Annotated in this window: 49 protein-coding genes, 1 tRNA gene and 2 riboswitches (2 of these 52 only partly in view); of the genes, 32 read left to right on the top strand and 18 right to left on the bottom strand. The window is 68.0% G+C overall.

What is annotated here, in order from left to right:
• The 3 genes from ACQCSZ_RS15890 to ACQCSZ_RS15880 form a co-directional block, all read left to right on the top strand.
• A protein-coding gene (locus ACQCSZ_RS15890) for an ABC transporter substrate-binding protein (RefSeq protein ID WP_427004687.1) crosses the window boundary here: on the top strand, positions 1 to 1,113 show its 3' portion. The gene continues 210 nt to the left of window position 1, outside the view; 1,113 of the gene's 1,323 nt are visible here — the last part of the coding sequence; its start codon lies off the left edge, out of view; its stop codon occupies positions 1,111 to 1,113.
• Between the two features lie 339 nt (positions 1,114 to 1,452).
• Complete coding sequence (groL, locus tag ACQCSZ_RS15885; protein WP_211879476.1) at positions 1,453 to 3,090, top strand: chaperonin GroEL; 1,638 nt, start codon at positions 1,453 to 1,455, stop codon at positions 3,088 to 3,090.
• 168 nt (positions 3,091 to 3,258) lie between these two features.
• Positions 3,259 to 4,287, top strand: a complete 1,029-nt coding sequence (locus ACQCSZ_RS15880) for an RNase H family protein (RefSeq protein ID WP_427004686.1) — start codon at positions 3,259 to 3,261, stop codon at positions 4,285 to 4,287.
• 17 nt (positions 4,288 to 4,304) lie between these two features.
• On the opposite strand, the gene ACQCSZ_RS15875 is transcribed toward ACQCSZ_RS15880, so the two are convergent.
• The 4 genes from ACQCSZ_RS15875 to ACQCSZ_RS15860 form a co-directional block, all read right to left on the bottom strand.
• Positions 4,305 to 4,592, bottom strand: a complete 288-nt coding sequence (locus ACQCSZ_RS15875; protein ID WP_211879472.1) for a WXG100 family type VII secretion target — start codon at positions 4,590 to 4,592, stop codon at positions 4,305 to 4,307.
• 192 nt (positions 4,593 to 4,784) lie between these two features.
• A complete protein-coding gene (locus tag ACQCSZ_RS15870; protein ID WP_427004685.1) occupies positions 4,785 to 6,242 on the bottom strand; it encodes an ATP-binding protein in 1,458 nt (485 codons plus the stop codon).
• A gap of 2 nt (positions 6,243 to 6,244) precedes the next feature.
• Positions 6,245 to 6,955, bottom strand: coding sequence for a response regulator transcription factor (locus tag ACQCSZ_RS15865; RefSeq protein ID WP_211879468.1), 711 nt, complete (start codon positions 6,953 to 6,955; stop codon positions 6,245 to 6,247).
• Between the two features lie 54 nt (positions 6,956 to 7,009).
• A complete protein-coding gene (locus tag ACQCSZ_RS15860; protein ID WP_427004684.1) occupies positions 7,010 to 7,462 on the bottom strand; it encodes a MarR family winged helix-turn-helix transcriptional regulator in 453 nt (150 codons plus the stop codon).
• A 65-nt stretch (positions 7,463 to 7,527) separates the two neighbouring features.
• On the opposite strand from ACQCSZ_RS15860, the gene ACQCSZ_RS15855 reads away from it, so the two are divergent.
• The gene (locus tag ACQCSZ_RS15855; RefSeq protein WP_427004683.1) at positions 7,528 to 8,724 is read left to right on the top strand and encodes a phosphotransferase; all 1,197 of its coding nucleotides are present in this window, start codon (positions 7,528 to 7,530) and stop codon (positions 8,722 to 8,724) included.
• A gap of 43 nt (positions 8,725 to 8,767) precedes the next feature.
• Here the strand turns inward: ACQCSZ_RS15855 and ACQCSZ_RS15850 are convergent, their stop codons facing one another.
• Genes ACQCSZ_RS15850 through ACQCSZ_RS15840 form a run of 3 tightly spaced genes read right to left on the bottom strand, consistent with a single transcriptional unit; the run spans position 8,768 to position 13,168 of the window.
• A complete protein-coding gene (locus ACQCSZ_RS15850; RefSeq protein ID WP_427004682.1) occupies positions 8,768 to 10,423 on the bottom strand; it encodes a DNA repair helicase XPB in 1,656 nt (551 codons plus the stop codon).
• Positions 10,420 to 12,924 carry a helicase-associated domain-containing protein gene (locus tag ACQCSZ_RS15845; protein ID WP_427004681.1) on the bottom strand — a complete coding sequence of 835 codons (2,505 nt, stop codon included), beginning with the start codon at positions 12,922 to 12,924 and terminating at the stop codon, positions 10,420 to 10,422. Before ACQCSZ_RS15845 ends, ACQCSZ_RS15850 begins: the two co-directional genes overlap by 4 nt.
• Before the next feature lie 10 nt (positions 12,925 to 12,934).
• Entirely contained in the window at positions 12,935 to 13,168 is a 234-nt protein-coding gene (locus tag ACQCSZ_RS15840; RefSeq protein WP_211879463.1) for a hypothetical protein, read from the bottom strand.
• Positions 13,169 to 13,346: 178 nt separating this feature from the next.
• On the opposite strand from ACQCSZ_RS15840, the gene ACQCSZ_RS15835 reads away from it, so the two are divergent.
• The 3 genes from ACQCSZ_RS15835 to ACQCSZ_RS15825 are packed head-to-tail and all read left to right on the top strand — an operon-like array spanning position 13,347 to position 15,814.
• A complete protein-coding gene (locus ACQCSZ_RS15835) occupies positions 13,347 to 13,730 on the top strand; it encodes a cold-shock protein (protein ID WP_211879461.1) in 384 nt (127 codons plus the stop codon).
• A 9-nt stretch (positions 13,731 to 13,739) separates the two neighbouring features.
• Positions 13,740 to 14,405 (top strand): DUF3027 domain-containing protein, encoded by a 666-nt coding sequence (locus ACQCSZ_RS15830; protein ID WP_427004680.1) that lies wholly within the window; start codon positions 13,740 to 13,742, stop codon positions 14,403 to 14,405.
• A gap of 50 nt (positions 14,406 to 14,455) precedes the next feature.
• A complete protein-coding gene (locus tag ACQCSZ_RS15825) occupies positions 14,456 to 15,814 on the top strand; it encodes an MFS transporter (protein ID WP_427004679.1) in 1,359 nt (452 codons plus the stop codon).
• 24 nt (positions 15,815 to 15,838) lie between these two features.
• On the opposite strand, the gene serC is transcribed toward ACQCSZ_RS15825, so the two are convergent.
• Positions 15,839 to 16,969: a phosphoserine transaminase gene (serC, locus tag ACQCSZ_RS15820; protein WP_427004678.1), complete on the bottom strand. Its 1,131-nt coding sequence runs from the start codon at positions 16,967 to 16,969 to the stop codon at positions 15,839 to 15,841.
• Positions 16,970 to 17,296: 327 nt separating this feature from the next.
• Between serC and ACQCSZ_RS15815 the strand changes: the two genes are divergently transcribed.
• From ACQCSZ_RS15815 to ACQCSZ_RS15775, 9 genes are all read left to right on the top strand, one after another.
• Complete coding sequence (locus ACQCSZ_RS15815) at positions 17,297 to 17,992, top strand: metal-dependent transcriptional regulator (protein ID WP_427004677.1); 696 nt, start codon at positions 17,297 to 17,299, stop codon at positions 17,990 to 17,992.
• Positions 17,993 to 18,139: 147 nt separating this feature from the next.
• A riboswitch (cyclic di-AMP (ydaO/yuaA leader) is annotated at positions 18,140 to 18,351 on the top strand.
• Between the two features lie 4 nt (positions 18,352 to 18,355).
• On the top strand, positions 18,356 to 19,162 hold the full coding sequence (locus tag ACQCSZ_RS15810) for a M23 family metallopeptidase (protein WP_427004676.1): 807 nt from the start codon (positions 18,356 to 18,358) through the stop codon (positions 19,160 to 19,162).
• Between the two features lie 149 nt (positions 19,163 to 19,311).
• A riboswitch (cyclic di-AMP (ydaO/yuaA leader) is annotated at positions 19,312 to 19,471 on the top strand.
• A gap of 308 nt (positions 19,472 to 19,779) precedes the next feature.
• Positions 19,780 to 20,526, top strand: coding sequence for an NlpC/P60 family protein (locus ACQCSZ_RS15805; RefSeq protein ID WP_427004675.1), 747 nt, complete (start codon positions 19,780 to 19,782; stop codon positions 20,524 to 20,526).
• 260 nt (positions 20,527 to 20,786) lie between these two features.
• Entirely contained in the window at positions 20,787 to 21,287 is a 501-nt protein-coding gene (locus ACQCSZ_RS15800) for an HNH endonuclease (protein WP_427004674.1), read from the top strand.
• A 92-nt stretch (positions 21,288 to 21,379) separates the two neighbouring features.
• The gene (gene mobA, locus ACQCSZ_RS15795; protein WP_427004673.1) at positions 21,380 to 22,078 is read left to right on the top strand and encodes a molybdenum cofactor guanylyltransferase; all 699 of its coding nucleotides are present in this window, start codon (positions 21,380 to 21,382) and stop codon (positions 22,076 to 22,078) included.
• On the top strand, positions 22,062 to 22,349 hold the full coding sequence (locus ACQCSZ_RS15790) for a DUF6457 domain-containing protein (protein WP_427004672.1): 288 nt from the start codon (positions 22,062 to 22,064) through the stop codon (positions 22,347 to 22,349). The genes mobA and ACQCSZ_RS15790 overlap by 17 nt, the downstream gene beginning before the upstream one ends.
• Positions 22,346 to 23,869, top strand: a complete 1,524-nt coding sequence (locus tag ACQCSZ_RS15785) for a molybdopterin-binding protein (protein ID WP_427004671.1) — start codon at positions 22,346 to 22,348, stop codon at positions 23,867 to 23,869. Before ACQCSZ_RS15790 ends, ACQCSZ_RS15785 begins: the two co-directional genes overlap by 4 nt.
• Before the next feature lie 96 nt (positions 23,870 to 23,965).
• On the top strand, positions 23,966 to 24,838 hold the full coding sequence (gene fdhD, locus ACQCSZ_RS15780) for a formate dehydrogenase accessory sulfurtransferase FdhD (protein ID WP_427004670.1): 873 nt from the start codon (positions 23,966 to 23,968) through the stop codon (positions 24,836 to 24,838).
• A gap of 110 nt (positions 24,839 to 24,948) precedes the next feature.
• On the top strand, positions 24,949 to 28,020 hold the full coding sequence (locus tag ACQCSZ_RS15775) for an alpha-mannosidase (RefSeq protein WP_427004669.1): 3,072 nt from the start codon (positions 24,949 to 24,951) through the stop codon (positions 28,018 to 28,020).
• A 31-nt stretch (positions 28,021 to 28,051) separates the two neighbouring features.
• On the opposite strand, the gene ACQCSZ_RS15770 is transcribed toward ACQCSZ_RS15775, so the two are convergent.
• From ACQCSZ_RS15770 to ACQCSZ_RS15760, 3 genes are all read right to left on the bottom strand, one after another.
• Complete coding sequence (locus tag ACQCSZ_RS15770) at positions 28,052 to 28,822, bottom strand: hypothetical protein (protein ID WP_427004668.1); 771 nt, start codon at positions 28,820 to 28,822, stop codon at positions 28,052 to 28,054.
• Between the two features lie 195 nt (positions 28,823 to 29,017).
• Positions 29,018 to 29,782, bottom strand: a complete 765-nt coding sequence (locus ACQCSZ_RS15765; RefSeq protein WP_427004667.1) for a hypothetical protein — start codon at positions 29,780 to 29,782, stop codon at positions 29,018 to 29,020.
• A complete protein-coding gene (locus ACQCSZ_RS15760; RefSeq protein WP_427004666.1) occupies positions 29,779 to 30,540 on the bottom strand; it encodes a hypothetical protein in 762 nt (253 codons plus the stop codon). Before ACQCSZ_RS15760 ends, ACQCSZ_RS15765 begins: the two co-directional genes overlap by 4 nt.
• Positions 30,541 to 30,771: 231 nt before the next feature.
• Between ACQCSZ_RS15760 and ACQCSZ_RS15755 the strand changes: the two genes are divergently transcribed.
• Both ACQCSZ_RS15755 and ACQCSZ_RS15750 read left to right on the top strand, forming a co-directional pair.
• A complete protein-coding gene (locus tag ACQCSZ_RS15755) occupies positions 30,772 to 32,439 on the top strand; it encodes an ABC-F family ATP-binding cassette domain-containing protein (RefSeq protein WP_427004665.1) in 1,668 nt (555 codons plus the stop codon).
• The gene (locus ACQCSZ_RS15750; protein ID WP_427004664.1) at positions 32,436 to 34,349 is read left to right on the top strand and encodes an ABC transporter ATP-binding protein; all 1,914 of its coding nucleotides are present in this window, start codon (positions 32,436 to 32,438) and stop codon (positions 34,347 to 34,349) included. The genes ACQCSZ_RS15755 and ACQCSZ_RS15750 overlap by 4 nt, the downstream gene beginning before the upstream one ends.
• Positions 34,350 to 34,449: 100 nt before the next feature.
• Here the strand turns inward: ACQCSZ_RS15750 and ACQCSZ_RS15745 are convergent, their stop codons facing one another.
• The 3 genes from ACQCSZ_RS15745 to ACQCSZ_RS15735 form a co-directional block, all read right to left on the bottom strand.
• The gene (locus ACQCSZ_RS15745; RefSeq protein ID WP_427004663.1) at positions 34,450 to 34,881 is read right to left on the bottom strand and encodes an NUDIX hydrolase; all 432 of its coding nucleotides are present in this window, start codon (positions 34,879 to 34,881) and stop codon (positions 34,450 to 34,452) included.
• Between the two features lie 10 nt (positions 34,882 to 34,891).
• Positions 34,892 to 35,380, bottom strand: coding sequence for a DUF6314 family protein (locus ACQCSZ_RS15740; RefSeq protein WP_427004662.1), 489 nt, complete (start codon positions 35,378 to 35,380; stop codon positions 34,892 to 34,894).
• Position 35,381: 1 nt separating this feature from the next.
• Positions 35,382 to 35,454 (bottom strand) — tRNA-Arg (locus ACQCSZ_RS15735).
• An 84-nt stretch (positions 35,455 to 35,538) separates the two neighbouring features.
• On the opposite strand from ACQCSZ_RS15735, the gene ACQCSZ_RS15730 reads away from it, so the two are divergent.
• The 3 genes from ACQCSZ_RS15730 to ACQCSZ_RS15720 all read left to right on the top strand — a co-directional run bounded on the left by ACQCSZ_RS15730 (position 35,539) and on the right by ACQCSZ_RS15720 (position 38,733).
• Positions 35,539 to 36,387 carry a DUF998 domain-containing protein gene (locus ACQCSZ_RS15730; protein WP_427004661.1) on the top strand — a complete coding sequence of 283 codons (849 nt, stop codon included), beginning with the start codon at positions 35,539 to 35,541 and terminating at the stop codon, positions 36,385 to 36,387.
• Between the two features lie 371 nt (positions 36,388 to 36,758).
• Positions 36,759 to 37,208, top strand: coding sequence for an STAS/SEC14 domain-containing protein (locus ACQCSZ_RS15725; protein ID WP_427004660.1), 450 nt, complete (start codon positions 36,759 to 36,761; stop codon positions 37,206 to 37,208).
• A complete protein-coding gene (locus tag ACQCSZ_RS15720) occupies positions 37,198 to 38,733 on the top strand; it encodes a putative bifunctional diguanylate cyclase/phosphodiesterase (protein ID WP_427004659.1) in 1,536 nt (511 codons plus the stop codon). Before ACQCSZ_RS15725 ends, ACQCSZ_RS15720 begins: the two co-directional genes overlap by 11 nt.
• A gap of 134 nt (positions 38,734 to 38,867) precedes the next feature.
• Here the strand turns inward: ACQCSZ_RS15720 and ACQCSZ_RS15715 are convergent, their stop codons facing one another.
• A complete protein-coding gene (locus ACQCSZ_RS15715; protein WP_211879426.1) occupies positions 38,868 to 39,020 on the bottom strand; it encodes a hypothetical protein in 153 nt (50 codons plus the stop codon).
• Between the two features lie 210 nt (positions 39,021 to 39,230).
• Between ACQCSZ_RS15715 and ACQCSZ_RS15710 the strand changes: the two genes are divergently transcribed.
• Entirely contained in the window at positions 39,231 to 40,256 is a 1,026-nt protein-coding gene (locus ACQCSZ_RS15710; RefSeq protein WP_427004658.1) for a hypothetical protein, read from the top strand.
• Positions 40,257 to 40,336: 80 nt separating this feature from the next.
• On the opposite strand, the gene ACQCSZ_RS15705 is transcribed toward ACQCSZ_RS15710, so the two are convergent.
• Entirely contained in the window at positions 40,337 to 40,990 is a 654-nt protein-coding gene (locus ACQCSZ_RS15705) for a hypothetical protein (protein ID WP_427004657.1), read from the bottom strand.
• Between the two features lie 187 nt (positions 40,991 to 41,177).
• On the opposite strand from ACQCSZ_RS15705, the gene ACQCSZ_RS15700 reads away from it, so the two are divergent.
• The 6 genes from ACQCSZ_RS15700 to sucD all read left to right on the top strand — a co-directional run bounded on the left by ACQCSZ_RS15700 (position 41,178) and on the right by sucD (position 51,375).
• Positions 41,178 to 41,975: an inositol monophosphatase family protein gene (locus ACQCSZ_RS15700; protein WP_427008364.1), complete on the top strand. Its 798-nt coding sequence runs from the start codon at positions 41,178 to 41,180 to the stop codon at positions 41,973 to 41,975.
• Between the two features lie 273 nt (positions 41,976 to 42,248).
• Positions 42,249 to 43,601, top strand: coding sequence for an SWIM zinc finger family protein (locus ACQCSZ_RS15695; RefSeq protein ID WP_427004656.1), 1,353 nt, complete (start codon positions 42,249 to 42,251; stop codon positions 43,599 to 43,601).
• A 1,936-nt stretch (positions 43,602 to 45,537) separates the two neighbouring features.
• Positions 45,538 to 46,266 (top strand): hypothetical protein, encoded by a 729-nt coding sequence (locus ACQCSZ_RS15690; protein WP_427004655.1) that lies wholly within the window; start codon positions 45,538 to 45,540, stop codon positions 46,264 to 46,266.
• 181 nt (positions 46,267 to 46,447) lie between these two features.
• Positions 46,448 to 49,027: a DNA helicase PcrA gene (pcrA, locus tag ACQCSZ_RS15685; protein WP_427004654.1), complete on the top strand. Its 2,580-nt coding sequence runs from the start codon at positions 46,448 to 46,450 to the stop codon at positions 49,025 to 49,027.
• A 263-nt stretch (positions 49,028 to 49,290) separates the two neighbouring features.
• Positions 49,291 to 50,460, top strand: coding sequence for an ADP-forming succinate--CoA ligase subunit beta (gene sucC / locus ACQCSZ_RS15680; RefSeq protein ID WP_427004653.1), 1,170 nt, complete (start codon positions 49,291 to 49,293; stop codon positions 50,458 to 50,460).
• Positions 50,461 to 50,472: 12 nt separating this feature from the next.
• Entirely contained in the window at positions 50,473 to 51,375 is a 903-nt protein-coding gene (gene sucD / locus ACQCSZ_RS15675; protein ID WP_427004652.1) for a succinate--CoA ligase subunit alpha, read from the top strand.
• A gap of 139 nt (positions 51,376 to 51,514) precedes the next feature.
• Here sucD and ACQCSZ_RS15670 read toward each other — a convergent pair whose 3' ends face one another.
• A complete protein-coding gene (locus tag ACQCSZ_RS15670; RefSeq protein WP_427004651.1) occupies positions 51,515 to 51,997 on the bottom strand; it encodes an SRPBCC family protein in 483 nt (160 codons plus the stop codon).
• A complete protein-coding gene (locus ACQCSZ_RS15665; protein ID WP_427004650.1) occupies positions 51,994 to 52,356 on the bottom strand; it encodes an ArsR/SmtB family transcription factor in 363 nt (120 codons plus the stop codon). The genes ACQCSZ_RS15670 and ACQCSZ_RS15665 overlap by 4 nt, the downstream gene beginning before the upstream one ends.
• 168 nt (positions 52,357 to 52,524) lie before the next feature.
• On the opposite strand from ACQCSZ_RS15665, the gene ACQCSZ_RS15660 reads away from it, so the two are divergent.
• The 4 genes from ACQCSZ_RS15660 to iolD form a co-directional block, all read left to right on the top strand.
• On the top strand, positions 52,525 to 52,929 hold the full coding sequence (locus ACQCSZ_RS15660; RefSeq protein WP_427004649.1) for a tautomerase family protein: 405 nt from the start codon (positions 52,525 to 52,527) through the stop codon (positions 52,927 to 52,929).
• A gap of 207 nt (positions 52,930 to 53,136) precedes the next feature.
• Positions 53,137 to 54,150 (top strand): 5-dehydro-2-deoxygluconokinase, encoded by a 1,014-nt coding sequence (gene iolC, locus ACQCSZ_RS15655; RefSeq protein ID WP_427004648.1) that lies wholly within the window; start codon positions 53,137 to 53,139, stop codon positions 54,148 to 54,150.
• Positions 54,147 to 55,115, top strand: a complete 969-nt coding sequence (locus tag ACQCSZ_RS15650; RefSeq protein ID WP_427004647.1) for a Cgl0159 family (beta/alpha)8-fold protein — start codon at positions 54,147 to 54,149, stop codon at positions 55,113 to 55,115. Before iolC ends, ACQCSZ_RS15650 begins: the two co-directional genes overlap by 4 nt.
• An 18-nt stretch (positions 55,116 to 55,133) precedes the next feature.
• Positions 55,134 to 56,984 carry the 5' portion of a 3D-(3,5/4)-trihydroxycyclohexane-1,2-dione acylhydrolase (decyclizing) gene (iolD, locus tag ACQCSZ_RS15645; RefSeq protein ID WP_427008363.1) on the top strand. Its footprint extends 78 nt past the window's final position, so 1,851 of the gene's 1,929 nt are visible here — the first part of the coding sequence; its start codon is at positions 55,134 to 55,136; its stop codon lies off the right edge, out of view.

Below are 56,984 nucleotides of genomic sequence, written 5' to 3'. Positions count from 1 at the left end.
ACGGGCCGCCAAAACTTCCTGAATGCGCCGCAGCTGGCCGCGGCACGGCTCGCCATCAAGGAAATCAACGCGGCGGGCGGCCACAAGGGCAAGCCCGTGGAGCTGCTCCCCGAGACGATCAGCCAGGACACGGCCGCGCAGGCCAAGGCGCTTGTGGCGGCCGGGGCCGACGTCGTGATTGGCCCGACAGACTCCAGCCGCGCCCCCGGCGCGATCGATGTGCTGTCCCATGCCAAGGTGGCGGTGATTTCCCCGGCCAACGCGGCCAGCGGGCTCAGCAAATACAAGAGCGGCGGCTACTACTTCCGCACCGCGGCCGCCGACATCGCCCAGGCGCCGGTGCTGGTCAAGCTCGCCAGGGACGGCGGCGCCAGGACCGTCGCCGTGGTCCATGAGGAGGGCAGCTACGGCAAGGACGTGTCCGCCGCCGTTGCCGCCGCGGCCAGGCAGGCCGGACTGGACCCGGTGGCCGATGCCGAGTTCAAGCCGGGACAGGCCGGGCAGGCCGCCGCAGCCGCCAAGGCCGCGGCCCCCGACGCCGTCGTCCTCATCTCCCGCGAGGGCGCGCAGGGCGCCATCGCGGAACTGAACAACGTCGGACTGGCGGGCAGGAAGCTCATCCTCAGCGACGGCGCCGTCAACCAGTACGGTTCCGGCCTCGGCTCCCTGGCCCTCGACGGCGCCCGGGGAATCCTGCCGGGCATCTTTCCGACCGTGGACTTCCAGGCGAAGCTGGTGGCCGTCGATCCCGGCCTGAAGGACATGACCTTCGCCGCCGAGACATATGACGCCGTCAACCTGGCCGCCGTCGCGGCCGCTGCGGCCCAGGACGACGCCGGCACGTCCATCGCGGCGAGGCTCGTCGCCGTCTCCGGCGGCAGGGCAGGAGGCAGTGCGCAGGCCGCCGGCGAGGCCGTCGCCTGCCACAGCTACCAGGAATGCGCCGAGGCGATCCGCGCGGGCGGGCGCCCCGACTACGACGGCGAGTCCGGCGGGATCAACTTCGACGCCAATGGCGACGTGACCGCGGCCAACTACATGGTCTACAGCTACGGGGCGGGCAACGTGGCCACGATGAGCGGCAGCGAAACGGCCAGCAGCAGCGGCGGCTGATCGCTCGTAGCGTATTGCGACGTTGCACTGTGCCGGTACAGAGCCCGTACCGCGCCGGTTCAGGGCCGAAACGGCCGCGCCCGGCCGCCCCACTGCTTGCACTCTCCCCGGGGGAGTGCTAATTATTGACTTAGCACTCCCGAGTATTGACTGCTAAAACGACGCCCGGTTCGCCCGGTCACGAAGTGGCGCAGCCGGTCTGGGAGCGAAAGAAATACCTGGCTGGGGTGAGATCCCGGGCCCAGCGGCGTACAGAGGCCGCCGGGCAAGGATCGTCCGTCGCGGGCACCGCAGCATAGGTTCATTCTTAACGACTGTCCCGAAAGGACTACTGCCGTTATGGCCAAGATCATTGCATTTGATGAAGAGGCACGCCGCGGTCTTGAGCGGGGCCTGAACATCCTCGCCGACGCCGTCAAGGTCACCCTCGGCCCGCGTGGACGCAACGTCGTCCTCGAAAAGAAGTGGGGCGCCCCCACGATCACCAACGATGGTGTTTCCATCGCCAAGGAGATCGAGCTGGACGATCCTTTCGAGAAGATCGGCGCCGAGCTGGTCAAGGAAGTTGCCAAGAAGACGGACGACGTCGCCGGCGACGGAACCACCACCGCTACCGTGCTGGCGCAGGCCCTGGTCAAGGAAGGCCTGCGCAACGTCGCGGCCGGCGCTGATCCCCTGTCCCTCAAGCGCGGCATCGAAAAGGCTGTCGAAGCTGTCACCCGCGAACTCCTGGCTTCCGCCAAGGAAATCGAAACCAAGGAAGAGATCGCCGCTACGGCGTCCATCTCTGCCGGTGACAACGAGATTGGCGCCCTGATTGCCGAAGCCCTGGACAAGGTCGGCAAGGAAGGCGTCATCACCGTCGAGGAGTCGAACACCTTCGGCCTCGAGCTGGAGCTCACCGAAGGCATGCGCTTCGACAAGGGCTACATCTCCGCTTACTTCGTCACCGACTCAGAGCGCCAGGAAACGGTCCTTGAGGATCCGTACATCCTGATCGTCAACTCCAAGATCTCCAGCGTCAAGGAACTGGTTGCTGTCCTCGAAAAGGTCATGCAGTCTTCCAAGCCGCTGCTGATCATTGCCGAAGACATCGAGGGCGAGGCCCTGGCCACCCTGATCGTCAACAAGATCCGCGGCACCTTCAAGTCCGTTGCCGTCAAGGCTCCGGGCTTCGGCGACCGCCGCAAGGCGCAGCTCGCCGACATCGCCATCCTCACCGGTGGCCAGGTCATCTCCGAGGAAGTCGGCCTCAAGCTTGAGACCGCCGGCCTCGAACTCCTGGGACGCGCCCGCAAGGTCGTTGTCACCAAGGACGAGACCACGATCGTCGAAGGTGCAGGCGACGCCGACCAGATCGCCGGCCGCGTTTCCCAGATCCGTGCCGAGATCGAAAACTCCGATTCCGACTACGACCGCGAGAAGCTGCAGGAACGCCTGGCCAAGCTGGCCGGCGGCGTTGCAGTCATCAAGGCCGGTGCCGCAACCGAAGTTGAGCTCAAGGAACGCAAGCACCGCATTGAGGACGCCGTCCGCAACGCGAAGGCTGCCGTTGAAGAGGGCATCGTCGCCGGCGGTGGCGTTGCCCTGATCCAGGCCGGTGCCAAGGCATTCGCCAACCTGCAGCTCTCCGGCGACGAGGCAACCGGTGCGAACATCGTCCGCGTTGCCATCGACGCCCCGCTGAAGCAGATCGCCTTCAACGCCGGCCTCGAGCCCGGCGTGGTCGTCGACAAGGTCCGCGGGCTGCCTGCAGGCCACGGCCTGAACGCAGCTACCGGCGAGTACGTCGACCTGCTGGCCGCCGGCATCAACGACCCGGTCAAGGTCACCCGCTCTGCCCTGCAGAACGCGGCTTCCATCGCCGGCCTGTTCCTGACCACCGAGGCCGTTGTGGCCGACAAGCCGGAGAAGAACTCCCCGGCCATGGGTGGCGGCGACGACATGGGCGGCATGGGCGGCATGGGCGGTTTCTAACCACCCGGCTTCCAAGCCACCGAACCTGTAAGTTCGACGACGGCGGTTCCACCTTCGGGTGGGGCCGCCGTCGGCGTTTCGGAGACGTTGCTCTATCACTTTGGGTCCCTAAGAAGCCCGGATAGGAACCGGAAGTGAGAGAGCATCGCAATCTGGCAGGATGGACCAGTGACAATTACAGCAGCGGCCGACGGTTCGGCTTTAGGAAATCCCGGTCCGGCCGGATGGGCCTGGTACGTGAATGACGACTGCTGGCGGGCCGGCGGGTGGCCCCATGGCACCAACAACCAAGGCGAGCTGATGGCCGTCCTGGACCTGTTCAGGTCCACCGCGCACCTTCCCGGCGAAAAGCTGCATATCCTCTGCGACAGCCAGTACGTCATCAACTCTGTGACCAAATGGATGCCAGGGTGGAAGCGCAAGGGCTGGCGCAAGTCGGACGGCAAGCCCGTGATGAACGTGGACCTCCTCAAGGACATCGACCGGGCGCTCACCGGGCGCATGTACACCTTTGAATGGGTGCGCGGCCACGCGGGGCACGACCTCAACGAGGCGGCCGACGACCGTGCCCGGGCGGCAGCCACGGCCTACCAGCAAGGTGTTGCCGTCCGGCAAGGCCCGGGCTTCGGCCCCGCCCAGGAGGGCGCGACGCTGCAGGGCACGACGCAGGAGGGCGCGGCGCCGGCCTACGCCACGCCGGCCGACGCGGCGCCTCCTGCGCAGGCAGCACCTGCGGCACGCCCCGCGGCCCCGCTGCGGGGCGGCCAGCAAGAACTGTTCAGCACCCCCGATCTCTTCAGCACCCCCGATCTCTTCAGCGAGCTGGACGAGCCGGTACCCGCCGCGGGCGGGGACATGAGCCCCGAAGCCATCGTCGAGTCCCTCGAGCGCGAACTGCTCCGCCCGGAAACCCGGGCGGACCTGGGGCGCACCGGAGTGCTGCTGCATCCCGACTTCACCGAGATCGGCAGCTCGGGCCGGATCTGGACCCGGGACGACTCGATGATGGCCCTGGAAGAGAATCCGGACCGCCCGACGGATCTCGAAGTGCTCGGTGCGGAGCGCCTGGGCGAGGGCGCCATCCTCCTTACCTACCGCAGCTACTCCCGCTCGGGCACGGCTCTGCACAGCTCCCTATGGGTCCTTGACGGCACTCAATGGCGGCTCCGCTTCCATCAGGGCACGCCCGAAGCCTGAAAGCGGTGCAGGGGCGCTCAGCCGAATCGCTGGGCGTTGTTCAGCTCGGCCTGCGCATAGCTGGCGGCCGCCGAGCGGAGGGCGAGGTTGATCGAGGCCAGCGATGCCTCGACCCTGCCCTGGGTCAGCGCCCATTCGGCCACCAGGGCCTGGAAATTGTTGGCCGCAGAGCCGCGCCAGCTCGACTGCAGCTCATCCAGGCCGCGTCTCATCGCCTGGACGTCCGCGCTGATCCGGTCCACGGTGGCTTGGACGTTGGCTGACTTGAGCTGGAGTAGCTCCGTGTCCACGGAGATGATGCTCATGAAATGTCCTCTCGACGGTGCCGGGAGGCAGCCGCATCCTTGTCGAAGGAGAGGCCGCCTGGTCCGGATCTTCCGGACAGCTCGAGCCTAGGCATCCACACAAGAGCGGGGCCACAGCCGCCCGCCCCTATGTGGATGACGCCGTGGATGGCGCCGTGGCTGCTGCCGTGGGTTCCGCGACGGATGCCGCCGCTATGTGGATATCCGTTCCAGGTCCTCCGCCGGCTCGTCCAGGTACGGAAGGCTGACCACCAGGGTGGCGCCGCCGCCGTCGGTCTTCTCCAGCCGCACGGAGCCGGAGTGCGCCCCGACGATGGCGGCCACGATCGCCAGCCCGAGTCCGCTGCCGCCGGTCTCCCTGGTCCGTGAGGTGTCGGCGCGGTAGAAACGCTCGAAGATCCGGGCGGCTTCCTCGTCCGGGACGCCCGGGCCATGGTCCCGGACCTCGACCACGGACTGCCGCGTCCCGTCCTCGGCGGTCCGGACCCCCACAGCCAGTTCAATCGGGGTGCCTTCGGGCGTGTAGCGCAGGGCATTGCCGACCAGGTTGCTGACCACCTGCCGCAGCTTGGCTTCGTCACCGAGCACCGGCGCCGGGCCCGGGGCGCCGCCGTCGAGCCCCGCCAGGGCAATGGTGCGGCTGCGGTCGCTGGCCTGGGTGTCCACCATGGCGTCGTGGGCAACGAGCATCAGGTCCGCGGGCTTGCGCTGCAGCGGACGCTGTTCATCGATGCGGGCCAGCAGCAGGAGGTCCTCCACCATGGATCCCATCCGTTTGGCTTCGCTTTCGATCCGTCCCATCGCGGTGGCCACATCCTCGGGGGAGGACAGCGCCCCGTGCCGGTACAGCTCGGAGAAACCCCGGATCGTGACCAGCGGGGTCCGCAGTTCGTGCGAGGCATCGGCCGCGAACCGCCGCATCCGCGCCTCGGACGCCATCCGGGCCGCGAAGGCCGTTTCGATGTGGGCCAGCATGGCGTTCAGCGAGCTGCCCAGCCGGCCGACTTCCGTGCCGGGGTTTTCGACTTCCACGCGGCGCGAAAGGTCTCCGGCCGCGATCGCGGCGGCGGTCTTCTCCACCCGGGCCAGCGGCCGGAAGGAACGGGAGACGGTCCAGGTGGCGATGAGGAAGGCCAGAACAAGGGTCAGGAGCCCCACACCGACCACCACGAGGGCGGCGTGTTCCACCACCGAGTCGACGGGGGCCAGCGGAAGCCCGATGATCACGACGGCGCTCCGGTTGCCATCGACGACCGTGACGGCGACGACGCGCCAGTTCTGCTGGTCCGTGCCACGGACCTGGAACGGCGTCTGGTCGCGGTCCCGGGCCTCTGCCACGGAGATGCTCGTGATCTGGGGGTGGTCCTCCTTGTCGCCGCCGAACACAAACGGGGGCAGCCCGGGGGTCAAGAGCATCAGCGAATAGTCGGTGGGGACGTTGGAGTTCTGGTCCTGGAGCTGGCTGAAGGACTGCTGCCGCTGCGCGGAGACGACGGCTGCCCTCAGTTTGTCATCCACCTGGTCCTGCAGGAAGCTGTGCAGCAGGGTCAGCGTGCCGGCGCCGGTGGCCGTGAGCGCGACCAGCATCAGAGCCATCATGATGGCGACCAGCTGCGAGCGCAGCGAGGCCGCTTTCCAGCGGTGCAGCAAGGTCAGCGTTTCTCGGCCGTCCGCAGCACGTACCCGACGCCGCGTTTAGTCTGGATCAGCGCCGGCGCGTCGGGATCGATGTCCACCTTGCGGCGCAGATAGGAGATGTAGGACTCCACGATCGAGGCATCCCCGTTGAAGTCGTACTCCCAGACGTGGTCGAGGATCTGTGCCTTGGACAGCACCCGGTTGGGGTTGAGCATGAGGTAGCGCAGGAGCTTGAATTCGGTCGGGGACAGCTCGATCACGGTACCGCCGCGGCGCACCTCGTGCGCGTCGTCGTCGAGCTCGAGGTCATCGACCCGGATGACGGCGTCGTCGTCCACTTGCGGTTGGGTGCGGCGAAGCACGGCGCGGATGCGGGCCACCACCTCGTCGAGGCTGAAGGGTTTGGTGACGTAGTCGTCGCCGCCGACCGTCAGGCCGGTGACCTTGTCCTCGGTGTCGTCCTTGGCCGTCAGGAACAGGACGGGGAAGTGCTTGCCGGCGGCGCGCAGGCGGCGGGTGACGGTGAAGCCGTCCATGTCCGGCAGCATGACATCGAGCACGGCGAGGTCGGGGGCATGAAGTTCCGCCGCGGCGAGGGCTTCGCGTCCGTTGCCGGCCGAGACGACCTCGAAGCCGGCGAAGCGCAGCGAGGTGGACAGCAGCTCGCGGATATTGGGTTCGTCGTCGACGACGAGGAGCTTTGCTTCGGCACCGTTCTTTTTCATACTTCCCATGATGCTCCCAGACTCTGGGAGTTCTCTGAATGGCAGATGTGTGTTTTATCCACGGCCGCGTTGCGCCAGCAGGCTCACCTCGTAAAGCGAGCGCCGGAGCTCCTGGTAGCGCTCGGCCCCCAGTGCCGCGGACCAGCGCCGCTCGGTGTCGGCCAGAACGCGCAGCGAGTGTTCGACGGCGGCCCTGCCGGAGGCTGTCAGCCTCACGATTCTTGCGCGGCTGTCCGAGGGGTCGGCGCTGAGCGTGACGTACTCCAGCTTCTCCAGGTACTTCATGAACTGGCCGGTGCCGGCCCTGGTGATGCCGGCCCGTTCGGCGAGTTCGGAGAGCCGGAGACCGCTTCCGGGGACCAGTGACATTACGCGATAGTGCGACGGACGCAGGCCGGGGAGCGGACGGGCGTTCATTTCGGCCCGGATGGATTCAAAGGCGCCGGCCAGCAGCGCTGCGATGTGGGACTCGGGGCCGGCGTTCCCGAAACAATTGACGCCACTCATAAAGTTACTTTACCATTTTTCCATAGCCCATTTCTGGACGATCCCTCTGGCCTAAGGGGCCCGGTATGCAGACAGCGATTCTGACCAACATGGACTGCCTCGGAGCCGCGGAAGCCAGCGGAGAGGAGCTGGCTGCCGTAGCGGCGGCAGCCTTGGGCGAGACCCAGGTTGAGCTGCTGAGCGCCAGCGCCGAAGAAATCGTCTTTCCTATGTTCAACATGACCACCGGCGGCCTGTGGCGGGTCGAAGGGGCCGCCCGCACGGGCTGCGGCGGCAGGAGCGGCAGCATTGGCGTGGCCCGCTTCAAAGCTGTGGTCAAGCTCATCCAGTCCCCGGTGTTGTGGAAGGGGATCGACCAGGTGCCCGACCACCTGCGGGAGGAGCTGCCAAAACATTATCCGTGGCGCACGGAGGCACAGGTTTACGCGTCCGGACTCCACACTGCCATGCCCGACGGCGGGCGCCTTCCTGAGCTCTACCGGACCATCGAGCTTGATGCGCAGCGGACGGCCATCTGGATGGAGGATGTCGCGGAGTTGGACGGGGCCGCCTGGACTGACGCCCGCTTCGAGGATGCAGCCAGGCTGCTTGGCAGGCTGGCCGGAAGTCCCGCCGTCCGGGAATGTGTTGCCAGTGTCCCGGACGCCAGCGAACCCCGCCGGCTCGGGTTCTATCTGGAGGGCCCGGGCGCCGGCATCTTAATCCCGGCGATCCGCGGGGAGGATTTATGGCTTCATCCGGCGGTGTCCGCGGCGGCGGATACGGGGCTGATTGCCGGGCTTCGGAGCCTGGCGGACAGGGCGTTCGCGTTGGTGGACGAAATCGTGGCCCTCCCTCAGTTGCCGATCCACGGGGATGCCAGTCCGCAGAACCTGCTGGTTGAGGCGTTGCCAGCGGCCGGCGGCCGGACTGCCTTCGCCGTGATCGATTGGGGGATGTACGGGCTGGGCTGCGCCGGCTTCGATCTGGGCCAGCTCCTGTCCGGGTGGGTGAACCAGGGCGCCATGGGCGGGGAGGAACTCTACCGCCTGGAGCCGCGGTGCCTGGGCGCCTACTGCGAGGGCCTGGCCGAGTCCGGTACCCACCTCGACGAAACGACGGTGCGCCGGGGCCACGCGGCATCAATGGCGATCCTCACTGGGCTCTCGGCCGTTCCCACCCAGCGGCTGGCGGAGCAGGACTCGGACGAACTGCGGGGATTCGTGGCCGGGCGCGTGCAGATGGCGCGCTTCGTCCTGGACCTGCTGGCGTCCACCGACTGATGGCCCGAACGCCGCCGCCGCGGCCGTGGTCAGGGCGGCGACGTCAGGGCGCCGAGGGGTTCCGTCCGACGTCTTTGGCGTCCATAATCCGGTAGGCATAGCCCTGCTCGGCCAGGAAGCGCTGCCGCTTGGCCGCGAAGTCCTGGTCCAGCGTGTCCCGGGCCACGATCGAGTAGAAGCGGGCGGCCCGGCCGTCCTTCTTGGGACGCAGCAGCCGGCCCAGCCGCTGGGCCTCCTCCTGCCGCGAGCCGAACGATCCGGAGACCTGGATCGCGACCGAGGCTTCGGGCAGGTCGATGGAGAAGTTGGCGACCTTGGACACCACCAGGGTCTGCACGTCGCCGGACCGGAAGGCGTCGAAGAGCCGCTGGCGTTCCTTGACCGGGGTGTCGCCCTTGATCACGGGCGCCTGCAGGCGCTCGCCGATCTCGTCCAGCTGGTCGATGTACTGCCCGATCACGAGGAGCTGCTCGCCGGCGTGTGCGGCGACGAGCTGCTCGACGAGGAGGGTCTTGGTCTCGGAGGTGGCGCACAGCCGGTACTTGTCCGCGTCCTCGGCCATCGCATAGGCCACCCGCTCGTCGCGCGGCAGGTCCACCCGGACCTCCACACAGTCGGCGGGGGCAATGTAGCCCTGGGCCTCGATGTCCTTCCACGGCGCGTCGTAGCGTTTCGGGCCGATCAGGCTGAAGACCTCGCCCTCCCGGCCGTCCTCGCGGACCAGCGTGGCCGTGAGCCCGAGCCGCCGCCGGGCCTGCAGGTCCGCGGTCATCCGGAAAATCGGGGCCGGCAGCAGATGGACCTCGTCGTAGATGATCAGGCCCCAGTCGTTGCCGTCCACGAGCTCCAGATGCGGGTACAGGCCGCCGCGCTTGGTGGTCAGCACCTGGTACGTGGCGATCGTGACCGGCCGGACTTCCTTGACGGAGCCCGAATATTCGCCGATCTCCTCTTCGGTCAGGGACGTCCGCCTGAGCAGTTCGTCCTTCCACTGCCGCGCGGCCACCGTGTTGGTCACCAGGATCAGCGTGGTCGTCGAGCTCGTGGCCATCGCGGCGGCGCCCACGAGCGTCTTGCCGGCACCGCAGGGCAGCACGACGACGCCGCTGCCGCCGGCCCAGAAGTTCTCCGCGGCCAGCTGCTGGTACGGCCGGAGCTTCCAGCCGGACTCGTTGAGCATGATGGGGTGCGGTGTGCCGTCCACGTAGCCGGCGAGGTCCTCGGCCGGCCAGCCGATCTTGAGCAGCAGCTGCTTGAGCTGCCCGCGCTGGGACGAGTGCACCACGACGGTCTCGCCGTCGATCCGCGGACCCAGCAGGGGCGCGATCTTCTTGGCCCGGCTGACCTCTTCCAGCACCGGATAGTCGGAGGTGCGCATCACCAGGCCGTGCTGCGGGTCCTTCTCGAGCCGGAGCCGGCCGTACCGGGACATCGTCTCCTCAATGTCGATCAGCAGCGAATGCGGCACCGGGAAGCGGGAGTACTTGAGCAGCGTGTCCAGCACCTTTTCGGCGTCCAGCCCGGCCGCCCGGGCGTTCCAGAGGCCCAGCGGCGTCAGCCGGTAGCTGTGCATGTGCTCCGGGGCCCGCTCCAGCTCGGCGAAGGCGGCGATCGCATGCCGGGCCTCGGTGGCCAGCGCATGGTCGACTTCGAGCAGGATGGTTTTGTCGCTCTGGACAATCAGGGGCCCGTCGTTCACTGGAGCAATTCCTCTGCAGCTTCCACGTCGACGATCCGGTGGATGGACAGGACGCGTTCGGTGTCCTTGTCCGGATCGAAGACCCGGACCCGGCCGCCGTTCACCGCCACGGGAACCACCGTTTCGCGGCTCGCATTCCCCATGGCGTCCACGACGTTGATGACGACGCGCTGTTTGAGCCGGATGGCTTTCTGCAAGGTCTCCAGCCCCAGCTGGGTGGCTTCCTCGCTGCCCGGTGCCGCCGGGGAGGGGCGGGTCCCGTTTTTGTGGCTGCCGCCGGCAGGCCGGCCGCTGCGGAGCAACGCCAGCGCGGCGTCGACGTCGGCCTCCGCCGGTGCGGTGCTGGGGGCGCTGTAAACCGGGCGGCCGCTGCCGGGCAGCGCTCCCGCGCGCCGCAGCCGGACGACGGCGGACTCGGGTTCCTCCACGGCGGGGGACAGCCCCAGGTTCCGGAGCGCGTGGGCCGTTTCCCGGGGCGTGGCGTGCGAGATCACGACGGTCGGCGCGATGCGGGAGAGTCCCAGGCCGGCCGCGGCGGCGGTGTCCAGCAGTTCCTGCAGGGCCGTCTCGTCCTCGCTCTGGATGAAGCTGGTGGCGGCGCCCACCCGGAGCCTGGCATGGCGCGCGGAGGTGTCTTCGATGAGGTACTTCAGCGGCTGCGGGATGGCGGTGGCCGAATGCTGGCACAGGAAGTCCAGCATGCCCGCGGCGTCCTGCCCCGCGTCCAGTGCCCGCCGGACCGAGGCGACCGAAAAGCGGTAGATGGTTGCCGGCCCCTGGCCCTCGGGATCGGCCATCGTGAGGAGCCTTTCGCTCAGTTCCGGCGCCAGGTAGCCCGGCGCCACCGCGGTCAGGTCGGCCTGCAGCAGGACATGGTTCAGCGCCGCGGGCAGGTGCTCGCCCAGGATCCCCAGGGCGTCGTCGGCCTCCCCGGCGGCGATCGCCGCGCCGAGCTGGGTGAGGGCCCCGGAACCGAGGAGACCCAGCATCTGGGCCTCGGCCAGGACACCGCGGATCAGGGAGCTGAAGCGCCGGGCCATCCGGGGCTGTGACCAGTCGGCGCGCTCCAGCACGGCAGCGGCATCCAGCACCGGCGCCTGGCCGTCGGCCGCCGAGGCCTCCTGCGTCAATTCATTGAGGATTTCAAGGATCCGCCTGCGGATGACAGGGGCGTCCGGCCGCTGAGCCTCGGCGGAGAGAGCATTGATGGTGGTGCCGGCCGTGCCGCGGTGCGGTGCCGGGCCCGGGGTGATGCCGGTGAGGGGCTGGCCCACGAGCGAGGGGGCCCGCTCGCTCGCCAGCCAGGCGTTGACGAGCCAGAGCCATTGCTCCTGCCGCGGGAGTGCCAGCCACTCAAGCTGGGGCGCCGGGGCCCAGGCGGAACTGTCCACATCCAGGCGCAGGAGCCCGGCAAGGGCGCACAGCTCCGCGAACACCCCGGCCTCGTGCAGTCCGATCCGCAATGAGTCGGCCAGGCGTTTCATCTCGCGGACGCCGACGCCGCCGCTGCGCAGCGTCACCAGCGGCTGCTCGCGGACGCCGTGCAGCAGCTCACCGACAAGCCGCAGGGTCTCGGCAATGGCGGACAAAGCGGCGTTGCGGCGCAGTGCCGCACTGGTGTGGCCGAGCGTCGGGGCAGGGGGAGTCAGGGCGAAGTCCTCAATGATGAACCCGCCGCGCAGCGACACGCCGACGCTGTGCGGAAGCTCAACGTGGGCGGCGTCCAGCGGCACCAGCAGGCCCCGCGCCAGCAGCCAGTCCACCGGTCCGACGTCGGCGCCTTCGTGGAGCACGGAGGCGCGGCGTTGCGCCTGGGGGACGGCACCCATGGCCCAGTTCCCGAATCTGGCGAGCAGCGCCGTCGTGCGTTCCGGAGCGCCGGCGAGGATCCTCTGGAGGGATTCCGGCGTCGAGGTCCAGTGCTGCAGCGACAACGCAGCCTCCATCGGTGTCGTGGCGGGGGAGATGGCCGCCCCGCTGCGGTGCAGTTCCGCCACGAGCTGTACGACCCGCTGCGCGAAGGCCGGCTGGAGCCGGACCAGTTCGGTGTAGCTGCGGCCGAGGCCGGCCGGATAGATTCCGATGACGTCCTTGAGGCTGCCGACCGGAAGGAAGTGCCGCTGCCGCGGGCCGGCAGCCGAGGTCACGCCGTGCGGGGGATCGGCCCGGTGGATGAGGGCCAGCTCCTGGAGCGAATGCAGCATCCGCTCGATCGCCGCGGCCGTGGAGCCGTTGATGAGCTTCTTCAGCGTAGCGGCGGAGGCGCTGTGTCCGGTGTCCGTGTTGGTGCACAGGTGCAGGGTTTCCAGCACCTGCATCTGGGGGCGGTTGAGCCGCTCCAGCGCCCGCTGCACGCTGGCGCGCCCGCTGGCCCGGGCGGCGAGGGCGGCGAAGTCCGGGACCCCGGGGGAAATCAGGTCCGGCCGCGCGGCGAACAGGGCACGCAGCGAGTCGTCGCTGCGTGCCTCCAGTTCCTTGCTGAGCGCGCGAATGAGGGACATCAGTGCAAGGCTACCGTTCGCCCGGCCCGCGCGCGCGGCGGCGGGCGGCGACGCTGCCGCCGACGAGCGCGAGCATGAGCAGGAAGGCCAGCGGCAGCCCGTAAAGGGCCGTTGAGGTAATCCAGGCGGGGGCGACGGCGTTGTTGAAGGCCATGGCCATGACCGTGCCCACGGCAACCAGGGAAAGCACGGCCGCGGCGGCCGCAACGATCAACAGGGGCCGCCGGAAATGCAGTGTTGTCATGGGGCCAACGCTAACAGTCCGGCTTCTCCCGCGCCTCAAACCGTGAAAGTAGGCAACGCAGGATAACCTTGGAGGTACAGACCAACATGGTCCAGGCAGCCACACCCTGAACCCGCGTATCCATGCGGATGCGGTGGCCGCCGGCCGTGTCCCCAGCAGAACGAAGAAGGTTGATTACGTGCCTACCGGCAAGGTCAAGTGGTATGACAAGGACAAGGGCTTCGGATTCCTCGCAGGCGAGGACGGCCAGGAAGTCTTCCTGCCCAAGTCCGCCCTGCCCGAGGGTATAACCGAACTCAAGGCCGGCACCCGGGTTGAATTCGGTGTGGCCGACGGCCGCAAGGGTGCCCAGGCGCTGGGGCTCCGCGTGCTGGACAAGACGCCTTCCATCGCCAAGGCCAAGCGGCCCAGCGCGAAGGACCTCGCCCCGCTGGTGCAGGACCTGGTGACCGTGCTGGACAATCTGTCCGGAACACTTTCCGCGGGCAAGTACCCGGAAGGCAACAAGGGCATGGCGATCGCCGCCGCCCTGCGCAAGGTTGCCGACGAGCTGGACGTATAGGGGCTCCTGATGACTCCGGAACCTGAGCAGAACGCGCCCAAGACTCCCGGCGCAGCCGGATCAAAAACAGCCGGATCCAATACAGCCGGATCCAAAACAGCCGGTACTGACGCAGCCGGACGCAAAGGCGTGTCCAAGCCGCGCGCCGGCGTTCCGCTCTGGCGCACCGGCAAGCCCGACGCCGTCCTGGCGGCCGCCGTCGACGTCGCCCGCACCGCGGTGGAAGGGATCGCCCCGGCCGGGCAGATCGGCAAGCACCTGGGGGCCAGGACCGAGGGCGACCGCCTGGTCACCCACCTTTTCGAATCCCAGGTGCCCGGCTACCAGGGCTGGCAGTGGTACGCCGTCCTGACCCGCAACTCACGCTCCAAGATCGTCACCGTCGATGAACTCGGCCTGCTGCCCTCGGAGGATTCCATCCTGGCCCCCGAGTGGATCCCCTGGGCCGAACGCGTCCGTCCCGAAGACGAGCAGGGGGACGACGCCGCCGGCGCGGACGCCGTTGCTGCCCCCGTGGAGCAGGCATCCTGGGAACTGGCATCCGTGGAGCAGGCACCGGGGGAGCCCGGCGCCGACGACGGATACGGCGCCGACGAGAACGACGACGATGAAGACGCCGATGACGGCGACGACGACTCCGACGAGCAGGACGCTTCCGCAGCCGAGGCTGACTAGCGGTTGGAGGCGCCCGGGGACGAGCGCGGCCGGCGCGGGGAGGGCCGGACATGACGTCGACCTTCAAGTCCCTGCACATCCTGAACTACCGCATCTGGTTCATTGGGGCGCTCATCTCCAACATCGGGACCTGGATGCAGCGCACCGCCCAGGACTGGCTGGTCTTTGCCCACCTGACTGATCACGACGCCGGGGCCATGGGCGTCACGATGGCGCTGCAGCTCGGTCCGCAGCTCTTCCTGGCGCCGGTTGCCGGACTCGTCGCCGACCGCTTCAACCGCAAGCAGCTCCTTGTCCTGACCCAGTCGGCGATGGCGTTGCTGAGCGCGCTGCTGGGCATCCTGGTGGTCTCGGGTGCGGCGCAGCTCTGGCACGTCTACGGCTTCGCCCTGCTGCTCGGAGTCGTCTCCGCCCTGGATGCGCCCGTGCGGCAGACCTTCGTGTCCGAACTGGTGCGGGACGACTACCTGCCCAATGCGGTGGCGCTCAACAGCGCGTCCTTCAACGTGGCCAGGATGATCGGACCCGCGGTGGCCGGGGTCCTCACGGTCGCCGTCGGCCCGGGCTGGGTCTTCCTGATCAACACGCTGACCTTCGTTGCCCTGCTGCTGAGCCTGTGGAGGATCCCCGCCGCGTCGCTGCGCCAGCTGCCGCGGGCGGCGGCCGGCAAGGGCCGGATCCGCGAAGGGCTGCGCTACGTCAGGTTCCGACCGGACATCGTCGTAGTGCTCGTGGCGGTCTTCATCGTGGGAACCCTCGGACTGAATTTCGTCCTGTTCATCGCTGCCATGGTCGGCACCGAATTCGGCCTGGATGCCGGCGCCTTCGGACTGATGAACTCGATCATGGCCATCGGCTCGGTGGCCGGAGCACTGCTGTCGGCCGGCCGCAAGAAGCCCCGGCTGCGGATCATCTTCGGGGCCGCCGGGGCCTTCGGGGTGGCCACCGGCATCGCCGCGCTGGCGCCCGATTACTTCTGGTTCGGCGTCGCGCTGGTGCCCGTGGGCCTCTTCGCGATCACCATGATGACCAGCGCCAACGGGTACGTCCAGACCACCACGGACCCGGTGATGCGGGGCCGGGTGATGGCCCTCTACATGGCCATCTTCATGGGCGGCACCCCCATCGGGGCGCCCCTCGTGGGCTGGGTGGCCAACATCGCCGGTGCCCGCTGGTCGATGGGTGTCGCGGCGGCCTCCGGCCTGGTCGCGGCGCTGATCGGGCTGCTGTGGATTATCCGGGCCGAGCACCTGCGGATCCGCTTTGACCGCCGGGCCGGCGGGCTGCGCTACTTCCGCCTCGAATCCGGCCGCCCCGCAGGCGCCGGCACAGGCGCCGGCACAGATACCGACAAGAACGGGAACGGCGCCGCCCGGGCAGGAAACCCGGACGACGCCGTCGAGCACTGACGCCCAGCGCCGGCTCGTGGACAGCTACCTCTTGAGCTCGGCCACCACGAAATCGATGCACTCCAGCAGCGCGGACACGTCGTCCGGTTCGATCGCCACGAAGGTGGCGATGCGCAGCTGGTTGCGGCCGAGCTTGCGGTACGGCTCGGTGTCCACGACGCCGTTGGCACGGAGCACCTTGGCGATGGCGGCTGCGTCGATCGATTCGTCGAAGTCGATCGTGGCGATGACGTTGGACCGGTCCTCGGCCCTGGCCACGAACGGCGTCGCGTACTCGGAGGCCTCGGCCCAGCGGTAGATCCGGCCGGCGGAGTCCGCGGTCCGGGCGGCGGCGAAGTCCAGTCCGCCGCTGGCGTTGAGCCACTGCACCTGGGCGTCCAGGGTGACCAGGGTGGCCAGCGCCGGGGTGTTGTAGGTCTGGTTCAGCCGCGAGTTGTCGATGGCCGTCTGGAGGTCCAGGAAATCCGGGATCCAGCGGTCGCCGGCCTTGATCCGGGCGGCACGCTCCAGCGCTGCCGGGGAGAACAGGCCGAGCCACAGGCCGCCGTCGGAAGCGAAGTTCTTCTGCGGCGCGAAGTAGTAGACGTCGGCTTCGGCCACATCCACGTCCAGGCCGCCGGCGGCGGACGTGGCGTCCACCAGCACGAGCGATCCTTCATCGGCCCCGGCCACCCGCTTCACGGGAGCGGCAACACCGGTCGACGTCTCGTTCTGGGGCCACGCGTAGACGTCGACGCCGGCCTCCGCCCGGGCGGCGGGACGCGTGCCGGGCTCGGACGTGATGATGGAGGACGCGGCCAGGAAGGGTGCCTTGTTGGTGGCTGAGGCGAACTTTGAGCCGAACTCGCCGAAGGACAGGTGCTGCGCCTTGTTCTCGACGAGGCCGAAGCTGGCGATGTCCCAGAATGCGGTGGAGCCGCCGACGCCCAGGACCACCTCGTAGCCTTCCGGGGCGCGGAAGAACCCGCTGAGCCCGTTCCGGATGGAGCCGACCAGGTTCTTGACCGGCGCCTGGCGGTGGGAGGTTCCCAGCAGCGTGGCCGACGCCGCGGAGAGGGCCTGCATCTGTTCCGGACGGACCTTGGACGGTCCGGCGCCGAACCGTCCGTCCTGGGGCAGGAGGTTTGCGGGGATCGTGATGCTGGTGTCGCTCACAGTGGCTCCAATTTTCGGCTGGTTCGTAGCGTGGTGCGGGAGGTGGCTTGGCAGGATGGCTGAAGCGAAGCCTCCCTTTCATTCTGCCTGACTGTTCCGGGCTCGCGGGAACTCACGGGAAAGGCCCCGTCATAGTCCGGTCATTGGGAGCCGCCCGGAACCCGTGCCTGCGCCTACGCCGGCCGAGCCAGCCGCCCGGAAGATTATCCAGAGTAATTCAAAATAGGCTAAGCTGTCCTGCGAACGTACGGCGGACCCCGCCAAGGCGCATCCTGCACGCGGTACGGTGGGAATGACGCACGGACGGCGCTCGAGGAGCTGAGCTGAATGACGGATCTGATTGATACCACCGAGATGTATCTTCGGACCATTCTGGAACTTGAAGAAGAGAACATCATCGCGCTCCGCGCCCGCATCGCCGAACGGCTCCGCCACTCCGGGCCCACCGTCTCCCAGACCATCGGGCGCATGGAGCGCGACGGCCTCGTCGTCGTTTCCGGCGACCGGCACCTTGAGCTGACGGAAACGGGCCGGAAACGCGCCATCGAAGTCATGCGCAAGCATCGCCTCGCCGAACGCCTGCTTGCCGACGTGATCGGCCTCGACTGGGCCTACGTCCACGAGGAAGCGTGCCGGTGGGAACATGTGATGAGTGAACGCGTCGAGCGGCGCATCTTCGACCTGCTCAACCACCCGACTGTCTCCCCGTACGGAAATCCGATCCCCGGGCTTGCCGAGCTCGGCGGCCTGCCGTCCAAGGCCCGCACCGACGGGGTGGTGAACCTGCTGGAAGCCATGGCCGGCTACGGCGCGGGCTCGCGGATCACCGTCAACCGCCTGGCCGAGCCGATCCAGGTGGAGCCTGAACTGCTGGTCCAGCTCGATGAAGGCGGAATCAGACCGGGCGCCCGGGTCTCCTTGGAACGGGTGGGAGAGTATATTTCGGTCCGCGTGCCGGACATCGAGGGTGCCCTGGAGCTGCCGCCTGAGGTGGCCGCCCATGTGTTTGTGACGGTCGGCTGACCTCCGGGGCTGCCGGACATGGGACGTCCCGTGAGTTGTGCATGTCGAAGATCACGGAGTTATTACCGGTCGGTTTAATCGCCTATAGTTAAGGCCACTACCGATACCAAAGCGTTACCTGATCCGAAGCCGAGCCCTGCCAGCGGATCAGTCGCAGAGTCACCTGCTGGCAGGGGCGGGGGAACCATTTCCGGCTGTTTTTCCAACAGTCTCGGGGTGAAGTCCGTCAGCAGCATGCACACTCCACCGAGGACCCCCGGGATGCCTCTGTGCCTGGATGCTTGCCCTGGCGGGCCGGGTCTTTGATCTCTCTGACCCGAATCCGACAGCTAACTTCGCAGGCTATCCAGAGAGGAACCGTTCTTGACCACCCAGACCACCAGGGGCCGTCGCCGTGCGACCGGTCCCGCTCCGGAGCCGCGTCCGGCAGCGGCCCTGCAGGCCGCCCGCCCGCGGGACGCGCAGCGTGATGAACGCCGGGGCCGCCGAAGTCCGTTCCGCCAGGTAACGGACTTCGCCGCCGCCAGCGGTGTGGGGCAGAAGGCAGGGATCGCCCTCGCCGCCACGGGCCTGGTCCTGACGGTCGCGCTCCCCGCCACCGGCCCGGTGATGGCCACCGGCCCCGGAACTCCCGCCGCAGCCCAGCCGGACGTGACCGCCGCCGCCGCCAAGATCGATTTCAGCCGCACGGCCGTCAGCACCAAGGGCGATCCGGACGGAAAACTCAAGCAGCTCCTGAGTGCCCAGTCCGTCGGCACCATCACACGCGCCGCGTCGGCCGGCACCCTCGGCGCCCCGCTGGAGCAGATGGTCACGGCCTCGCCCTTCGGCTACCGCGTCAGCCCGATCACGGGCGGCGCCGGCGAGTTCCACCGGGGCCAGGACTATGCGGCCCAGTGCGGAACGGCAGTCCACGCAGCGGCCAGCGGCACCGTGACGTTCTCGGGCTGGCACCCTTACGGCGGCGGAAACCGCATCGTGATCGACCACGGCAACGGCCTGGAGACCACCTACAACCACTTGTCCTCGTCCTCCGTCCATGTCGGCCAGAAGGTCTCCCGAGACGACATCATTGCGATGAGCGGCACCACCGGCGCCTCCACCGGCTGCCACCTCCACTTCGAAGTGATGGTCAACGGCGACGTCGTTGACCCGCTGGGCTGGCTCTAGGCCAAGCCGATGGATTACTCTCGAATTCCTCTGACACGCCGTGATCTGAATGTGACATTGAATCCGGACTCCTGTACCGTATGAGGTACGCCAACTCCTCCGGAGTTGGCGCTCTTGAGTGGATTGCCTAACTCTGCCACCGCTCAAGGTCCGTTCGCATGACATCGTCTGGCAGGGGCGGGGGAACCAATTTTGGTCTTCGCAAGAAGGCCTTGGGGTTAAGTCGCAAAGCTTCCGAAGGAAGCAGCGTGGCCGGGTGACTCCCATCCGAATCCGACAGCTCACCTCGCAGGCATTGGGAGAGGCTACTTTCGTGACTTCACGCCACAATGCTGCGCGCCACCGCGCTGGCGCGGCTCGTACGAGCCCGCTGAAATCCAAGTCCCGTGCTGCCCTTGCCGGCGCCCGGATTGGAGCTCACACCGCCGTCTCGATCTCTACTGAGACCGGCCCGCAGGCCAAGCACCTGCATGCAGTTCCCGCTTTTGGCGCGTCTTCGCAGTACACCCTTCGCTAAGTAACCCATTCGGGGCGATCCGGCGTACCCCCAAGATGCCGGAGCGTCCTCTGTTCGCGCCCAAAAGGCGCGATCCAAGGATCACGAAAGAGAGAACTTCATGACTACTCGTGCAATCGCACGGCACCGCGCCGAGGTCACCAAGACCAACTCGCTTGCTGTCATCGCCAAGGCTGTCGGCGACAACGCCGGCGGCATGGGCCGCCAGGCGGCCGTCATCGCTGCCGCATCCGGTCTGGTCCTGACCAGCGGTATCGCAGCCAACGCTGCCGAGACCAACGTTCAGCGCGAATCCACCTCCGCTTCCGCCCTGGACGTCCAGTCGGCTGCGCCGGCAACGATTTCCGCTGCTTCCACGATTGCGATCTCCTACGAGAAGCCGGCCGTGTCCACTTCGCCGGCTCCCGTCGTCGAGGCCGCCAAGCCCGTGGTCAAGGTCCAGGACTCGACCGGCGCCGCTGCGACCGGTGGCACCCAGCTCGCAGCCGCGGGCTCCGCGCTGGCACCGGCCGGCATCGGCAGCGGCGCAACCGTCGCTGCTGCAGCCTACGCACAGATCGGCGTTTCGCAGGACTGCACCGCGCTGGTCACGAACGCCCTGGCTGCGGCTGGCGTCAACTTCCACGGCTGGCCGGCAGGTTACCTGTCCCTGGGCCGTACCGTGAGCGCCGCCGAGGCACAGCCGGGCGACCTCGCCTACTACCAGAACGGTGGCGCGGGCATGGCCCACATCGCTGTTTACGTCGGCAACGGCATGGCCGTCCACGGCGGCTGGAACGGTGGAACCACGTCCCTGCAGACCGTCAACGTCGGCTCGGGCCCGGTCTTCATCCGCGTCGGCGGCTAGGCCGCAGGCTCAACCCAGCTGCAACCCGGCCTCAACAGGCTGGATCAGCTCAAGATTTGAAGAGGACCCCTGCCCCTGCGGCAGGGGTTCTTTGCATTGCCGGGGAATGAATTTCCCGGATCACGGACCGGGGCGGCCGAAAAAATTCGGTGATACGGCACCTGAGTGTTTACTCTTGTGGTGTCGATCCATAGCCCGACCATGCAGAGGGCAGCCGGCCCTCGTGCCCCTGGCGGGTGCGGCCGTGAAGAGGTATGTGCATGCGCACGCTCGTTCTGAATGCTGGATATGAACCCCTGGCGGTTGTTACCTTCCGCCGGGCGCTTGTTCTTGTGTTGACCGGAAAGGCCAGTGTGGTGGCCGAAGGGGAGGAGCCCGTCGTCGGGCCCCAGGACATACTGGGCCGGCCCTCGGTCATTCTCCTGCACCGCTACATCAGGCCCCGCTACAACACGATAACGGCGGTCAGCCGGCGCGGTGTGCTCCGCCGGGACGGGCAGCGCTGCGCCTATTGCGGGAAGGGCGCCCACACGGTGGACCATGTCCACCCGAAGTCCCGGGGCGGGGCGGACTCGTGGGAAAACCTCGTGGCCGCCTGCCTGCGCTGCAACAATGCCAAGGGGGACCACACCCCGGCGGAAATGGGCTGGAAACTGGGCTTTGTCCCGGCGCCGCCGAAGGGCACGAGGTGGCAGATCAAGGAACTCGAAAAGCCGGCGCCGGACTGGGATCCCTTTCTGCTGCCGGAATCCGCGGCCTGAAACCGGCCCCCGGAAGGGCGCACCGGCGCAGCCGGACGAGCACAGCCGGAGGGGCGCACCCGTCCGGCCCGTGGCCGGGCTAGGCTGGGCCGGTGGAATTTGATGCGGTTATTCTCGCCGGGGGGCGGTCCTCCCGTTTAGGCGGCGCGCCCAAAGCCGGACTCCGGTACGACGGCGCCACCCTCCTCGATCTCGCGCTGCAGGCGGCCCGCGGCGCACAGGCGATCGCCGTCGTCGGCCCGGACCCGGGGACGCTGCCGGCCGGCGTGCTGAACTGCCGGGAGGACCCGCCGTTCGCGGGTCCGGCCGCAGCCATCGCCGCCGGGCTCTCCGCCCTGGAACAGGACTATGCCGCCCGCCGCGCCGCGGGCCCGGCACCCCTGACCCTCGTCCTGGCGTGCGACATGCCGCGCGTGGACACGGCGGTGCGGTCGCTCGCCGCAGCCGTGGACGACGCCGGACAATCCGGCCGAGACGGCGTCATGGCGCTCTCCGCCGACGGACGGAAACAACCCCTGATCGGTTTCTATGGCACGGCGGCGCTGCACCGCTCCGCCGCGGAAGCGGCTCACCGGGGTGCGCTGAAAGACGCCTCGGCATTCGCCCTTCTTGCTAGTCTTGAGGTGCGGGCAGTTCGTGTCCCCTCCGGTTCCACAGACGATGTGGACACCTGGGACGACGCCTCCGCCCTGGGGGTAACCGGCCGGATCCAGGGCAACGATCCGGGCGGCCGGCCCGGAGCTCCGCAGCTGAACTCGACTTTGGAGGCAAACGGTGAAAAGCCAGGATGAAACGCTGGAAGACTGGTGCCGTGCGCTGCTCCAGGCACTGGAGCTGGAAGACGTCGAGATCGACATCAACGAGGTCCTTGCCCTGGCCGGCGTGGCAGCCCATTCCGTGGTGCGCCCCGCCGCCCCGCTGACCACCTTCATCGCGGGCTTTGCCGCGGGGCTGGCCTCCGGTTCAGGGCAGGCCACCGACGCCGTCGCCATGCAGGCCGCCGTGGGGGTGGCCCGGGCACTCGCCTCGGGCTACGCGGCCACCGAAGTCTCCGGGACATGACCCCAGGACCCCCACACGGCGGTGCAGCCGCTGCCGGGGATGAGTACGGCTCCGATGACGCCGCCGCTCTGCCGGGCTCTGTTCCCGCCGCTGTTCCCGGTGCTGCTCCCGCCGCTGCTCCCGGCACGGGCGGGGCCGCAGCACCGGCACCGCACCGGCACCTCGCCCACACCTGGCATGAGGCCCGGCAGCTCGCCTTCGACTGTGCCGCCCCCATCCCCGCCGCCCCGGTGGTCCTCCGGCAGGCGTTGGGCCGCACACTCGCGGCGGACGTGGCCGCGCTGCAGGACATGCCGCACTACGCGTCGTCGGCCATGGACGGCTGGGCCGTCAACGGCGGCGGGCCGTGGATCCTGGCCGAACCGGGCCAGCGGCTGGCGCCGCACCAGGCAATTCCCATTGTCACGGGCGGGCTGATCCCGCCCGGCGCCAAGGCGGTGCTGCGGAGCGAGAGCGGAACCGTGGCCGCCGATGAGGACGGGCTGCCGGTCCTGAAGACCAGTGGTACCGCCAGGCCGGGCGAGCCGCACAACGGCCAGCACATCCGGAAGGCCGCGCAGGAGGCGGCCGCCGGTGAGCTGCTCATCAAGGGTGGCACGCTGCTCAACCCCGCCCACCTGGCGCTTGCCGCCCTGGCCGGCTACGACACCCTGCCGGTGCTGGGCAAGGCCGTGGTCCGGCTCGTGCTCACCGGCTCCGAGGTGGTCTCCTCGGGCCTCCCTGGACCAGGCGAGGTGCGGGACACCTTCGGTCCCCAGCTCGCCGGCGTGGTGGCCATGCTCGGCGGGATCTGCACCGAAGAGGTGAAGATCGGGGACGGCTACGCTGAATGGCTTGCCGCCCTGGAGGACACCGAACCCGGCCCGGACGCCGGCGGTGCCGACGGGGCTGACGGGGCCGCCGGTTTTGTCGGGGCCGCTGCTGAGAGCCTGCCCGCCGACGTCGTCATCACCACGGGCGGCACGGGCGCCTCCGGCACCGACCATCTCAGGCACGCCGTCGCCGAACTGGGCGGACGGCTGCTGATCGACGGCATCGCGATGCGCCCGGGCCACCCCGCCGTGCTGGCGGAGCTGCCGGACGGCCGCTTCATCCTGGGCCTGCCGGGAAACCCGCTGGCCGCCATGATGGCGCTGTGCACCCTCGGGGGTCCCCTGTTCGCGGCGCTGGGGCACGGATCGCTGCCGCCTGTTTCGGAAGTACCCTGCGGGTCGATGATCGACGCCGATCCCGGCCGGACACGGCTGGTGCCCTACCGGCTGCTCTATGGCATGGCGTCGCCGGCGCAGCATGCCGGCCCGGGAATGATGCGCGGACTCGCCGCCGCCGACGGCGTCCTGGTGGTCCCGCCGCACGGCGTTCAACTCGGCGAGCCGGTCCCGGCTTTCGCGCTCCCGTGGGGTGCCCCCATCCCGGAACCGGGCTCCGCCGCAGTGAAAGCCAAAACGGCCGCGAAAAGGCCGGCCAGGAAACCGCCCGCCGGCGGCGGGCCGGTGGACTGGAGCGCGCTTCTTGGCTGACGCCGGTACTGCCGCCGGCCGCTGGATTGCCGGGCCCGCTCTTGCAATGATGGATTCAGCGGAAGATCCGCACAACATGTTGGTTAGGAGTACCCGATGGGCCGCGTGACACAGCGCCGCAAGGTGCACAAATTTGTCCTCGACGGCTCACCGCAGGCCCTCGAATTCCCGGTCCGCCACCGGGAGGACGTGCTCGCCGTGGAGGAACCCCTGGAAATCCGGCTGGGCCAGCTCTCCTTCTCCGTCACCATGCGCACCCCGGGCCACGACTTCGACCTCGTGGCGGGGTTCCTGGTGTCCGAGGGCGTCATCTGGAGTCCCGAGCAGCTTGTCTCGCTGCGGTTCTGCGCCGGCGAAGACGAGGACGGGGTCCAGACGTTCAACGTCGTGGAGGCCCAGCTGCGGCCCGACGTCGTGCGCCCGGAGACAGGCCGGAACGTCTACACCTCCAGCTCCTGCGGCATCTGCGGCACCGATTCGATCGAGGCGGTGCGCAAGTCCTCGCACTTCAGCCCCGCCTCGGACCCGCTGGTGCTCCCGGTCCGGACGCTGGCCGCCCTCCCGGGGCTGCTGCGGGAGTCCCAGGCGGTCTTCGACGCCACCGGCGGCGTGCACGCCGCCGGACTCTTCCGGATCGCCGACGACGGCTCCGCCGAGCTGCTGTGCCTGCGCGAAGACGTGGGGCGCCACAACGCCGTCGACAAGGTGGTCGGCTGGGCCTTGCGCGAGGGTCTCCTTCCGCTGGCCGGCACAGTGCTGCAGGTGTCGGGACGGGCGTCGTTTGAGCTGGTCCAGAAAGCCTCGCTGGCCGGGATCCCGGTGCTTGCCGCGGTCAGCGCGCCCTCCAGCCTGGCCGTCGAGCTGGCGGAGGCCAGCGGGATGACCCTGGCCGGCTTCAGCCGCGGGGAGTCCCTGAACGTCTACGCCGGTGAGGGAAGGGTAAGCGTCCCGGTGGAACTCCCCGGTTAGCGGACCTTCCCGGCCAGCGGACGTCCTTGGCCGGGGGAGTGGCCGGGAGTAGGTTGTAGCCATCGGTTCGATGGGTTACAGCTTCGTCCCCGGCGCAAACGAGGATCACATTGCACGACGACCGCCGTCTTACGGAAGTCCGGCTGGACCGCTTCCTGCGCGACCGGATCATGCCGGCGGTGTATCCGCGCAGCGTCCCGCTGGCACTGAGCAGCTGGGACGTTTCCGGCGAGCCGGTGCCGGTGGGGGAGGCCCTCCGGCAGGAGTTCACACACCAGGAACAGGGCGCTGCCTGGGGTCCGCCCTGGAGCACCAAGTGGCTGCGCCTGCAGGGGGACGTGCCGGACTCGTGGGGCACGGCGCCGGGGACCGCCGTGGAAATCCTGGTGGACCTGGGCTTCAGCGCGGACCTGCCGGGGTTCCAATGCGAGGGCATCGCCTGGCGGCCGGACGGGACCATCATCAAAGCCATCTCCCCGCGGAACCAGTACGTCCCGGCGAAACTCCTCGGCGGCGGCAGTTCCGTTGACTTCTACGTCGAGGCGGCGGCGAACCCCGATCTGGCTCAGGGCTGGACGTTTGCGGCCACGCCGTATGGCGACAAGGCGACCTCGGGCAGCGAACCGAAATACCGGCTCGGGCGGATCGTCATTGCGGAGCTCAGCGAGACTGTCTGGGAGCTGCTGCAGGACACCTGGACCTTACGCGGACTCATGCACGAGCTGCCCATGGACCTGCCCCGCCGCCACGAGATCCTGCGCGCGCTCGAACGGATGCTGGACATCCTGGACCCGGAGGACGTCCCCGGCACGGCCGGCGCCGGCCGTGCGGCCCTGGCCGGTGTTCTGGCACGGCCGGCCTACGCCTCCGCCCATCAGCTGCTGGCCACCGGACACGCGCACATCGACGCCGCCTGGCTGTGGCCGGTGCGGGAGACCATCCGCAAGTGCGCCAGGACGTTCGCCAACGTGGTGGCACTGATGGAGGAGCACCCGGAGCTCGTGTTTTCCTGCTCCTCGGCCCAGCAGTTCGCCTGGATCAAGGAATCCTATCCTGAGCTGTTCGGCCGCATCCGGGAAAAGGTCAAAACCGGCCAGTTTGTCCCGGTCGGCGGCATGTGGGTGGAGGCGGACTCCAATATGCCCGGCGGCGAGGCAATGGCCCGCCAGTTTCTCGAAGGCAAAGCCTTCTTCCTGGCGGAGTTCGGCGTCGAATGCCAGGAGGCGTGGCTCCCCGACACCTTCGGGTACTCGGCGGCGATGCCACAGATCGTGAAGGCCGCCGGGGGCCGGTGGTTCCTGACCCAGAAGATCTCCTGGAACCAGGTCAACAAGATGCCGCACCACACCTTCAACTGGGAGGGAATCGACGGCACCCGGCTGTTCACCCACTTCCCCCCGGCGGACACCTACAGCTCCGAGCTCAGCGGCAGGGAGCTGGCCCACGCGGAACGGAACTACCGGGACCACGGCCGGGGGACCATCTCCCTGCTCCCGTTCGGCTACGGCGACGGCGGCGGCGGCCCGACCCGGGAGATGCTGGCCGCCGCCCGCCGCACCGCGGACCTCGAAGGCTCGCCGAAGGTGCAGATCGGCACGGCCGCGAGCTTCTTCGCCCGCGCGCAGGCGGACTACGAGTCCCTCCCCGTCTGGGTGGGGGAGCTGTACCTCGAGCTGCACCGCGGGACCTACACCAGCCAGGCCAGGACCAAGCTGGGGAACCGGCGCAGCGAGCACCTGCTCCGGGAAGCCGAGCTGTGGTGCGCCACCGCCGCGGTGCGTGCCGGCCGCAGCTACCCGGCCGCCGAGCTCAAGCGGCTCTGGCGCCTGGTGCTGCTGCACCAGTTCCACGACATCCTCGCCGGGAGCGCCATCGCCTGGGTCCACCAGGACGCCGAGCGGAACTACGCCGCCGTCGCGGAAGGGCTCGAAGCAATCATCGCCGGCGCTGCGGCCGCGCTGGTGGGCGCCGGCGGGCGGGACTTCCTGCTCAACGCCGCTCCGCACGAGCGCCAGGGCGTTCCCGCCCTGGCCGCGGCCGAGCCGGTCCGTCCCGGACAGCCGGTGTCCGTGACCGGGTCCGCGGGCGGCTACATCCTGGACAACGGCATCATCCGCGCCGTGGTGGACGCGGACGGCCTGCTGGCATCGCTCACGGATTACGCCAGCGGACGTGAGGCCATCGCGCCGGGGGCGCCCGGCAACCTCCTGGAACTGCACCGGGACACCCCCAACGAATGGGATGCCTGGGACATCGACGCGTTCTACCGCCGGAACGTCGTCGCGCTGACCGGCGCCCGCTCGGTGACCCTGGAACGGCGCCCCGGCGGGGAGTGCCCCCGGAGGGAAAGCAGAGTGGAAAGCAGAGGGGACTGCGCACCCGCCGTCGTGGTGGAGCGGCTGGCCGGCTCCTCGGCGGTGACCCAGCGGATCGTGCTGGAGCCGGGCGCGCCGTCCCTGACGATTTCCACGGCGGTGGACTGGCAGGAAAACGAAAAACTGCTCAAGCTCGGCTTCCCGCTCGACGTCCGGGCAGACCGCTCGGCCTCGGAGACGCAGTTCGGGCATGTGTTCCGTCCCACCCACCTCAACACCTCCTGGGAAGCGGCGAAGTTCGAGATCTGCGCGCACCGGTGGATCCACGTCGCCGAGCCGGGCTACGGGGTGGCGGTCTCCAACGCTTCCAGCTACGGCCACGACGTCACCCGCAGCATCAGGGAGGCCGACGGCGGGACGACCACGACGGTGCGCGTCTCGCTCCTGAGGGCGGCCCGATTCCCGGATCCCGGCGCGGACCGTGGCCACCACGAGCTGACAGTGACCATCAGGCCCGGCGCGGGCATCGCCGACGCCGTCGAGGAGGGCTACCGCACCAACCTGGCACCGCGCGTGGTCAAGGGTGACCACGGGGTTGAACCGCTGTTCACGGTCTCCGGCACCGGCCTTGTCATCGAGGCGGTCAAGCTGGCGGAGGACGGCTCCGGCGACGTGATCGTGCGCCTGTACGAATCCCTGGGGGAACGGTCAGCCGGACAACTGAGGGCCAACTTCGACGTCACGGGTATCCATACCGTGGATCTGCTGGAGCGCCCGGTGGCTGCCCCGGGGGTCACGGCCGGCCGGGATTCGGCGGAGCTGGTGCTCCGGCCCTTCCAGCTGGTGACCGTGAGGTTTGTGCGCTGAGAGCGGGGGAGGCCGCCGGTTTCGGACAGGATCATCGTCCGTTTCTGTGCACTCCGTGCCCCTGGAGTCCGTACCTGTGCAGGGCTGCGCGCGGGCTGCGGGGCGGCTGGGCGATCAGCCCGGAGAACCAGAACAGGGCCAGGCCCAGGACATAGCCCAGGACGGCTGTGTAAATGACGACTTGCTGCCCGGGGGCCCAGTCAGCCGGCGCAAAGGAAGCCGGCATGCTCACGGCCACGGACAGCGCACCGACGAACATCAGGAAAGCTCCCGCCCTGACGAGCCGCGGCAGCCGGCTCTTCACGGTGGCCAGCAACGGCGGCATGAGGACGAGCGAGACGAACGCCGGGTACGTGAGGCCGGCAGCGGCGTAATAGGGAACGAGGCCGGAGTTCCGTCCTCCGCTGTCCGTAACTCCCAGCAGCCCGGCCGATGACCCCCGTGTGTCCATCAGGAAGAAGGTCGCCGCCACGGCCAAGCAGCCAAGTCCCAGGACCCAGCGGCCCGTTGCGCCGGCAATGAGACGGTGGCCGCGGACGGCAGCCAGTCCCGTGGCGACCCGCAGCCCGATCAGTAAGGTCACCGCCAACACGAGGTACCTCAGGATGAGGTCGGTGGCATTCCAGCCCCCCAGCACCTGGTCTATGGCTTCGTAGGGGCCTGAGATACGGAGCAGGCTGCACAGGGTGGCCAACAGCAATATCCAGAACACGATCCTGTTCCGCCCCTGGATGGCGTCCGGAACGCGGACGAGAAGGACCACGCCACAGACGATCAGCGTGGTCCATTCAAGTATTGCCATGGCCGGATTGTCTCACAGCCCCCAGCCCGGCGGTGCCGGCGAAAGTCCCGTTAAACAGGCTGAGTGGTAGCGGTCCTCCCGGACCGCTACCACTCATCCCCCCAATGGCGCTTGGACGGCTGCATCGGCGTCGCACGGCTGAATTCCGTTCACGAAGCGATCCCCGCTTTCACACATTCATGATTCTTTCACGGTCTAATGATTTTGTGAATGGTTGTGTCGTGATATTTCGCCGGGCGCCGTTTTCTGCCTTGCTGTCCGCTTGGCCATGATGCTCCCGAGCCAGATCAGGGCGAGGCCCAGCACGAGGCACAGGATGGCAGTGTAGTTGAAGATGAACCGCAGAAATCCCAGGGCAGGAGGAATTACCGGAGACAGCAGGCTGAGGGTGATGGCGATGGACCCAACAGCCAGCAAGGCAGCGCTGAATCGCACGTGGACGGGCAGCCTGCTCGCGAGCGTCCGCACCATTGCTGGCAAAAGGGTCAAGGTGACATACGCGGGGTACAGGCGTCCGGCAGCCCCATAGAATTCCACCAACGCGGCGTTCCTGGCGTCTTTGGCGAAGACCTCGGCGAGCCCGGCTGACGAGCCGGCGGTGTCCATCATGAGGAAGACAATGACGACCGCCAGCGACGAAAATCCCAGCACCGCCAGCCCGACAGGGCCCGTGATGAGCCGGAGGGCATCCTTCGCGCCGAAGCCCCGGGCGACCCTGAACCCGAGGATGAACACGCAGGCGAAAATGAGGAAGCGGAGGACGAGGTTGGTCAGGTTCGTGCCGCCCATGACGTGGTCGACCGCCTCATAGGGTGCAGCAATGCTCAAAAGGGTGGCCAGCGTCATCAACAGGAAGAGGAAGAAAAGAGACCTGTTATGCCCCCGCACCGCACTCGGAATGCGGGCGAGCGCGACGATGCCGCAGGCTGCCAGGGTGGTCCATTGCAGGATCGCGATCATCCGAGGTTCTCCCAAATCTTTTCTGTTTGTGCTTGTTCGTGTTCCTGGCGGCGGAGCGCCTTGCCAAGGGTTTGCAGGCGTTCGCCGGCAAGGGCCGCGAGCTCACCGTCGGACAAGGCGTCGAGGGCCCTCTGCCTGGCCCCCGGCGGCCAGCCTGCTTCGGCTTCCGTAATCAGGCCGGCTGCGACGAGTCCGCCGGTGAATCCTACGCCTGCCTCGCGGGCGGTCGCGACGGCCAGCTCCGGGGAGAGCCTGTTGGCGGTCAGTTGCGCCGAATAGTTCTGCGGTGCGACGCCGGTGGCGGCCGAGACGCGGTGCCGCAGCTCGCCGTCGTCGATCGCGTCCACCCAGTTCCGGACGGAGGTGGCATGCGGGGCCGGGCTGAGCTCCGGCGTGGCCGCCGCGGGAACGTCCGCTCCCGGACTGAGCTCCGGCAAGGCCGCCGCCGAATCCGAGCGGTCGATGACCGCGCGCAGCAGGTCCATGGTGGCGATCTGGCTGACGAGTTCCGCAGGGGTCGGCGGCCGGGTGTTTCCGGCGAGTTCCGCGTAATTCTCGAACGAAGCCAGCTCCTGGAGCGGGCTGCGCTGCAGGGCCCGGCTGATGCTCACGAGCGTGGTCTCCGCCACCTTGCCGCGTACCAGCTGCTGGGCCAGGGTGGTCCGCTTGATGCCGGAGGTCCGGCAGATGTCGGCCGTGCTGGTGGCCGGAGCGACGTCATGGAGCCAGTGTTGGAATGCCTTGGCGGGTAACGGCATCTAAAGTTTCCTGCGCGGTCGGTCGGGACTGCCGGTGCCCTCGTGTGGGCGCGCAGCGGTTTCCGGCTCAGCGATTTTACGTAGAGGTCTGATGCAACTATGCTAAGTGGTCGAACCCGCTGGTCCGTACACCCCCCAAGTCCGGACCGGCGGGTTCTTTCATGCCCCGGCGGAAATCGGCCGTTTTCGACTGTGGACAGCCCGCTCCGGCCAGGGTGAGAGGATTGACTAATGACTGCAACCCTTGTTGCCAAGGACCTTTCCGGTGGTCACGATCACCGCACACTCTTCTCCCAGCTCTCCCTGACCGTTGCTCCCGGCGACGTCGTCGGCGTCGTGGGTGCCAACGGTGCAGGAAAATCCACCCTGCTCCGCCTCCTTGCCGGCGTCGACGAGCCGCAGGGCGGCACTGTCAGCCTCGCCCCGGCAGACGCCTTCGTCGGCTGGCTGCCGCAGGAACACGAGCGGATCGCCGGTGAAACGGTGGCCGGCTACATCGCGCGGCGCACCGGCTGCGCCGAGGCCACCGCGGACATGGAGTCCACCGCCGAAGCCCTGGGACTGGGCGCTCCGGGCTCCGATGACGCCTACTCGCTGGCCTTCGACCGCTGGATGGCATCCGGCGCCGCGGATCTTCAGGAGCGGATCCCGCCGGTCCTGGCCGATCTTGGCCTCGAGGTGGGCCCGGACGCGGAGATGACGGGACTCTCGGGTGGGCAGGCCGCCCGGGTGGCGCTCGCGGCCCTGCTGCTGAGCCGCTTCGACGTCGTGCTGCTGGACGAACCGACCAACGACCTTGATCTCGGCGGCCTCGCCAAGCTCGAGGCCTTCGTGCAGGGCCTGCGCGGCGGCGTCGTCCTGGTCTCGCACGACCGCGAGTTCCTCGCCCGCTGCGTGACCACCATCGTGGAGCTGGACCTCGCCCAGAACACGGTCGCGGTGTACGACGGCGGCTATGAGGCCTTCCTGGAGGAACGCGCCGTCGCCCGCCGGCACGCCCGGGAACGCTTCGAGGACTTCGCCTCCACGAAGGCGGACCTCGTCGCCCGGGCCCGCACCCAGCGCGAGTGGAGCTCGCAGGGCGTCCGGAACGCCATGAAGAAGAGCCCGGACAATGACAAGATCCGGCGCGCGGCCAGCACCGAGTCCTCCGAAAAGCAGGCCCAGAAGGTCCGCCAGATGGAGTCCCGGATCGCCCGCCTGGACGTCGTGGAAGAGCCCCGGAAGGAATGGCAGCTGCAGTTCAGCATCGGGGCCGCGCCGCGTTCCAGCTCCGTGGTGGCCACCCTCCGGGACGCCGTCGTGCGCCAGGGCGGCTTCACCCTGGGACCGGTGAACCTGCAGCTGAACGCAGGCGAACGGATCGGCATCACCGGCCCCAACGGTGCCGGCAAGTCCACCCTGCTCCGGCTCCTGCTCGGCGTGCAGCAACCCGACTCCGGTGAGGCGTCGATGGGCGCCTCGGTGGCCGTCGGGGAGATCGACCAGGCCCGCGGGCTGCTGGCCGGCGGGCTGTTGCTCGGGGACGCCGTCGATGCAGTGCTGACCGACCTCACCCCCGCGGAAGTCCGGACCCTGCTGGCCAAGTTCGGCCTGAAGGCGGACCACACGTCCCGCCCGGTGGACTCGCTGTCCCCGGGGGAGCGGACCAGGGCCGCCCTCGCGCTGCTGCAGGCGCGCGGCGTGAACCTGCTCGTCCTGGACGAGCCCACCAACCATCTTGACCTGCCCGCGATCGAGCAGCTTGAGGAAGCCCTCGAAAGCTACGACGGCGCGCTGCTGCTCGTCAGCCACGACCGCCGGCTGCTGGAAAACGTGCGCCTGGACGTACGCTGGAACGTCTCGGACGGCGTCGTCAGCGAACTGCACGCCGACGCCCCGAAAGGCAACACCAAATGAGCATGGACCGGGTAGCCTGGAGCTCCCTCTACAACATCACCCGCGCCTCGAGCGGCTCCAAGCCGTTCTCGAAGGAGACGCTCAAGCGTGTGTTCAGCTTCGCGCGGCCCCACCGCGGCAAGCTGACCGCCTTCGTGCTGCTGTCCATCGTGATGGCCGTGCTGGCGGTGGCCACCCCGGTCCTCGCCGGGCAGGTGGTGGATGCGATCATTGCGGGCGCCGGCACGGACACCGTGATCCGGCTGGCGCTGCTGATCGCCGTCGTGGCAGTCGCCGAGGCCGGGATCGGCCTCGTGACCCGCTGGATGTCCTCCACAATCGGTGAGGGCGTGATCGTGGACCTGCGCACCAAGGTGTTCGACCACGTGCAGAAGATGCCGATCGCGTTCTTCACCCGCACCCGGACCGGGGCGCTGGTCAGCCGGCTGAACAATGACGTGATCGGCGCGCAGTCGGCCTTCGCCGGCACGCTGTCGGGCGTGGTCAGCAACGTCGTGGCCCTCGCCCTGACCCTGGCGGTGATGCTGAACAAATCCTGGCTCGTCACCGTGCTGGCCATGGTCCTGCTGCCGATCTTCCTGATTCCCGCCCGCCGGATGGGTTCCAAACTGGCCGACCTCCGCCGCGAGGCCGCCGGACACAACGCCGCGATGGGCACCCAGATGACCGAGCGGTTCTCCGCCCCGGGCGCCACCCTGGTGAAGCTCTTCGGCCGCCCGGATGAGGAATCCCGGGAGTTCGCCCTGCGTGCCGGCCGGGTGCGGGACATCGGCGTGCGCACGGCCATGCTCCAGTTCACCTTCGTGACGGCCCTGACGCTCGTCTCGGCGCTGGCCCTGGCGCTCGTCTACGGCCTCGGCGGCTGGCTGGCGCTCGGCGGGCAGCTCGCGGCCGGCGACGTCGTCGTGCTGGCGCTGCTGCTCACCAGGCTCTATGCGCCGCTCACGGCGCTCTCCAGCGCCCGGGTGGAGATCATGAGCGCCCTGGTCAGCTTCGAGCGTGTCTTCGAGATCCTGGACCTCAAGCCCCTCATCGTGCAGAAGCCGGACGCCGTGGCCTCCCCGCACGGCCCGCTGTCCGTGGAGTTCGACGACGTCCGCTTCGCCTACCCCTCGGCGGACAAGGTCTCGCTGGCCTCGCTGGAGGACGTGTCCACCCTGGATACCCGGGGCGGCGAGGAGGTGCTGCACGGCATCAGCTTCCGGGTGGAGCCGGGCCAGACCGTTGCCCTGGTGGGCTCCTCGGGCGCCGGCAAGTCCACCATCGCGCAGCTGCTGTCGCGGCTGTACGACGTCGATTCCGGCGCCGTCCGCTTCGGCGGCACGGCGCCCGGCACCGGCGTGGACGTCCGCGACCTCACCTTCGATTCCATGCGCCAGACCCTGGGCATGGTGACGCAGGACGGGCACCTGTTCCACGAGTCCATCGCCTCCAACCTGCGCCTGGCCCGCCCGGAAGCCACCGACGAGCAGATGTGGGACGTGCTGCGCCAGGCCCGTCTCGAGGAGATGGTCCGGTCCCTGCCGGACGGACTGGACACGGTGGTGGGGGAGCGCGGCTACCGGCTCTCCGGCGGCGAACGCCAGCGCCTGACCATCGCACGGCTGCTCATTGCCCAGCCCCGGGTGGTGATCCTGGACGAGGCGACTGCCGCACTGGACTCCACGAATGAAGCCGCGGTGCAGGAGGCGCTCGGCGCCGCGCTGCAGGGGCGCACTGCCGTCGTGATTGCCCACCGGCTCTCCACCATCCGCGCGGCCGACGTGATCCTGGTGGTGGAGGACGGCTCCATCGTGGAGCGCGGCACCCACACCGAGCTCCTCGCCGCCGCCGGCCGCTACGCGGAGCTGTACCGGACGCAGTTTGCCGAGGCCACCAAGGTCGCCGAGGAAGCCGTGCCGGGGCTCTAGCAGGAGGCGTCGGGGCAAAGCGCCGCCGGAGTTTCCCCAGGTTTGACGGCCGCGCCCGGCGGGTCGGCCAGAATGCCCGGTGATTCCCGGTGTCGTGGTTTCAAAGCTGGGGAAATTTAGCACGCCCCTGGTCCGGGCTGCCGGACAGTGCCGGCAGCACGTGGGCTGTGAGCAGCGGGGCGAGGTCGTCCGGCAGCTCTGCGGCCAGGTCCAGCCAGCGGATCTCGGCGATCTCGGCGGACGGATGCGCGCTCCAGACCCCCGGGGCCGTGAAAACGGTGGCCTCGATCAGGGTTGCGTCCTCATTCGCGGCGTCCGCCAGCCAGATGCCCAGGAGCTCCAGCTTCCCGGGGGCCAGCACGATCCCCACCTCCTCTTCCAGCTCCCGGGAGGCCGTCTCGGCGGCGGTTTCGCCTGCCTCGGGCTTGCCGCCGGGATTCATGAACTTGTCCGTGCCCCGTTTGCGGACGGTCAGGAGGCGGCCGCCGTCGTCGAAGACGCAGACGGCGGAGACGATGATGAGGGGATTCACTCTCATGAGCCTAACCGGCGGGGTCCAGCCGCCGCAGCACCGATTCCAGGAGCTGGTCTTTTCCCGGCCCCCGCACGTCCCAGGCATAGCTGAAGTGGTCGGGGCCGTGAAGCGAGTACGTGACCCGGTAGGTGTCCGGCTCACACCAGTGCTGGTCCTGGCTGGCGTTCGGCCTGAAACTCATGCGGTGGAACGGCCGGCCGTCGGAAAAGGCCACGTCCATCGCATCCGGAGATTCCGTGCGGTTGAACAGATAGTTCCGGCTCGCCGGGCCGGTAAAGGGCTTGCCGTCCATGGCAGCGGCGGTCAAGCGGACGGTTCCCTCTTCGTGGAAGCTGAGCCCGGCGCCGTCGTCCACCGCGGTAAAGCGCACGACGCCGGTGAAGGTTCCGCGGGTGCCCGTGGCGCGGTCCAGCAGGGTGCGGTCCACGCTCCAGGCGCCCAGCAGGTAGGAGCGGAGATCGAAGTCCGGACCGGGGTCCGGGGCAGGCGGATTCAAGTGCCCTCGATTGGAATCGAACCAACGACACCGGCTTTAGGAGAGCCGTGCTCTATCCACTGAGCTACGAGGGCGGGCGTCCGGGCGGCCGGCCGGGGCCGGCCCTTTCGGACACGGATATAAGCATACAAGGTGCGGACGCGTACTACGCTCATGGCATGGCAGCCGCAGCAACCGCTCTCAGCAACCACGCCGTCCAGTTCCCGGATGTGGCGTCCACCAGGTTCTATGTCGGCGCCCTCGCGAAGCTGAGCGTGCTGCAGTATTTCGTGGCGGAGACCGCCGTGATCGGTGCCTGGGCCGGGCGCGGGCCGTACAGCCGCCGGGACGGATTGATCAGCGACCTCGGCGCCGTGGCGTGCGGCGAGTTCGACGGCCGGGATGTGTGCTCGCCGGCCCACCTGCTCATGAATGCCTCGTTCGTGGTCCAGGGCCTGGGCATGGCGGTGGGGGCCCTGCTCCTGGGCTCCGTGCTGCTGTGCACGGCGGCCCGGCCGCGGCTTGCTCCGGGACCGGCCCGGCGGGCGCGCGGGGCCGCGGCGGCCGCTGTCCGGGCCCTCACGTTTGCGGCCGGCGCCGGCACCGTCGTGGTGGGGCTCGTGCCCGAGGACGCGGGCTCGGCCTGGCATCTCGTGGGCGCCGTGGCGTACTTCGCGGGCGGAGCCGTGGCGTTGCTGCTGCTGGGCTGGCTCTGGTTCCGGCAGACACCGCTGGGCTGGCTGATCCTGGCGTGCGGTGTGGTGTCCTTCGGGGCGCTCGTGACGAGCGCGGTGACCGGCCTGCACGTGCCCGAGCCTGGAACCCTGGAGCGGCTGATGGGATACCCCATCACCATCGGCGTGGGCGCGGCAGGCCTGGTCGTGGCGCAGCGCGTCCGGCAGGAACGCGCCGCCCGGAGGGTGCACCTGGTCCAGGAGGCGCAGAAGGCCGGGCATCGGAGTTCTGCGACGGGGAGCTTAAGGGCGGGGAAGGTGCCGGCGCGGGAACCTGAGGCGGACCACAGGTAATGCGCGGCCGGGGAATCTTTGGGGCACAGAGCCCCCTGATGCCAGGAAGTTCGAACTGCCGGGCACGCGCCGGCCTTCCGGATCAGCGCAGGTAATTGCCGGTGTGTCCCATGCCCGGTACCGGCCTGACCTTGCATTATCATAAGGGCACTCGCCGGAACATTCCGGCGGGTCGTGCGCGATTCGACATTACCGCACGCCGACACGCCGACTTGCAGCCTATGGGGACTAATGCCTGATCAGTTTGTCTTGCCGCGCCTTGACGCAGGAAGCGTCTCCGCTGGGCAAAAAGGTGCCGAGCGGGGCCGCCTATGGCGTGCGGAGAAGCGTTGCGAGCAGCTGCCGCGCCGCCGCCGTCGAATTGCCGTCCGTTGACCGTTGAAGCCCTGGCCGGGCCCGACGAACGAAACCCCGAGGACGAACCGGTAGACGAGCTCGCCGCCCCTGGACCTGACGCGGGAGACCCGATCACGGTCCGGCTGACTGACCGGGGCATCATCGAGGTCACGCTTCCGCCGAACCAGGTGATCGAGGGGCCGCAGGCGCGTGCCGCGGGCGCCGCGGTCCGCTCCCTCGCCCAGGGGCGGCGCCTGCCGTTACTGCTGGTCATCACCGGCGTCGTGGGCGTCAGCGTCGAGGCCCGGCACACATACACGACCTCGATTGCCGTCTCCGCCTTTGCCCTCGTGGGCGAGAGCCCGGTGGACCGGGTCATCGCCCATTACCTGCTGCGGTCGAAAATCGAGACGATCCCGGCACAGTTCTTCACCTCCGAGTCGGACGCCGTCAAGTGGCTCAGGCAGCACGCGCGTGACGAGTGAGCCGCCGGACCCCCGGCTCCATGCACTCGTGGAGGGCATCGTCCGGATCGCCGGGGGGGACCTGACCACGAGGATCCCGCTCTCGGAGGCCCGGGACGACGTCGCGGCCGTCATAACCGGCATCAACCTGATGGCGGACGACCTGCAGACCATCTACCAGGAGCTCGAGGACCGGGTCGAGAGCCGCACCGCCATGCTGCGCGAAGCCCAGGTGGAACTCGAGCGGATGGCGCTGACGGACCCGCTGACCCAGCTGGCCAACAGGACGGCACTGAACGCGGCACTCAGCCAAGCACTGGCGGAGACGTCCCGCGGCGAAATGCCCCCCGCCCTCCTGATCCTCGATCTTGATTCGTTCAAGGGGATCAATGACACGCTGGGACACAGCGCCGGTGACGACGTCCTGCGCATGATCGCCCGGCGGCTTCAGGCAGCCGTCCGCGAGACGGACACCGTCGCGCGGCTCGGCGGCGACGAGTTCGCCGTCATGCTGCCCAAGTCGAACCTGGTCCGGGCCCGGCGCGTGGCCAACAGAATCCTCAAGGCACTCAGCGAGAGCCTGGACGTCGGGGACCTGCGCGTCACCTGCGGCGCCAGCATCGGCCTGCGGGTCGCGGAACAGGGCCAGACCGCGGAGGAACTGGTGATGGAGGCCGACACGGCCATGTATGCCGCCAAGGCCCAACCGCACAGCAGCATCAAGGTGTTCGAACCGGCGCTGCTGTATGCGCGGCGGCTCCAGAGCGTCATGGTCACCGAAATGCGCGAAGCAATCCGCAAGGACCAGCTGACCCTGTACTACCAGCCGGTGGTGGCACTCGCGACGGGCAGGATTGAAGGCGTCGAAGCGCTGGTGCGGTGGAACCACCCCGCACGCGGGCTCCTGATGCCTGACCAGTTCATTCCGCTGGCCGAGGAGACCGGGATGATCGTGGACCTGGGCCATTGGGTCTTGCGCCATGCGGTCCGCCAGCTGCGGGACTGGCAGCAGGAGTTGCAGGTGGACAGCGGCTTCAACGTCCGGATCAACATCTCAACGACAGAGCTGCAGAGCCTGGACCTGATCGAGCACGTGCGCGACATCCTGACCGAGACGGGCGTGGATGCCTCAAACCTCGTGGTGGAGCTGACGGAATCCATGGCCGTCAACGGCGGGGACGTGGACCAATACTCGCTGAGCGGGCTGCGCCGCCTCGGCGTGAAGCTCGAAATCGACGACTTCGGCACGGGGTACTCCTCCATCAGCTACCTGAGGAAGCTGCCCGTGAACGTGGTCAAGATCGACAAGAGCCTGATCGACGGCCTCGGGTCCGACGAGGATCAGGGAAGTTTCGTTGCCGCGGTGCTGCACCTCATCCATGCCTGCGGCCTCACGGCAGTTGCCGAAGGCATCGAGACGGCCGAGCAGGCGGCGGTGCTCGCGGAAATGGGCTGTGCCAGCGGCCAGGGCTACTACTTCGGCCGCCCCATGCCCCCGGCAGACCTCGCGGCCCTGGTCAGCCGGCCAGGCTCAGGGCAGCACTAGCCTTTTCTGATCGGTTTCCGGTATCGCTTTCCGGCACGACGGCGGCAGGGCGGCGGCAGGGCGGCCGGCTGGGCACAAAAACGGCGGGTATCGGATCGCTACCCGATACCCGCCGTCTGTTATTGCTTCTGAAGTTACTTCTTCGGAGTGGAGTTCGGCCACCAGTTGACGGCTTCGATGGAGCCCTGGCCGGAGTTGTCACTGCTTGCCGAGACTGCAGCCGAGGCGGAAAGGCCTGCTGCCGCCAGCGCGCCGGCGACGAGGAGTGTAGCGAGGGTTTTCTTCATTTAGTACTCCTGATACGTAAGGGGCGGATGTGGCTCATGTGATGCAGGCTCAGTATAGGGGCATCCGATATACCATGGTGTAACAATCTGTCGCGGAGGTCAGTTCCATGTGTTACGTGCGCGCGCCCGCGCAGGTCTTGCGGAAATATGGCGCCGTCTTGCTTTCCGGTTTTGTTCAATTTCACTGCGGCGGCAACGGATAATTGAGCCATGCAACAAAACTTCGTTTCGCCGTCGTATGTCGCCGCCGAGCTGCAGGCACGGAAAAACCGGGCCGATCACGATTTCGCCGAGGCCGCCAGCAGCGCGAAGGCAGCCGCGGATATCGCCCGCAGTGATGGTGATATGGACTCGTGGTGGAACATGACGTTTTTCCAGGCGGAAAATCTTCTGGACGCGGAGGACTTTGACACATGTGCTGATCTGGCCACCGGACTGGTCGATTGCCCGCGCGGGACGTCCGAACGCCACGACCTGGCGCGGACCTATATTCTGCTGGCCAAGGCCAAGCAAGGGGCAGGCCAACTGGAACAGGCCGCCGATGCCGCCCGGGCAGCCGTGGAGCTGGTGTCAGACGACCCGGACGTGGAGACAAACGTTTTGGCGAGGCAGGCTCTCATCGCCGCGCTGGCGGATACCGGCCGGCTTGACGAAGCATGGGCGGAATGCCTGGCCCTGGCGGACGTGATTTCCGCCGAAGTCGATGACCAGTTGGTGGGAAAGGCGTACTGGGTGATCGGAAACGTTGCCTTTCTGTGTAATGACGTACAGCAGGGGCTGAACTATCACGAGCTCGCGGCCGCGACCTTTTCGCCGGCGAGAAACCTGGATGTCTGGGCAAAGTTCAACAAGGCTTCGGCGGCCATGCGGCTCGCTGCCGACGTGGCCGACGCCGACACCCTGCGGTGCATTGAACGGGCGGAACTGGCGACGGACGTCATCGGGGGAAGCGCAAACGACTTCCTGCTGATGAAGGTGAACCGCGCCCACTGGAGTACCCTGGCCGGCGATCCCGCAGACGCGATTGAGTTACTCGAACAAGTTTGCGCTGACGAGGACAAGACGTCGCCCCAGATACTCGGCGAGGCATACCTGTTGCTGGGCAGGGCAAATGCCGCGACAGGAAACCAGGCTGCTGCCCGTGAGCACCTGCTGAAGGCCGCCGATCACTTCGAGGCGGCCGGCGCCCCGCAGCGTGCAGACCAGGCACGGGAGTTCCTGGCCGGCGGGGCCTGACACCGCGCAGGATCCTCGTGGGCATGCCCTCCGTTCCGGTCCTCGGATGGACATATCGGGATTATGTCCAATGGCCGGGCCTAGGGCTGGGCATGTCCCGTGGAGGGAGCGGCGGAGGCGGCACGCTTCCGGCCGAGGAGCACCGCGGCGCCGCCGGCCACCAGGCTCAGCACCAGCAGCACCCAGCCGGCGAGGGTGAGCCCGGACGCCAAGGCCACCTGCCCGCCGTCGACCGTGTCCGCGGACATCATCGCGTCGATGGCCGTGTTGCCCCAGAGCCGCACGACGGCAAAAAGCAGCGGCACCGCCCAGAGCGCCCAGCGCAGCGGCTTCCGGGCCACGTTCGTCCCGATCAGCAGCAGCCAGCTGAAGCCGAAGATCAGCGGGAAGAGCATTCCTGCAGTCTTGTGGACGTAATTGAGCTGCCCGCGGGCGTCCCCGTCCATTGCGGCGCGCAGGTGCTCGACATAGCCCTGGTCGAAGCCGCCGATCAGCGAATCCGGCATGGCCAGGCCGCCGGACAACTGCGTGAGCTGGTTCAGCGTGAGCAGATGGACGTACCAGAACAGGAACAGGCTGGCCACGACTCCGGCGATCACGATCAGACTGCTGTTGTTCTGCGCCTTCTGCGGCGTCCTGCTGGTGCTCGGGTTGATCACCGACGGCAGCTGGTGCTGGGGAACGGCCGCATTGGCGCCGTGCTTCTTGATCCGCTGTGCGGGTGTCTTGGCCATGACTTTATTATCGTCCGTCTCAGCGGGCTGGTGTGTCGCAGCCCGTTCCTGGCGGCGCCGGGTCGGCCGTCCGTCTGTTCACTACCCTGCGGGCGCCGATAGTCTGGGACGCGTGACCGAACTAAGCAGAAATGAACTTGGCAAACACCGGCTTGGCCGGCACAGCACCGCGGAGCTCGACCCCGCGCTGGATGACTACCAGCTCGCCGAGGCGCTCGTGCGCGAAGCAGGCACGCTGGCGCTGCTGATGCGGCAGGCGGGGCTGGAGGGCCGGCAGAAAACATCCGTGTCCGACGTCGTCACCGCCGCCGATCACGCCGCGGAGGCCTATGTGCTGGAGCAACTCCGGCGCTGCCGGCCCGACGACGGCATCCTGGGGGAAGAAGGCGCCGACGTGACAGGCAGCAGCGGCCGGACCTGGGTGATCGACCCTGTCGACGGGACCTACAACTTCCTGCACGGGTCCACCTACTGGTGCTCCGCCATTGCCCTGAAGGACTCCTCCGGCGTGCTGCTCGGCGCGATCTTCCAGCCGGAGGAGGACAAGCTCTGGCTCGGCGGGACGTCGCGGCACGCAACGCTCAACGGGGAGCAGCTGACCACCTTCCGGTACGGCGACGCGGGGGGCAGCGGCCGGTCCGAAACACCGCTTTCCGAACTCGGCGCCGCCACCTACATCCACCCCACGTGGCTTGCCGACCCGATGTGCGCCATGCCCTGGCACGCTGCGGCGACGTCCGCAGCGTCGCTGCGCATGTTCGGCTCCGGATCCTGCGACCTCGGCCGGGTGGCCGACGGCGCGGTGGGCTGCTGGTTCCAGCACAGCTGCCCGGAATGGGACTGGCTGCCCGGCCAGGCGATCGTCCTCGCGGCGGGCGGCGCGGCCGACGTCGTGCGGGTCAACGGGCTTGACTGGTTCCTCGCAGGAGGCACGACGGCGGTCCGGGAGCTCCGTGCCGCGCTCCAGTCAGGCACGGTCGGCTAGGTCCCGCAACGCTCCTCGCCTGCTCCGCGGAGCATGCTCATTCTTCGCGGTGAGCATCGGACAGGATGGTCGTATGTCCACCGGCCACGGACAGGGGTGGGCATGCCCCGCGGACCGGGAGTCCCCTCCGCGGTTCCGGGACCCTGTTGCCGGGCCGGGGGCGCGGTCTATACTTCCGGACATGGGGGAGAGAACAGCAATTCCGGACGTGCCCGATGTGCCGTCCACGCGGGGACCGGCCGGGTTGCGGACCCGCCGGCTGCGGGGGCTCGTATGAGCGGCTACCTCGCGGAATCCGTACTTGATGAGGCCCGCGGCGCCAAGCGGCTCCTCCTGGAGTCAGGTCTGGGCGCCACTTCCCAAGGACTGGTGGAAAACCCGAGCTTCTTCCACGGGTTTGCCGCGAGGCCGGACGTGGTGTCCAGTGCGCTGCTGGCCGTTGCCGACGTGGCGGCGTCGAGGTACTTCGATGCCGCGTTCCGGGTCAGCGACGTTTTGGATCCGGTCATGACGGCAGGCGGAGACCGCCTGCGCTGTGAGTCGTTTTCGGCCTGCAACGGGGTCCAGGCACGGCTGGACCTGCTGGGCAGCGGCCTCGACGGCGGCGAGATCGGCTTCGGCACCGCCAACGTGGACATCAACAGCCCGTTGCGGTCCTCGCTCGCCAACGTGCACCGCAGCGAACTGCTCCACCTTGACGTCGGCCGGGAGCAGCTGGTGGTCTCCACGCCCGGGGAGAGCCATGTGGAGCGGAAGGTGGAGCTTCCGGACCGGTGGATCCGTGGCTTCGCGGAGACCCCGGCGATCGCTGCAGGCATGACGCATCTGGCCACGCTCTCCGGCTCCGCCATCAGCCAGTTCCTGGGCTCACTCCCGGCCGCGCAGCCCGGGCGCACGGTCTTCCTGCTGCCCTCGGCCCGGGGACTGCGCGAGGTGGCCACGGCGAAGCAGTCAACGGTCACGCTGGCGGGCACCGGGCGGCTCGCGGCGGCCAGGCGGGTGGCCAGGTTTGCCACCCGCCTGGACATCTTCCGGCACGACAACGGGGCCAGCGGCTGGGTTTTCCGGCTTCCGGGCGCCGGCTTCACGCTGCTGCTGTCACCGGCGGCCGGCCGGGGTTTCTCGGGCGAAGGCGGGATCCTGGCAGCGCTCGCCGCCCCTGGCGTGACGGAAGCAGGGACGACGGTCCTGGACTTCCTTGGATGGCAGGCGGTCATTTCGACCGAGACGCTCCGCGCCAGGACCGGGCTCGCGGCGGAACGGGTCAGTCATGGACTCGCCTGGTTGGGGGCGTCCGGGAAGGTGGGCTTCGACCTGCTGGAAAACGCCTATTTCCACCGGGAGCTGCCGCTGGACCAGGACCGTACCGTCAAGGACCACCCGAGGCTTCGAGCTGCCCGCGATATCGTGGCCCGGGGCGGGGTATCCCCGGTGGAGGACCGCTGGGATGTCCTGGCTGGAAACGGAACGCGGGTGCGCCGGGTCACGTTCAGGGACGAAAGCTACCAGTGCACCTGTGCCTGGTGGTATGACTTCCGCGGCTCCAGGGGCCCCTGCAAGCATGCGCTCGCTGTCCAGCTCGTCCGGCTCGAGACGGCACCGGGCCACGGACCGGAAAACGCATGACGGCGCCGGAGAACCGCGGCGACCCGCGGCTCGTGCAGGAGGTGCGCCGGCTCGTCAAGACGGGGGACCGGAGTGCTCTGCCCGAGTACATCACAGCGACCCCGCCGGACGAGCTCGCCGAGGCGGCGAAATGGTTTGCCAAAGGCGGCCGGACCCTGCTGACCCAGGACATGGACTGGCGGATTCATGAGAGCATCAGCCTTGCCGACCGCTCAACGGTGAGGGAGATGGTCACCGTCGCCGTCAGTGCACCTGCCGATGCCGCCAGGTTCCTGCCCTGGCGGGAGATGGCATGGAGCAGCGATGTTCACATCCTGATGCTGTTGGATGTCCTAGTTTCAAGAGGCGACGACTGGTGCCGGCGCTTCGTGGCCGCGGCGATCAGCCGGAACGCAAAAGCGGGACAAGAGAGGGCCACTACCGTCATCCGTTGTTGCCTGCCGCTCATTCTGCACTTTGGCGTTTCCACTGCAGATTTCGAGGCGTATCCGCGGCTTTGGGCGTTCTACTACCGGGACCTCGCGGGCGGCCGGATCCGCGAGGCATTCCGCATCGGTCCCGCCGGAACCGCGGTGGTCTTTCCGAGGATGCAGAAATCGTTGCTGGAGTTGTGGGACCAGGACGTGACCGCCGCGAAAACACTCCTGCGGTGCTTTGAGGTGCCGGACGCGCTGGGTCCGCTGGCCAGGCAGCTAACGCGGACAGAGTGGACCGTCGGGGCCGCAGTCCGCGGGTACCTCGACAGGGGGACCTTCCGCAGCGAGGAGGTCTTCGGCAAAGTCCGCACGGCACTTGCACGGGACGACGGACTCCCGACCCAGAGAGTGCTGGCCGATGTCCTGAAGTCGTGTCCGCCCAGTCCTGAGGAGGTGGCCGCCAGCATACCGCTGTTCTTGTCCACCGTCGCCACGGCTGCCGGGTTCCTGTCCTTCCTGGCATTTGGGCTTCTGCTCCGCGCACCGCTGGACGGCGGCGATCTCCAGGACCTGAGCGACGCCGTGTTCGGCAGGACAGAGAAGAAGCCGCAGGAGCTTTTGGTCCGGCACCTCAGGTCGCCCCAGGCTTCAGGGACTTACGACGACGGCGTCCTTGCCGCCTGCTGGGAGGCGGCGGCAGGATCTTCGGACCTGTTGATCAGGACCAGGGCCAAGGAGATGGCGGGGAGACCGCTGGGATCGATTCGGGAAGAGTCACTGTCCGCCACCTCACTCTGGGGAACGGGCGTCCGGGAGCCTCCGGAAATTCCCCGGTATGTGGCACCGGAAGCCGATTCCAGGAAAGGGCTGCCTTATTGGAACCGACAGTGGGAACATTCCATCGCCGAAGAGCAGTATGTCGATCATTTCCTGCGGAACGTCTACCACGTTTCCCAGAACGTGCGGGACTGGTATCGGCGGAGATATCGTGTTGACTTCGGGCCATTTCCTGGAGACACGCCGCCGCCGACGAGCTGGCGGCGCTGGGCGGACCCGGGCCCGGAGGTTGCCTTGGCGATGTGGGCATCAGGGGAGCACAACCTGGCCGCTCACCGGAATCTGACCGGATGGGTCCGGGCGTCACTGTCCCGCCCCTCCGGCACAGACGACCCTTTTGGCAACTCGAATCCTTTGGCCGCTGTCCACATATTCCGTCACAGCGAGCTGGCGGTCCAGGCAGGAACGGTGCCGTACTCCCTGGCCACACCGAGCTACGACAACTTCCGGGTGGAACTGGGCAGGCTGGTGTCCCTGCTGCGGCTTTTTGAGCGCGAAGGCTGGGCCTATGGGGAAGCCGACCTGTTCCAGGCACTCCTGCGGCTGGGGCCCTTGGATGCGAGGCTGGCGGCCGATATCCCTGAACTAGCCGTCCGGCCGCTTGACGGCCCGGACGGCCAGGAGCGGCTCGCCGGTCGAATTCTCCGCGAATGGGTCCGGGGAGGAGGATTCAGGCCCCGCCGGTGGACGCACCGCTCACCCTGCCCATGCCTTTGGAACGGTTTCCGTCGATCCCCCGGGAGTTGCTCTCATCAGAGTTGTGGGGTGGCAGCGGACGCAGGTACCTGGGTGACTGGCTTGCCTGTACGGCCTCGGCGGTTGTGCCGTTCTGGCCGGACCTCGGCGCCCTGTGGTCGGAACGGGGGCTGCTGTGCGGCGGCCTGGTCGTCTCCATGCGGGCAGGTGGCCTGGCAGGGGCAACGGCCGGAGAGCTCGGGCAACGGACCCACGATTGGTTCATTTCCATGCTCTCCAGCAGCCGTCAGGAGGACCGGGACCGCGCCGTTGAAACGGTGCTGGAACTGGCCGCGAGGCGCCAACTGTCAGCCGAACACCTGGCCATGGCTGCACGGAAGCACGTCGAGGCAGGTGACCAACCGCTGGGCCGGTTCGTGCGGACCCTGGCGCTGGTGGCCTACGAGGGTCATCTGGACTGCGTCTGGCCCGCGTTGACGGCCTTGGTGATGGTGTCAGCAGGACAGCAGAAGCTCCCGGCCGGGATGCCGGAGCTGCTGGCCACCTGCACAGAACTATGGGACGTCATTCCTGGCGGACAGCGGACTCCGGAATCCGTCCCCGCGGAGTTCACGGTGGCGGTTGCGGCGTTGGCTGAAAAGTCCACCACTAAAACGGCCCTGGAAGCGAAGCGGCTCGCGGCGCGGATGGGGCTTCAACCGTCAGCCTCGCTGTGATGTTCCGCTGAAGGCGTACCCTCCCGGGTCCGCCCCGCCAACAGACAGCATGGGACATGCCCATTCGTGGCCGCCAGGACTGGACATAGCGGGCATATGTCCAGTGGTTGCGCGCAGGGGAGGGCATGTCCCGAGGGGGCGGACGCCACCGTCAGTGGCACCGCCTAGACTTAGATGCACCATGGATATGTTGTTTGACCCCTACGCCGACGGACCCTTCCAAGCTGCCTCCAAGGCGTCGGCGCCCACCAGATCCCCTGCCGGATCAGCCGCCGGGCACGGCGCGGCGGCCCACGGCTCGGCCCCTGACCCGGTCCCAGGTGCGGGCCCAGGTTCGGCCCACGGCGCGGCGGCCGGATTAGGGCCAAACGCGGCCTACGCGGGAGATCCTGCCGGCTGGGACCGTCCGGTCCTGCCCTCCGCGGAGGAGCTCCTGGAGGGGCTCAACCCGCACCAGGAGGAAGCCGTCAAGCACGCCGGCAGCGCCCTGCTGATCGTCGCCGGCGCCGGCTCGGGCAAGACCCGGGTGCTCAGCCACCGGATCGCCTACCTCATCGCCACCCATCGGGCGCACCATGGCGAAATCCTGGCCATCACCTTCACCAACAAGGCCGCGGCCGAAATGCGCGAGCGCGTCGAGGCCCTGGTCGGCGGCCGCGCCAAGACCATGTGGGTCTCCACCTTCCACTCCTCCTGTGTCCGGATCCTGCGGCGGGAGGCCAAGAACGCCGGCCGGAACTCCAACTTCTCCATCTACGATTCCGCGGATTCGCTGCGCCTGATCACGCTCGTGGCAAAGAACCTGGACCTGGACCCCAAGCGGTTCGCGCCCAAGGCCATCCAGCACAAGATCTCGGCGCTCAAGAACGAGCTGGTCGACGCCGACAGCTACTCCTCCAGCGCCAACTACAACGACCCCTTCGAGCGGGCCGTCGCCGAGGTCTTCGCGGGCTACACCCAGCGCCTGCGCCAGGCCAACGCGATGGACTTCGATGACCTGATCGCCGAGACCGTGTACATGTTCCGGGCCTTCCCGGCGCTCGCGGACTCCTACCGGCGCCGCTTCCGGCACGTCCTCGTGGACGAGTACCAGGACACCAACCACGCCCAGTACGCCCTGGTGCGCGAGATCGTCGGCGAGGGTCCCGGCGCGGCCGAGCTCACCGTCGTCGGCGATTCGGACCAGTCCATCTACGCCTTCCGCGGGGCCGATATCCGCAACATCGTGGAGTTCGAGAAGGACTACCCGGACGCCCGCACCATCAAGCTGGAGCAGAACTACCGTTCCACCCAGAACATCCTGAGCGCTGCCAACTCGGTCATCTCCCGCAACCCGAACCGGCCGGAGAAGCGGCTGTGGACCGCGGAGGGCGAAGGCCACAAGATCATCGGCTACGTCGGTGAGAACGAGCACGACGAGGCACAGTTCATTGCCAAGGAGATCGACCGCCTCCAGGATGAGGACGACCTCCGCCCCGGCGACGTCGCGATCTTCTACCGCACCAACGCCCAGTCCCGCTCCATCGAGGACGTCCTTGTCCGCGTCGGGCTGCCGTACAAGGTGGTCGGCGGGACCCGGTTCTACGAGCGCAAGGAAATCAAGGACGCGCTCGCCTACCTGCGCGTGCTGGTCAACCCGGACGACGACGTCAACCTCCGCCGCATCCTCAACGAACCCAAGCGCGGCATCGGCGACCGTGCCGAAGGTGCCGTGGCGGCCCTCGGCGAGCGGGAACGGACCTCCTTCATGGCCGCCGCCCGCCGCGCCGAGGAGGCGCCCGGCATGGCCACCCGGTCCGTCAACGCGGTGGTGGGTTTCGTGAAACTGCTCGATGACCTGGCCGAGGTGGCCGCCGGCTCCGGCGCGGCCGCAGCCCTGGAAGCCGTGCTGGAACAGACCGGCTACCTCGCCGGGCTCCGCTCCAGCACCGACCCCCAGGACGAATCCCGGGTGGAGAACCTGGCGGAACTTGTCGCCGTCGTACGCGAATACGAACGTGACAACCCCGAAGGCTCCCTGGGGGCCTTCCTGGAGCAGGTGTCCCTCGTGGCCGACGCGGACCAGATCCCCGATGCGCCGGCGGGGACCGCCGACGACCTGGCCGCCGCCGTCGCCGAGGCCAAGCGCCTGGGCGTGGTCACGCTGATGACGCTGCACACGGCCAAAGGCCTGGAGTTCCCCGTGGTATTCCTCACCGGCATGGAACACGGCCTGTTCCCGCACCAGCGCTCCGCGACGGATCCCAAGGAACTGGCCGAGGAGCGCCGGCTGGCCTACGTCGGCCTGACCCGGGCCCGGAAGCGCCTGTACCTGACGCGCTCCGAGGTGCGCAGCATGTGGGGCCAGAGCCAGTACAACCCCGCGAGCCAGTTCATCGAGGAGATCCCCGCCGGGCTCGTGGAATGGAAGCGGGAAGGCTCCAGCCGCCAGGCCGGCGGCTGGGGGAGCGGCGCCCCCATCGGTTCAAGCCGCTACGGGGGATCCTTCTGGGGTGCCGGAACCGCCCGCGGCGCCGAGGCCAGCCCGTCCGCAGGGTTCAACGCCGACGTCCCGGCCGCCGTCGCCAAGAACCGGGTGCAGCCGCAGAAGGAAATCGTGGCCGTCAGCGTGGGGGACAAGGTCAACCACACGAGCTTCGGCAACGGGACCGTCCTTGCCGTGGAGGGCGCGGGGGACAAGTCCGTCGCGAAGGTGAAGTTCGACGTCGGCGAGAAGCGGCTCCTGCTCCGCTACGCCCCGCTTACCAAGCTGGACGCATAGCTGGACGACTGAGGGCGGGAGCGGTCAAATTCCCCGTAATCTAGGGGTTTTTCTACGTTCCATAGAATAGTGTCCTTCCTCACATAACAGGTACTCTGGAACGGGCCGGTCCGCAGGAAGGACTAGAGTTCCGAAAGGAGTATTGCGCCGTGTGGCTCGTTTCCAAGCCTGTCGCAGGGCGCGTTTATTCCGCAGCCCGGTAACCGCGAGTACGTGGGGTCCGGCTGTACAGAAACTACTTCGACGTAGAAGGACACTAACCCGTGGACCTGTTTGAATATCAGGCGCGCGATATGTTCGAGGCGCACGGTGTACCCGTGCTTGCTGGCATCGTGGCGTATACCCCTGAAGAAGCAAAGGCAGCTGCCGAGAAGATCGGCGGCGTAACTGTCGTAAAGGCGCAGGTCAAGGCCGGAGGCCGCGGCAAGGCCGGCGGCGTCAAGGTCGCCAAGACCGCCGATGAGGTGTTTGAACACTCCACCAACATCCTCGGTATGGACATCAAGGGCCACACCGTTCACAAGGTGATGATTGCCCAGGGCGCGGATATCGCCGAGGAATACTACTTCTCCGTCCTGCTGGACCGGGCCAACCGCAACTACCTGGCCATGTGCTCGGTTGAGGGCGGCATGGAAATCGAGGAGCTCGCCGTCGAGCGCCCCGAGGCCCTGGCCAAGATCGCGATCGACCCGGCCGTCGGCATCGACCAGGCCAAGGCCGACGAAATCGTTGCCGCCGCAGGCTTCGCCGAGGAACTGCGCGGCAAGGTCGCCAGCGTGATCCTGAAGCTCTGGGATGTTTTCAAGAAGGAAGACGCCACCCTCGTTGAGGTCAACCCGCTGGTCCTGACCGGCGCCGGTGACATCGTTGCCCTGGACGGCAAGGTCTCCCTGGACGAGAATGCCGGATTCCGCCACCCGCACCACACGGCGCTCGAAGACAAGGACGCCGCTGACCCGCTGGAGGCCAAGGCCAAGGCGCAGGACCTCAACTACGTCAAGCTGGACGGCTCGGTGGGCATCATCGGCAACGGTGCCGGCCTGGTCATGTCCACCCTGGACGTCGTTGCCTACGCCGGTGAGAACCACGGCAACGTCAAGCCCGCCAACTTCCTGGACATCGGCGGTGGAGCGTCCGCCGAGGTCATGGCTGCCGGCCTCGACGTCATCCTGGGCGACGAGCAGGTCAAGTCCGTGTTCGTCAACGTCTTCGGCGGCATCACCGCCTGTGACGCCGTGGCCAAGGGCATCGTCGGCGCACTGGCCGAGCTGGGTTCCTCCGCGAACAAGCCGCTGGTGGTCCGCCTCGACGGCAACAACGTCGAGGAAGGCCGCCGCATCCTGGCCGAGGCCAACCACCCGCTGGTTACCCTGGCCGCCACCATGGACGAGGGCGCCGACAAGGCTGCCGAGCTCGCCAACGCAGCGAAGTAAAGGGACCCGACTATGTCTATTTATCTGAACAAGGACTCCAAGGTCATCGTCCAGGGCATCACCGGCGGCGAAGGCACCAAGCACACCGCCCTCATGCTGAAGGCGGGTACCAACATCGTCGGCGGCGTCAACGCCCGCAAGGCCGGCACCTCGGTCCTGCACGGCGACAAGGAAATCACCGTCTTAGGCACCGTCAAGGAAGCCATGGCGGAGACCGGCGCCGACGTGTCCATCGTCTTCGTGCCGCCGGCCTTCACCAAGGACGCCGTCGTCGAAGCCATCGAGGCCGGCATCGGCCTCGTCGTCGTCATCACCGAAGGCGTGCCGGTCCAGGACTCTGCCGAGTTCTGGGCACTGGCCCAGTCCAAGGTCGACGCCGGCGGCAAGCAGGTCACCCGCATCATCGGCCCGAACTGCCCCGGCATCATCACCCCGGGCGAGGCCCTCGTCGGCATCACCCCGGCGAACATCACGGGCAAGGGCCCCATCGGCCTCGTCTCCAAGTCGGGCACCCTGACCTACCAGATGATGTACGAACTGCGCGACCTGGGCTTCTCCACCGCCATCGGCATCGGTGGCGACCCGGTCATCGGCACCACCCACATCGATGCCCTCGAAGCCTTCGAAGCCGACCCGGAGACCAAGGCGATCGTCATGATCGGCGAAATCGGCGGCGACGCCGAAGAGCGCGCCGCGGACTACATCAAGGCCCACGTCACGAAGCCGGTTGTCGGCTACGTGGCAGGCTTCACCGCTCCGGAAGGCAAGACCATGGGCCACGCCGGCGCCATCGTCTCCGGCTCCGCGGGTACCGCCCAGGCCAAGCAGGAAGCCCTCGAGGCTGCCGGCGTCAAGGTCGGCAAGACGCCGTCCGAGACCGCCAAGCTCCTGCGCGAAGTCCTCGCAGCGCTCTAGGCTCCACGCACCACGGTTTTACAGCACTACAGTTTTACAGCACTACAGCAACGCGGGGTCACTTACGGCCCGTCCCACCCGGTGGGATGGGCCGTAAGTGACCCCGCGTTGCGTGTTTAAGTACAGTACGACGGCGGCCCTAGACCTTGGCCCCGCTGAGAAGCTCCTCGAGCCGTTCGTAGCCTTCGGACATGCCGCCCTCCATGCCGGACTGCGCCATGCCGTCGCGGGCCTCCATACTGGGGTAGACAGCATGTCCGCGCAGCCGGCAGCGGCCGCCGCCGAGGTCCTCGAAGGTCATGGACTCGATGCTGACGACGTCCGGGTAGCCGTCGAACTCGAAGGTCTGGATGGCGAACTCATTCTCCCGGACCGTGTGGAAGACGCCGCTGAAACCGTAGACGTTGCCGTCCGGCGCGGTGTGGGTGTAGCGGTAGCTGCCGGCGGTGCGGAAATCGTAGTGATCGATGTCCATCTTCAAGCCGCGCGGGCCGAGCCATTGGGAGACGAGTCCGGGTTCCTTGTGCGCCCGGAAAACGTCGGCGACAGGGAAATCGAACTCGCGCTCAAAGTCGATGAAGGGCAGGCCCTCCGGGACAGTGAGTTTCAGTGCGTTGCTCATGATGCGTCCTTTGCCTGGGTGCCGCGTGCGGCGGCACGGGATTGAAGCACGGCGTCGAGGCTGCGGAACTGTCCCTCGCGGACCAGCCGGTACTGGTCGATCCAGGCGGTCAGCGCCTCCAGCCGTGCGGGATTCAGGTGGACGGGCCGGCGCTGGGCGTCACGGGTGCGCGTGACCAGCTGCGCCTGCTCGAGGACCTGGATGTGTTTCGAGACCGCCTGTTTGGTGATCGCGAACGGTTCCGCCAGTTCATTGACGGTTGCCGGGCCCCGGCTGAGCCGGGCGATGATGCGGCGACGGACGGGGTCGGCGAGGGCCAGGAAGGCCGCGTCGAGCAGTTGGTCGTCGCCGGAATCCATGTGTGGCTGCGCCTCCTTGTAATCAATGAATAGGTTTATCAACCTCTTAGTTGTTAACACTACGCCGGGCTTTCGACCTCCGCAATAGGCCGCGGCGGCTGAAAAGTCTTGCCACCGCTCTCGGTTATTTGTTAGTATGTCAGGACAAACTATTGAAGGAGAAGCCAGTTGCCCCTCGTGCGAATCGACGTCAACCTGGGCCGCAGTCCGGAACAGCTCCGTGCGCTCAGCCAGGGCATCCATGACGCCATCCTCGCCGAATATGGCATTCCGGTACGGGACTACTTCCATGTGCTGACCGAGCATCCCCACGGGCAGATTTTCGCCCAGGACGCCGGCCTCGGATTCGAGCGAACGCCGGATGTGGTGATGATCCAGATCTTCACGCAGGGCGGACGCGGCCGGGAGTCCAAGCAGTCCCTGTTTGCTGCCATTGCCGGGAAGCTGGCGGCTTTGGGGGTCGGCGGCGAGGATGTCTTCATCGGCTATGTCGAGAACACCGCGGAGGACTGGTCCTTTGGTTTTGGCCGCGCCCAGTATGTCACCGGCGAGCTGGCCGTCCCCAAGAAATAGAACCCGGGTTCGCCTCCCGGAACGCCCGGCTTCGGCATCATGCAGGCACCCTATGGCAAGTTGTAAATATGTCAGTACAAACCTTTGACAGGACATGAATTCTAGGGCAAAGTAGTGGATGTGTCCCGGCTCACGCCGGCCCGCAAAGCACCGAAGCCCCAGCTGTGTAGAGGTACAGAGTTCAAACGAGAAAGGTCCACGATCACCGTGACCCACGAACTACTCACGATCGGGCGCATCAGCGTTGATATCTACCCGAACGACATCGGGGTGGATCTGGAGGATGTCACGTCCTTCGGAAAGTACCTTGGTGGATCCCCGTCCAATGTGGCTGTCGCCGCTGCCCGGCATGGCCGCCGGACCGGAGTGATCACCCGCACCGGCGATGACGCCTTCGGCAACTATCTGCACCGCGAACTGCGTAAGTTCAGCGTGGACGATTCCTTCGTCACAGCGGTGAAGGAATGGCCCACTCCGGTCACCTTCTGCGCCATCAAGCCGCCGGAAGACTTCCCGCTCTACTTCTACCGTTTCCCCACCGCGCCGGACCTGCAGATCAAGGCCGAAGAACTGGACCTCGAGGCTATCCGGGACGCCGGAATCTTCTGGTCCACCGTGACCGGCCTCTGCCAGGAGCCGAGCCGCGAGGCGCACCTCAAGGCCCATGAAGCGCGGCCCCGCACCGGCCTGAAGCAGGGGCAGTACACCATCCTGGACCTCGACTACCGCCCCATGTTCTGGGCCTCCGAAGAGGAAGCCCGCGCCCAGGTTGCCAAGATCCTCCCGCATGTCACCGTCGCTATCGGGAATGACAAAGAGTGCGCGGTCGCTGTCGGTGAAGGCACTCCCGACGAGCAGGCAGACCGGCTCCTGGCCGCCGGTGTGGAAATCGCCGTCGTCAAACTCGGCCCCGAAGGCGTGATGGCCAAGACCCGCACCGAGCGTGTTGTGTCCGCCCCCGTCCCGGTGGAGACCGTCAACGGCCTGGGCGCCGGCGATTCCTTCGGCGGAGCCTTCTGCCACGGCCTGCTGTCCGGCTGGCCGCTGGCCGAGGTCCTGGATTTCGCCAATGCGGCAGGTGCCCTCGTGGCGTCCCGCCTCTCCTGCGCCGATGCCATGCCGACGCCGGAAGAGGTCACCTCGCTGCTGGCCGAGCGCGGCCGTATGTCTCCGGGCCAGTTTCGTCCCGGCCACTATGCCCCCGAAGGAGCAGCACTGTGACTCGCGACCCCGCCTCCTCAACAACGACGCCGTCAACCACCACGGTGGATGACGATCCCCGCCGCTACGCGCACCTGGGCACCATCCGCCTGGAGGACCCGGACGCAATCGCGCGGGCGGCGAAGGCCCGCCGCCGCCATCCCGGCCCCAAGTACGGCCGGCAGAACTTCATCGTGGCAGCCGACCACCCGGCCCGCGGCGCCCTCGCCGTGGGAAACGATCCCATGGCCATGGCGGACCGCCGTCAACTGCTGGACCGTCTCCAGATTGCGCTGGCCAATCCGCTCGTTGACGGCATCCTGGCCTCTCCGGACATCATGGACGATCTCCTCCTGCTGGGCGCGCTCGACGGGAAGCTGGTCTTCGGTTCGATGAACCGCGGCGGGCTCTCCGGCCTGGTCAACGAGTTCGATGACCGCTTCACCGGCCACACGGCCGCCGCGCTGGAAGCGCTGGGCGCCGACGGCGGCAAGATGCTCACCCGCATCTGCCTCGGGGACCCGGACACGGTGTCCACGCTCGAAGCCACAGCGAAGGCCATCGATTCGCTTGCCGAGCGAAAGCTGATCGCCATGGTGGAGCCCTTCCTCTCCGTCCGTGAACACGGCAAGGTCCGCAACGACCTCTCCACCAACGCCGTGATCAAGTCCATCGCCATCGCCGAAGGCCTTGGCTCCACGAGCGCCTACACCTGGATGAAGCTGCCGGTGGTGGCCGACATGGAGCGCGTCATGGCGGCCACCACCATGCCCACCGTGCTGCTGGGCGGGGACCCGGATAGCACCCAGGACGAGGTCTTCGCCAGCTGGGAGGCCGCTTTGGCCCTCCCCGGCGTCCAGGGCCTCACCGTGGGCCGGACCCTCCTGTATCCGCCGGACGGCGACGTCGCCGGCGCCGTGGCGACCGCCGCCTCCCTCCTGAACCGCACGCCCGCCCGTAACCGCACCGCAGAAGCATCGGAGTGACCCATGTCAACACGCAGAATGACGGTCGCGCAGGCCGTCGTGGAGTACCTGTCCAGGCAGTACACCGTTGACCGGGTCGGCGGCCAGGATTACCGCGAACGGCTGATTCCGGGCACGTTCGGCATCTTCGGCCACGGCAACGTCGCCGGCGTCGGCCAGGCCCTCAAGCAGTACCAGGCCGCTGATCCCACGATCATGCCGTACTACCAGGGCCGCAACGAACAGGCCCAGGTCCACCAGGCCGTGGGCTACGCGCGCCACACCCGCCGGCGGCAGACCTTCGCCATCAGCACCTCGATCGGGCCGGGCTCGACCAACCTGCTCACCGGCGCGGCACTGGCGACGACCAACCGGCTGCCCGTGCTGCTGCTGCCCAGCGACACGTTCGCCACCCGCGCCGCGGACCCCGTGCTGCAGCAGCTGGAACGCCCGGACGCCTACGACGTGACCGTCAACGATGCGTTCCGGCCGCTGTCGAAATTCTTTGACCGGGTCTCCCGCCCGGAGCAGCTGTTCTCCGCCTTCCATCACGGACTGCGGGTATTGACGGATCCGGCGGAGACCGGCGCCGTGACCATCTCGCTGCCGCAGGACGTGCAGGCCGAGGCTTTCGACGTGCCGGAGGAGTTCCTCGCCGAGCGTGAGTGGCGGATCCGCCGTCCGGACGCGGACGATGAGGACATCCGCCGGGCCGCCGAGGCCATCCGCGCCGCCAAGCGGCCGCTGATCATCGCCGGCGGCGGCGTCCTCTACGCCTACGCCAACGAGGAACTCGCCCGGTTCGTGGAACTGACCGGCATCCCGGTCGGCAACACCCAGGCCGGCGTCGGCGTCCTGCCCTGGGACCACCCCTTCTCCCTCGGTGCCATCGGTTCCACCGGCACGACGGCGGCCAACACCATTGCGGCGGAAGCGGACCTGATCATCGGCATCGGCACGCGCTACGAGGACTTCACCACCGCGTCACGGACGGCGTTCCAGAACCCGGACGTGAAGTTCATCAACATCAACGTCGCGCCGATCGACGCGTACAAGCACGGCACGTCCCTGCCGATCGTCGCCGACGCACGCAAGGCCCTCATCAAGCTGAACCAGGCCCTCGGCGGTTACCGCATCGGCGCGGACCTGGAACAGGCCATCGCGGCCGCGAAGACCCGCTGGGACGCCACGGTCGATGAGGCCTTCGACACCCGCTTCACGCCGCTGCCCGCCCAGAACGAGATCATCGGCGCCACGAACCGCGCCATGGACGCCCACGACGTCGTCATCTGCGCCGCGGGCTCACTCCCCGGCGACCTCCACAAGATGTGGCGCGTCCGGGACGCGTTCGGCTACCACGTCGAATACGCGTACTCCTGCATGGGCTACGAGATCCCCGGCGGCCTCGGCGTCAAGCGCGCAGCACTGGCAGAAGCCGCCGCCGGCGGCACGAACCGCGACGTCGTCGTCATGGTGGGGGATGGCTCCTACCTGATGATGCACACCGAACTGGTCACCGCCGTCGCCGAACGGATCAAGCTGATCGTCGTCCTGATCCAGAACCACGGCTACGCCTCCATCGGCTCCCTCTCCGAATCCCTCGGCTCGCAGCGCTTCGGCACCCAGTACCGTGCCCTCGACGAGGAGCACCACAGCTTCGACGAGGGCGAGCGGCTCCCCGTGGACCTGGCGCTGAACGCCGAAAGCCTCGGCGTGAAGGTCCTCCGGATCGAACCGGGGGAGAAGGTCATCGCCGAACTCGAAGAGGCCATCCGCGACGCCAAAGCGGCCCCCGAAAACGGCGGCCCGATCCTGATCCACGTTGAATCCGATCCGCTGCTGGACGCCCCCGGCTCCGAGTCCTGGTGGGACGTTCCGGTGTCCCAGATC

The sequence above is a fragment of the Pseudarthrobacter sp. H2 genome (genome assembly GCF_050157045.1).
Taxonomy (GTDB): domain Bacteria; phylum Actinomycetota; class Actinomycetes; order Actinomycetales; family Micrococcaceae; genus Arthrobacter.
This window is presented reverse-complemented; position numbering and strand designations above follow the sequence as displayed.

Excerpts from the sequence above, each read along its gene's own strand:
- groL (WP_211879476.1), top strand. The coding sequence starts at position 1,453 with ATGGCCAAGATCATTGCATTTGATGAAGAGGCACGCCGCGGTCTTGAG.
- ACQCSZ_RS15875 (WP_211879472.1), bottom strand. The coding sequence starts at position 4,592 with ATGAGCATCATCTCCGTGGACACGGAGCTACTCCAGCTCAAGTCAGCC.
- ACQCSZ_RS15865 (WP_211879468.1), bottom strand. The coding sequence starts at position 6,955 with ATGAAAAAGAACGGTGCCGAAGCAAAGCTCCTCGTCGTCGACGACGAA.
- ACQCSZ_RS15860 (WP_427004684.1), bottom strand. The coding sequence starts at position 7,462 with ATGAGTGGCGTCAATTGTTTCGGGAACGCCGGCCCCGAGTCCCACATC.
- ACQCSZ_RS15855 (WP_427004683.1), top strand. The coding sequence starts at position 7,528 with ATGCAGACAGCGATTCTGACCAACATGGACTGCCTCGGAGCCGCGGAA.
- ACQCSZ_RS15845 (WP_427004681.1), bottom strand. The coding sequence starts at position 12,924 with ATGTCCCTCATTCGCGCGCTCAGCAAGGAACTGGAGGCACGCAGCGAC.
- ACQCSZ_RS15840 (WP_211879463.1), bottom strand. The coding sequence starts at position 13,168 with ATGACAACACTGCATTTCCGGCGGCCCCTGTTGATCGTTGCGGCCGCC.
- ACQCSZ_RS15830 (WP_427004680.1), top strand. The coding sequence starts at position 13,740 with ATGACTCCGGAACCTGAGCAGAACGCGCCCAAGACTCCCGGCGCAGCC.
- ACQCSZ_RS15825 (WP_427004679.1), top strand. The coding sequence starts at position 14,456 with ATGACGTCGACCTTCAAGTCCCTGCACATCCTGAACTACCGCATCTGG.
- ACQCSZ_RS15815 (WP_427004677.1), top strand. The coding sequence starts at position 17,297 with ATGACGGATCTGATTGATACCACCGAGATGTATCTTCGGACCATTCTG.
- ACQCSZ_RS15805 (WP_427004675.1), top strand. The coding sequence starts at position 19,780 with ATGACTACTCGTGCAATCGCACGGCACCGCGCCGAGGTCACCAAGACC.
- ACQCSZ_RS15800 (WP_427004674.1), top strand. The coding sequence starts at position 20,787 with ATGCGCACGCTCGTTCTGAATGCTGGATATGAACCCCTGGCGGTTGTT.
- ACQCSZ_RS15785 (WP_427004671.1), top strand. The coding sequence starts at position 22,346 with ATGACCCCAGGACCCCCACACGGCGGTGCAGCCGCTGCCGGGGATGAG.
- fdhD (WP_427004670.1), top strand. The coding sequence starts at position 23,966 with ATGGGCCGCGTGACACAGCGCCGCAAGGTGCACAAATTTGTCCTCGAC.
- ACQCSZ_RS15770 (WP_427004668.1), bottom strand. The coding sequence starts at position 28,822 with ATGGCAATACTTGAATGGACCACGCTGATCGTCTGTGGCGTGGTCCTT.
- ACQCSZ_RS15765 (WP_427004667.1), bottom strand. The coding sequence starts at position 29,782 with ATGATCGCGATCCTGCAATGGACCACCCTGGCAGCCTGCGGCATCGTC.
- ACQCSZ_RS15760 (WP_427004666.1), bottom strand. The coding sequence starts at position 30,540 with ATGCCGTTACCCGCCAAGGCATTCCAACACTGGCTCCATGACGTCGCT.
- ACQCSZ_RS15755 (WP_427004665.1), top strand. The coding sequence starts at position 30,772 with ATGACTGCAACCCTTGTTGCCAAGGACCTTTCCGGTGGTCACGATCAC.
- ACQCSZ_RS15750 (WP_427004664.1), top strand. The coding sequence starts at position 32,436 with ATGAGCATGGACCGGGTAGCCTGGAGCTCCCTCTACAACATCACCCGC.
- ACQCSZ_RS15730 (WP_427004661.1), top strand. The coding sequence starts at position 35,539 with ATGGCAGCCGCAGCAACCGCTCTCAGCAACCACGCCGTCCAGTTCCCG.
- ACQCSZ_RS15715 (WP_211879426.1), bottom strand. The coding sequence starts at position 39,020 with ATGAAGAAAACCCTCGCTACACTCCTCGTCGCCGGCGCGCTGGCGGCA.
- ACQCSZ_RS15710 (WP_427004658.1), top strand. The coding sequence starts at position 39,231 with ATGCAACAAAACTTCGTTTCGCCGTCGTATGTCGCCGCCGAGCTGCAG.
- ACQCSZ_RS15705 (WP_427004657.1), bottom strand. The coding sequence starts at position 40,990 with ATGGCCAAGACACCCGCACAGCGGATCAAGAAGCACGGCGCCAATGCG.
- ACQCSZ_RS15695 (WP_427004656.1), top strand. The coding sequence starts at position 42,249 with ATGAGCGGCTACCTCGCGGAATCCGTACTTGATGAGGCCCGCGGCGCC.
- pcrA (WP_427004654.1), top strand. The coding sequence starts at position 46,448 with ATGGATATGTTGTTTGACCCCTACGCCGACGGACCCTTCCAAGCTGCC.
- sucD (WP_427004652.1), top strand. The coding sequence starts at position 50,473 with ATGTCTATTTATCTGAACAAGGACTCCAAGGTCATCGTCCAGGGCATC.
- ACQCSZ_RS15670 (WP_427004651.1), bottom strand. The coding sequence starts at position 51,997 with ATGAGCAACGCACTGAAACTCACTGTCCCGGAGGGCCTGCCCTTCATC.
- ACQCSZ_RS15665 (WP_427004650.1), bottom strand. The coding sequence starts at position 52,356 with ATGGATTCCGGCGACGACCAACTGCTCGACGCGGCCTTCCTGGCCCTC.